At 74.2% G+C, this 53,866-nt stretch carries 57 protein-coding genes and 1 pseudogene (1 of these 58 only partly in view); 33 read left to right on the forward strand and 25 right to left on the reverse strand.

The window, feature by feature from the left end:
• Positions 1-52 precede the first annotated feature (52 nt).
• Complete coding sequence (locus tag AB0M03_RS15355) at positions 53-847, forward strand: metal-dependent hydrolase (RefSeq protein ID WP_363491964.1); 795 nt, start codon at positions 53-55, stop codon at positions 845-847.
• A gap of 37 nt (positions 848-884) precedes the next feature.
• On the opposite strand, the gene AB0M03_RS15360 is transcribed toward AB0M03_RS15355, so the two are convergent.
• Positions 885-1,403, reverse strand: a complete 519-nt coding sequence (locus AB0M03_RS15360; protein ID WP_363491965.1) for a metallophosphoesterase — start codon at positions 1,401-1,403, stop codon at positions 885-887.
• Positions 1,404-1,518: 115 nt separating this feature from the next.
• Here AB0M03_RS15360 and AB0M03_RS15365 point away from each other — a divergent pair, with 115 nt between their 5' ends.
• Positions 1,519-1,887: a MauE/DoxX family redox-associated membrane protein gene (locus AB0M03_RS15365; protein WP_363491966.1), complete on the forward strand. Its 369-nt coding sequence runs from the start codon at positions 1,519-1,521 to the stop codon at positions 1,885-1,887.
• Between the two features lie 45 nt (positions 1,888-1,932).
• On the opposite strand, the gene AB0M03_RS15370 is transcribed toward AB0M03_RS15365, so the two are convergent.
• Together AB0M03_RS15370 and AB0M03_RS15375 are read right to left on the reverse strand one after the other, a co-directional pair.
• Positions 1,933-2,406 carry a universal stress protein gene (locus AB0M03_RS15370; RefSeq protein ID WP_363492034.1) on the reverse strand — a complete coding sequence of 158 codons (474 nt, stop codon included), beginning with the start codon at positions 2,404-2,406 and terminating at the stop codon, positions 1,933-1,935.
• A 107-nt stretch (positions 2,407-2,513) separates the two neighbouring features.
• Positions 2,514-2,873, reverse strand: a complete 360-nt coding sequence (locus tag AB0M03_RS15375; protein WP_363491967.1) for an STAS domain-containing protein — start codon at positions 2,871-2,873, stop codon at positions 2,514-2,516.
• A gap of 103 nt (positions 2,874-2,976) precedes the next feature.
• Between AB0M03_RS15375 and AB0M03_RS15380 the strand changes: the two genes are divergently transcribed.
• Both AB0M03_RS15380 and AB0M03_RS15385 read left to right on the forward strand, forming a co-directional pair.
• A complete protein-coding gene (locus AB0M03_RS15380; protein ID WP_363491968.1) occupies positions 2,977-3,543 on the forward strand; it encodes an XRE family transcriptional regulator in 567 nt (188 codons plus the stop codon).
• A gap of 164 nt (positions 3,544-3,707) precedes the next feature.
• Positions 3,708-4,181 carry a GNAT family N-acetyltransferase gene (locus AB0M03_RS15385; RefSeq protein ID WP_363492035.1) on the forward strand — a complete coding sequence of 158 codons (474 nt, stop codon included), beginning with the start codon at positions 3,708-3,710 and terminating at the stop codon, positions 4,179-4,181.
• Between the two features lie 91 nt (positions 4,182-4,272).
• Here AB0M03_RS15385 and AB0M03_RS15390 read toward each other — a convergent pair whose 3' ends face one another.
• The 3 genes from AB0M03_RS15390 to AB0M03_RS15400 all read right to left on the reverse strand — a co-directional run bounded on the left by AB0M03_RS15390 (position 4,273) and on the right by AB0M03_RS15400 (position 7,542).
• Positions 4,273-5,541, reverse strand: a complete 1,269-nt coding sequence (locus tag AB0M03_RS15390; protein WP_363492036.1) for a sugar ABC transporter permease — start codon at positions 5,539-5,541, stop codon at positions 4,273-4,275.
• A gap of 74 nt (positions 5,542-5,615) precedes the next feature.
• A complete protein-coding gene (locus AB0M03_RS15395; RefSeq protein ID WP_363491969.1) occupies positions 5,616-6,404 on the reverse strand; it encodes an ATP-binding cassette domain-containing protein in 789 nt (262 codons plus the stop codon).
• Between the two features lie 34 nt (positions 6,405-6,438).
• Positions 6,439-7,542, reverse strand: coding sequence for a substrate-binding domain-containing protein (locus AB0M03_RS15400; protein WP_363491970.1), 1,104 nt, complete (start codon positions 7,540-7,542; stop codon positions 6,439-6,441).
• A gap of 266 nt (positions 7,543-7,808) precedes the next feature.
• On the opposite strand from AB0M03_RS15400, the gene AB0M03_RS15405 reads away from it, so the two are divergent.
• On the forward strand, positions 7,809-8,861 hold the full coding sequence (locus AB0M03_RS15405) for a GntR family transcriptional regulator (protein ID WP_363491971.1): 1,053 nt from the start codon (positions 7,809-7,811) through the stop codon (positions 8,859-8,861).
• A gap of 41 nt (positions 8,862-8,902) precedes the next feature.
• On the opposite strand, the gene AB0M03_RS15410 is transcribed toward AB0M03_RS15405, so the two are convergent.
• On the reverse strand, positions 8,903-9,532 hold the full coding sequence (locus AB0M03_RS15410) for a class I SAM-dependent methyltransferase (RefSeq protein WP_363491972.1): 630 nt from the start codon (positions 9,530-9,532) through the stop codon (positions 8,903-8,905).
• Positions 9,533-9,911: 379 nt separating this feature from the next.
• On the opposite strand from AB0M03_RS15410, the gene efeO reads away from it, so the two are divergent.
• The 3 genes from efeO (at position 9,912) to efeU (ending at position 13,317) form a co-directional block, all read left to right on the forward strand.
• Positions 9,912-11,048, forward strand: coding sequence for an iron uptake system protein EfeO (efeO, locus tag AB0M03_RS15415; protein ID WP_363491973.1), 1,137 nt, complete (start codon positions 9,912-9,914; stop codon positions 11,046-11,048).
• 85 nt (positions 11,049-11,133) lie between these two features.
• Positions 11,134-12,426 (forward strand): iron uptake transporter deferrochelatase/peroxidase subunit, encoded by a 1,293-nt coding sequence (gene efeB, locus AB0M03_RS15420; protein WP_363491974.1) that lies wholly within the window; start codon positions 11,134-11,136, stop codon positions 12,424-12,426.
• 39 nt (positions 12,427-12,465) lie between these two features.
• The gene (efeU, locus tag AB0M03_RS15425) at positions 12,466-13,317 is read left to right on the forward strand and encodes an iron uptake transporter permease EfeU (protein ID WP_363491976.1); all 852 of its coding nucleotides are present in this window, start codon (positions 12,466-12,468) and stop codon (positions 13,315-13,317) included.
• Between the two features lie 72 nt (positions 13,318-13,389).
• Here efeU and AB0M03_RS15430 read toward each other — a convergent pair whose 3' ends face one another.
• The gene (locus AB0M03_RS15430) at positions 13,390-14,475 is read right to left on the reverse strand and encodes a Zn-dependent alcohol dehydrogenase (RefSeq protein WP_363492037.1); all 1,086 of its coding nucleotides are present in this window, start codon (positions 14,473-14,475) and stop codon (positions 13,390-13,392) included.
• 70 nt (positions 14,476-14,545) lie between these two features.
• A complete protein-coding gene (locus AB0M03_RS15435) occupies positions 14,546-15,964 on the reverse strand; it encodes an aldehyde dehydrogenase family protein (protein WP_363491977.1) in 1,419 nt (472 codons plus the stop codon).
• A 171-nt stretch (positions 15,965-16,135) separates the two neighbouring features.
• On the opposite strand from AB0M03_RS15435, the gene AB0M03_RS15440 reads away from it, so the two are divergent.
• A complete protein-coding gene (locus AB0M03_RS15440; protein ID WP_363491978.1) occupies positions 16,136-16,726 on the forward strand; it encodes a helix-turn-helix domain-containing protein in 591 nt (196 codons plus the stop codon).
• Between the two features lie 42 nt (positions 16,727-16,768).
• Here AB0M03_RS15440 and AB0M03_RS15445 read toward each other — a convergent pair whose 3' ends face one another.
• A complete protein-coding gene (locus AB0M03_RS15445) occupies positions 16,769-17,122 on the reverse strand; it encodes a VOC family protein (RefSeq protein ID WP_363491979.1) in 354 nt (117 codons plus the stop codon).
• 158 nt (positions 17,123-17,280) lie between these two features.
• Here AB0M03_RS15445 and AB0M03_RS15450 point away from each other — a divergent pair, with 158 nt between their 5' ends.
• The 4 genes from AB0M03_RS15450 to AB0M03_RS15465 all read left to right on the forward strand — a co-directional run bounded on the left by AB0M03_RS15450 (position 17,281) and on the right by AB0M03_RS15465 (position 20,603).
• On the forward strand, positions 17,281-18,360 hold the full coding sequence (locus AB0M03_RS15450; protein ID WP_363491980.1) for a 2-dehydropantoate 2-reductase: 1,080 nt from the start codon (positions 17,281-17,283) through the stop codon (positions 18,358-18,360).
• A 47-nt stretch (positions 18,361-18,407) separates the two neighbouring features.
• Entirely contained in the window at positions 18,408-18,851 is a 444-nt protein-coding gene (locus tag AB0M03_RS15455; protein WP_363491981.1) for an Rrf2 family transcriptional regulator, read from the forward strand.
• A gap of 128 nt (positions 18,852-18,979) precedes the next feature.
• Positions 18,980-20,170 (forward strand): globin domain-containing protein, encoded by a 1,191-nt coding sequence (locus tag AB0M03_RS15460; RefSeq protein WP_363491982.1) that lies wholly within the window; start codon positions 18,980-18,982, stop codon positions 20,168-20,170.
• Positions 20,171-20,465: 295 nt separating this feature from the next.
• Entirely contained in the window at positions 20,466-20,603 is a 138-nt protein-coding gene (locus AB0M03_RS15465) for a hypothetical protein (protein ID WP_363491983.1), read from the forward strand.
• Here AB0M03_RS15465 and AB0M03_RS15470 read toward each other — a convergent pair.
• A pseudogene (locus AB0M03_RS15470) lies at positions 20,564-21,652 on the reverse strand (MFS transporter); the annotation flags it as partial. The gene AB0M03_RS15465 and the pseudogene AB0M03_RS15470 sit on opposite strands and share 40 nt — an antisense overlap.
• A 231-nt stretch (positions 21,653-21,883) precedes the next feature.
• Between AB0M03_RS15470 and AB0M03_RS15475 the strand changes: the two are divergent.
• Together AB0M03_RS15475 and AB0M03_RS15480 are read left to right on the forward strand one after the other, a co-directional pair.
• Positions 21,884-22,324 carry a MarR family winged helix-turn-helix transcriptional regulator gene (locus tag AB0M03_RS15475; RefSeq protein ID WP_363492038.1) on the forward strand — a complete coding sequence of 147 codons (441 nt, stop codon included), beginning with the start codon at positions 21,884-21,886 and terminating at the stop codon, positions 22,322-22,324.
• 11 nt (positions 22,325-22,335) lie between these two features.
• On the forward strand, positions 22,336-22,983 hold the full coding sequence (locus AB0M03_RS15480; RefSeq protein WP_363491984.1) for a LysE family translocator: 648 nt from the start codon (positions 22,336-22,338) through the stop codon (positions 22,981-22,983).
• A gap of 21 nt (positions 22,984-23,004) precedes the next feature.
• Here the strand turns inward: AB0M03_RS15480 and AB0M03_RS15485 are convergent, their stop codons facing one another.
• Positions 23,005-23,364: a UBP-type zinc finger domain-containing protein gene (locus AB0M03_RS15485; protein ID WP_363491985.1), complete on the reverse strand. Its 360-nt coding sequence runs from the start codon at positions 23,362-23,364 to the stop codon at positions 23,005-23,007.
• A 135-nt stretch (positions 23,365-23,499) separates the two neighbouring features.
• On the opposite strand from AB0M03_RS15485, the gene AB0M03_RS15490 reads away from it, so the two are divergent.
• From AB0M03_RS15490 to AB0M03_RS15505, 4 genes are all read left to right on the forward strand, one after another.
• Positions 23,500-24,414: a DUF2797 domain-containing protein gene (locus AB0M03_RS15490; protein WP_363491986.1), complete on the forward strand. Its 915-nt coding sequence runs from the start codon at positions 23,500-23,502 to the stop codon at positions 24,412-24,414.
• A gap of 104 nt (positions 24,415-24,518) precedes the next feature.
• Complete coding sequence (locus AB0M03_RS15495; RefSeq protein WP_363491987.1) at positions 24,519-25,358, forward strand: alpha/beta fold hydrolase; 840 nt, start codon at positions 24,519-24,521, stop codon at positions 25,356-25,358.
• 274 nt (positions 25,359-25,632) lie between these two features.
• Positions 25,633-26,415: an SGNH/GDSL hydrolase family protein gene (locus AB0M03_RS15500; protein WP_363491988.1), complete on the forward strand. Its 783-nt coding sequence runs from the start codon at positions 25,633-25,635 to the stop codon at positions 26,413-26,415.
• Between the two features lie 114 nt (positions 26,416-26,529).
• A complete protein-coding gene (locus AB0M03_RS15505; RefSeq protein WP_363491989.1) occupies positions 26,530-27,075 on the forward strand; it encodes a ferritin-like domain-containing protein in 546 nt (181 codons plus the stop codon).
• A gap of 66 nt (positions 27,076-27,141) precedes the next feature.
• On the opposite strand, the gene AB0M03_RS15510 is transcribed toward AB0M03_RS15505, so the two are convergent.
• On the reverse strand, positions 27,142-27,405 hold the full coding sequence (locus AB0M03_RS15510) for a DUF2630 family protein (protein ID WP_363491991.1): 264 nt from the start codon (positions 27,403-27,405) through the stop codon (positions 27,142-27,144).
• A 213-nt stretch (positions 27,406-27,618) separates the two neighbouring features.
• On the opposite strand from AB0M03_RS15510, the gene AB0M03_RS15515 reads away from it, so the two are divergent.
• Positions 27,619-28,008 (forward strand): SCO5389 family protein, encoded by a 390-nt coding sequence (locus tag AB0M03_RS15515; protein ID WP_363491992.1) that lies wholly within the window; start codon positions 27,619-27,621, stop codon positions 28,006-28,008.
• Between the two features lie 40 nt (positions 28,009-28,048).
• On the opposite strand, the gene AB0M03_RS15520 is transcribed toward AB0M03_RS15515, so the two are convergent.
• Positions 28,049-28,654: a TIGR03086 family metal-binding protein gene (locus AB0M03_RS15520; RefSeq protein ID WP_363491993.1), complete on the reverse strand. Its 606-nt coding sequence runs from the start codon at positions 28,652-28,654 to the stop codon at positions 28,049-28,051.
• Between the two features lie 100 nt (positions 28,655-28,754).
• On the opposite strand from AB0M03_RS15520, the gene AB0M03_RS15525 reads away from it, so the two are divergent.
• Both AB0M03_RS15525 and AB0M03_RS15530 read left to right on the forward strand, forming a co-directional pair.
• A complete protein-coding gene (locus tag AB0M03_RS15525; RefSeq protein WP_363491994.1) occupies positions 28,755-29,468 on the forward strand; it encodes an alpha/beta fold hydrolase in 714 nt (237 codons plus the stop codon).
• 81 nt (positions 29,469-29,549) lie between these two features.
• Positions 29,550-30,527 (forward strand): carbohydrate kinase, encoded by a 978-nt coding sequence (locus AB0M03_RS15530; protein WP_363491995.1) that lies wholly within the window; start codon positions 29,550-29,552, stop codon positions 30,525-30,527.
• 66 nt (positions 30,528-30,593) lie between these two features.
• Here the strand turns inward: AB0M03_RS15530 and AB0M03_RS15535 are convergent, their stop codons facing one another.
• Entirely contained in the window at positions 30,594-31,160 is a 567-nt protein-coding gene (locus AB0M03_RS15535) for a DJ-1/PfpI family protein (RefSeq protein WP_030269460.1), read from the reverse strand.
• A 272-nt stretch (positions 31,161-31,432) separates the two neighbouring features.
• Here AB0M03_RS15535 and AB0M03_RS15540 point away from each other — a divergent pair, with 272 nt between their 5' ends.
• Complete coding sequence (locus AB0M03_RS15540) at positions 31,433-32,227, forward strand: tyrosine-protein phosphatase (protein ID WP_363491996.1); 795 nt, start codon at positions 31,433-31,435, stop codon at positions 32,225-32,227.
• A gap of 27 nt (positions 32,228-32,254) precedes the next feature.
• Here the strand turns inward: AB0M03_RS15540 and AB0M03_RS15545 are convergent, their stop codons facing one another.
• Positions 32,255-33,247 (reverse strand): PHP domain-containing protein, encoded by a 993-nt coding sequence (locus AB0M03_RS15545; RefSeq protein WP_363491997.1) that lies wholly within the window; start codon positions 33,245-33,247, stop codon positions 32,255-32,257.
• Between the two features lie 110 nt (positions 33,248-33,357).
• On the opposite strand from AB0M03_RS15545, the gene AB0M03_RS15550 reads away from it, so the two are divergent.
• Positions 33,358-34,260, forward strand: a complete 903-nt coding sequence (locus tag AB0M03_RS15550; protein ID WP_363491998.1) for a diiron oxygenase — start codon at positions 33,358-33,360, stop codon at positions 34,258-34,260.
• A 69-nt stretch (positions 34,261-34,329) separates the two neighbouring features.
• Here the strand turns inward: AB0M03_RS15550 and AB0M03_RS15555 are convergent, their stop codons facing one another.
• A complete protein-coding gene (locus AB0M03_RS15555) occupies positions 34,330-35,124 on the reverse strand; it encodes a VIT1/CCC1 transporter family protein (protein ID WP_363492000.1) in 795 nt (264 codons plus the stop codon).
• 144 nt (positions 35,125-35,268) lie between these two features.
• Between AB0M03_RS15555 and AB0M03_RS15560 the strand changes: the two genes are divergently transcribed.
• A complete protein-coding gene (locus AB0M03_RS15560) occupies positions 35,269-36,771 on the forward strand; it encodes an MFS transporter (protein ID WP_363492001.1) in 1,503 nt (500 codons plus the stop codon).
• Positions 36,772-36,841: 70 nt separating this feature from the next.
• Here the strand turns inward: AB0M03_RS15560 and purB are convergent, their stop codons facing one another.
• The 4 genes from purB to AB0M03_RS15580 form a co-directional block, all read right to left on the reverse strand.
• Positions 36,842-38,281: an adenylosuccinate lyase gene (gene purB, locus AB0M03_RS15565; RefSeq protein WP_363492002.1), complete on the reverse strand. Its 1,440-nt coding sequence runs from the start codon at positions 38,279-38,281 to the stop codon at positions 36,842-36,844.
• Positions 38,282-38,316: 35 nt separating this feature from the next.
• Positions 38,317-38,763, reverse strand: coding sequence for a MarR family transcriptional regulator (locus tag AB0M03_RS15570; RefSeq protein WP_363492003.1), 447 nt, complete (start codon positions 38,761-38,763; stop codon positions 38,317-38,319).
• A 99-nt stretch (positions 38,764-38,862) separates the two neighbouring features.
• Positions 38,863-39,261, reverse strand: a complete 399-nt coding sequence (locus AB0M03_RS15575) for a DUF3037 domain-containing protein (RefSeq protein WP_363492004.1) — start codon at positions 39,259-39,261, stop codon at positions 38,863-38,865.
• Entirely contained in the window at positions 39,261-40,016 is a 756-nt protein-coding gene (locus tag AB0M03_RS15580; RefSeq protein WP_363492005.1) for a HipA family kinase, read from the reverse strand. Before AB0M03_RS15580 ends, AB0M03_RS15575 begins: the two co-directional genes overlap by 1 nt.
• A gap of 127 nt (positions 40,017-40,143) precedes the next feature.
• On the opposite strand from AB0M03_RS15580, the gene AB0M03_RS15585 reads away from it, so the two are divergent.
• On the forward strand, positions 40,144-41,511 hold the full coding sequence (locus AB0M03_RS15585) for an NAD(P)/FAD-dependent oxidoreductase (RefSeq protein WP_363492006.1): 1,368 nt from the start codon (positions 40,144-40,146) through the stop codon (positions 41,509-41,511).
• Between the two features lie 143 nt (positions 41,512-41,654).
• Positions 41,655-43,082, forward strand: a complete 1,428-nt coding sequence (locus AB0M03_RS15590; protein ID WP_363492007.1) for a glycoside hydrolase family 47 protein — start codon at positions 41,655-41,657, stop codon at positions 43,080-43,082.
• Positions 43,083-43,147: 65 nt separating this feature from the next.
• Here the strand turns inward: AB0M03_RS15590 and AB0M03_RS15595 are convergent, their stop codons facing one another.
• The gene (locus AB0M03_RS15595) at positions 43,148-44,317 is read right to left on the reverse strand and encodes a GDSL-type esterase/lipase family protein (protein ID WP_363492008.1); all 1,170 of its coding nucleotides are present in this window, start codon (positions 44,315-44,317) and stop codon (positions 43,148-43,150) included.
• A gap of 218 nt (positions 44,318-44,535) precedes the next feature.
• Positions 44,536-45,879, reverse strand: coding sequence for an aminotransferase class I/II-fold pyridoxal phosphate-dependent enzyme (locus AB0M03_RS15600; protein ID WP_363492009.1), 1,344 nt, complete (start codon positions 45,877-45,879; stop codon positions 44,536-44,538).
• Between the two features lie 34 nt (positions 45,880-45,913).
• Here AB0M03_RS15600 and AB0M03_RS15605 point away from each other — a divergent pair, with 34 nt between their 5' ends.
• From AB0M03_RS15605 to AB0M03_RS15630, 6 genes are all read left to right on the forward strand, one after another.
• Complete coding sequence (locus AB0M03_RS15605; RefSeq protein WP_363492010.1) at positions 45,914-46,585, forward strand: pyridoxamine 5'-phosphate oxidase family protein; 672 nt, start codon at positions 45,914-45,916, stop codon at positions 46,583-46,585.
• Positions 46,579-47,217: an FMN-binding negative transcriptional regulator gene (locus tag AB0M03_RS15610; RefSeq protein ID WP_363492012.1), complete on the forward strand. Its 639-nt coding sequence runs from the start codon at positions 46,579-46,581 to the stop codon at positions 47,215-47,217. Before AB0M03_RS15605 ends, AB0M03_RS15610 begins: the two co-directional genes overlap by 7 nt.
• Before the next feature lie 126 nt (positions 47,218-47,343).
• Positions 47,344-48,747 (forward strand): sugar porter family MFS transporter, encoded by a 1,404-nt coding sequence (locus tag AB0M03_RS15615; protein WP_363492013.1) that lies wholly within the window; start codon positions 47,344-47,346, stop codon positions 48,745-48,747.
• Between the two features lie 177 nt (positions 48,748-48,924).
• Positions 48,925-49,617, forward strand: coding sequence for an alpha/beta fold hydrolase (locus AB0M03_RS15620; RefSeq protein WP_363492014.1), 693 nt, complete (start codon positions 48,925-48,927; stop codon positions 49,615-49,617).
• A 96-nt stretch (positions 49,618-49,713) separates the two neighbouring features.
• Positions 49,714-50,997, forward strand: coding sequence for an MFS transporter (locus tag AB0M03_RS15625; protein ID WP_363492015.1), 1,284 nt, complete (start codon positions 49,714-49,716; stop codon positions 50,995-50,997).
• A gap of 68 nt (positions 50,998-51,065) precedes the next feature.
• Positions 51,066-51,590: an HAD domain-containing protein gene (locus AB0M03_RS15630; protein WP_363492016.1), complete on the forward strand. Its 525-nt coding sequence runs from the start codon at positions 51,066-51,068 to the stop codon at positions 51,588-51,590.
• A gap of 46 nt (positions 51,591-51,636) precedes the next feature.
• Here the strand turns inward: AB0M03_RS15630 and AB0M03_RS15635 are convergent, their stop codons facing one another.
• Entirely contained in the window at positions 51,637-52,425 is a 789-nt protein-coding gene (locus AB0M03_RS15635) for a CPBP family intramembrane glutamic endopeptidase (RefSeq protein ID WP_363492017.1), read from the reverse strand.
• Between the two features lie 119 nt (positions 52,426-52,544).
• A protein-coding gene (locus AB0M03_RS15640) for a glutamate--cysteine ligase (protein ID WP_363492018.1) crosses the window boundary here: on the reverse strand, positions 52,545-53,866 show its 3' portion. It continues 181 nt past the right edge of the window; the window shows 1,322 of its 1,503 coding nt (coding positions 182-1,503); its start codon lies beyond the right edge, outside the window — the gene reads right to left on this strand; its stop codon occupies positions 52,545-52,547.

Here is a 53,866-nt window from a genome sequence, read left to right on the forward strand (position 1 = left end):
CCTACCGGGGCGCGCAACGGCGCCCGTACCGTGCGATGGGGTGGGAAACACCATGATGGGACCGGCACACGCGCTCTCCGGCGCGGCGGCCTGGCTGGCCGCAGGAGCGGCCGCGTACACGCTGGACCGGCCCATGCCCTGGCCCGTCCTGCTGGCGGGTGCACTGATATCGGCGGGCGCCGCGCTCGCGCCCGACCTCGACCACAAGGCGGCGACCGTCTCCCGCGCGTTCGGCCCGCTCTCGCGCGGCCTGTGCGAGGTCATCGACAAGATCGGCGCCGCGACCTACAAGGCGACCCGCGGCAAGGGCGACCCGCGTCGCAACGGCGGTCACCGCACGCTGACCCACACCTGGCTCTGGGCGGCGCTGTCGGGCGTGGTGGCCTCGCTGTTCTCCGCGTACGGCGAGCGCTGGGGCGTCCTGGTGGTGCTGTTCATCCACATGGTGCTGGCGGTGGAGGGCCTGCTGTGGCGGCAGGCCCGGATGTCCAGCGACATCCTGGTGTGGCTGCTCGGCGCGACCAGCGCCTGGACGCTGGCGAGCGTCCTCGACAAGCCGGGCAACGGCGCGAACTGGCTGTTCGACCAGCCCGGCCAGGACTACCTGTGGATCGGCCTGCCGGTCGCGCTCGGCGCGCTGGTGCACTGCCTGGGCGATGCGCTGACGGTCTCCGGCTGCCCGGTGCTGTGGCCGATCCCGATCGGCCGCAAGCGCTGGTACCCGATCGGCCCGCCGAAGGCGATGCGCTTCCGGGCCGGCAGTTGGGTGGAGATCAAGGTGCTGATGCCGGTCTTCATGGGGCTCGGCGCGATCGGCGCGGTGGCCGCACTGGGCTTCGTCGGCTGACAGCCGCGGGGAGCAGGGCGACGACGGCGGGCGGGGTTCAACCGCCCGCCGTCGTGCTGCGCGGCGGCAGCCGGTGCAGCACCACGTCGACGAGCCGGCCCGCCTCGATCCGGGCGGTCATGTAGGTGCAGTGCGGCTGGCGCCGCCGGTCGGTCGGCGATCCGGGATTGAGCAGCCGCATGCCGCCCGCGGTGGTGGTGTCCCAGGGGATGTGGCTGTGCCCGAACACCAGGACGTCCAGGCCCGGGTGCGCGGCGGCGCAGCGTTCCTCCCGCCCGCGGGCCGGGCCGGTCTCGTGGACGACACCGAGTACCAGGCCGTCGAGTTCGGCGCGGGCGGTCTCGGGGAGGCGGGCGCGGAGGTCGGGGCCGTCGTTGTTGCCGTGGACGGCGATCAGGCGGCGGGCGCGGCTCTCGAAGAGGTCGAGGGCGGCGGTGTCCGTCCAGTCGCCGGCGTGCACCACGGCGTCGGCGGCGGCGATCCGGTCCAGCAGTTCGCCGGGGAGGGTACGGGCGCGGGTGGGGACGTGGGTGTCGGACACCAGGAGGAGCTCCACAGCGGCAGTGTGCCAGGGCGGTCGCCCGGTCGGGGCGGGGCGCGCCTTCCCAGCGGCACCCGGCGGACACTACTGTCGGGTAACAACTGCCGTCCCGCCGCCCGGAGGTCCCGCGATGCCCGTCCGTTCCCCGTCCGCCCGCGCCCTGGGCGGTCTGCTGGTCGGCGCCGGAGTGGCGCACTTCGCCGCGCCGCGGCAGTTCGACGCGATCGTGCCGCGTTCCCTGCCGGGCTCGCCGCGGGCCTGGACGTACGCCAGCGGGGTGGCCGAACTCGCGGTCGGCGCAGCCGTCCTGGCACCGCGCACCAGAGCCGCGGGGGCGCTCGCCGCGGCCGGGCTGTTCGCCGCGGTCTTCCCGGCCAACGTCAAGATGGCGTACGACTGGCGGCACCGCCCCTCCCCGTGGCGCGAGATCGCCGCCGCCCGCCTGCCCCTGCAGGTGCCCCTGGTCCTCTGGGCCCTCAAGGTCCGCCGCACCGCCTGAACCGGCCCGGCCGCGGCGGCCCGGACGTCCGGTCCACCGCAGGCGTCAGGGCACCACGGTGACCGGCCAGCGGCCGGCCTTTACCAGGCGGACGGCGACGGAGCCGATGATCCGGTGCCCGGCGCTCTCGGAGGCGCCGACGACCACGGCGTCGGCCTTGAGTTCGTCGGCGGCGCGCACCAGCCCGCTGTAGGGGTCGCCGGGGAAGGTGAGGAACTGCCAGCGCATCTCGTAGATGCCGCGGAGCCGTTCGACGCCGGAGCGGATCTCGGCGAGCAGCTCGTCGGCTACGGCGCCGGTGGTCTCGGCGACCGGCAGGCCGAAAGCGGCGGCCGCCCCCAGCACGGGCTGCACGAAGACGACGGCGAGCAGCGCGTTCTGCCGCCGGGCGAGCCCGGCCGCGTAGGCGACCGCCCGCCAGGAGGCCTCCGAGCCGTCCGCCCCCGCGACGATCACCTTGGGCCCGTCCGTACCGCGCTCGAACCCCGAGGCCGCTGCGGGGAGCGGTTCCGCCGACATGTCGTCACTCACGGAACGAGCCTATCCCCGGCACCCGGGCGCCTCCCGGGGGGTCGGTGCCCACCCACCGGTCGGTGCCCACCGACCGGTCAGTGCTCGCCGACCGGTCAGTGCTCGCCGGCGGCGAGCGCCTCGGCGACCGTGCCGTAGACCCTGAGCACCTCGTCGGCCCCGGCGATCTCCAGCAGGCCGGTGACGGCGGGGCCCGGGTCGGCGAGGACCAGGGCGCCGCCCGCCGTCTCGACGACGCTGCGGGCACCGAAGATCAGGTCGAGGCCGGCCGAGTCGCAGAAGGTGAGCCCGCCGCAGTCGACGACGAGCAGACCGGGCGACGCCGCGACGGCCTGCTCCAGGGCCTCGCGCATGGGCACCTCGCCGTCCCGGTCCAGTTCTCCCTGGGGTCGGACGACCACGCCGTGCGCCGAACGCTGCACCGAGACGGTCAACTGCCCGTTGTCCGGTTCCATCGCTCGCTCCTCGTACCGGCCCCCACGCCCCTCCACGATAGGTCGGCCCCGGCTGTCCGGCCGACCTGGAGAACCCTCCCGAATCTGGGATACAGTCCCGGATATGAGATCCGAGGACCCGCTGGACCTTCGGCTGGCCGCCCGCCTCGCCGAGCTGCGCACCGCCGAAGGCTGGTCACTGGACGAGCTCGCGCTGCGCGCGGACGTCAGCCGCTCGACGCTCTCCCGGCTGGAGCGCGCGGAGATCAGCCCGACCGCGGCCCTGCTCGGCCGGCTCTGCCGCGCCTACGGCCGCACGATGTCCCAGCTGCTCGCCGAGGTCGAGGAGAACGGCAGCGGCCTGGTGCGCGCCGCCGACCAGCCGGTCTGGACGGACCCGGCCTCCGGCTTCGTCCGGCGCTCGGTCTCGCCGCCGCTGGCCGGCCTGCGCGGCGAACTGCTCGAGGGCACCCTTCCGGCCGGGGCCGCGATCGACTACGACGGCCCGTCGGTGCCCGGCCTGGAGCAGCACCTGTGGCTGCTCTCCGGGCTGCTGGAGCTCACCGTCCAGGAGCGGACGCACCGGCTGACCCCCGGCGACTGCCTGCGCTTCCGGCTGTGGGGCCGCTCCGCCTTCCACTGCCCGGGCCCGGAGCCGGCCCGCTACGTCCTCGCCCTCGTCATGCCCTGACGGCCGCACCGCCCGCACAACACCGCCCGCACATCGCCTGCCCGCCCGTCACTGCCCGCGCGGCAGACCGACAGCCCAGCCCCGAAGGGACGCCCGTGTCCACCGCCGAACTCCCCACCCCCGAACTCCTCACCGCCGAGCGTCTGCAGGCCGCCGCCCCGGGCCTGGCCGAGCTGCTGGTCGACGCCGTCCGCGGCGGCGCCTCGGTCGGCTTCCCCGCCCGGCTGACCACCGTCGAGGCCGCCGACTGGTGGCGCTCCCGGGCGGCGGCCGTCGCGGCGGGCAGCCTGCTGGTGTGGGCGGCCGGCCCGTCCGACCGGCCCACCGGGACGGTCAGCCTCGCCCTGGCGCAGTACCCGAACGGCGCGCACCGCGCCGAGATCGGCAAGCTGCTGGTGCACAGCGGCGCCCGCGGCCGGGGCCTGGGCGGCGCACTGCTGACCCTCGCCGAGCGGGCCGCCGCCGACCGCGGCCGTACCCTCCTGCTGCTGGACACCGAGACCGGAAGCCCCGCCGAGCGGCTCTACCGCAGGGCGGGCTGGACTGCCCTGGGCGCCGTCCCCGACTACGCCGCCGACCCGGCGGGCACGCTCCGCCCGAGCACCTTCTTCTACAAGCACCTGGCCGCCACCGCCTGAGACGGCCGGGGCCGCGCGCATGCGGACGACCCCTCCCCGCACGCGTCCGCCGGTGGACGCGGTGGGGAGAGGCCGTACCGGCCGTCCGGGGTCAGGCCCGGCCGGCCGCCTTCTGGGTGCGGCGCGACAGCGAGTCGATGATCGCTGCCGCCAGCAGGACCGCACCGGTGATCATGAACTGGATGGCGTTGCTGAGGCCCATGATGTTCATGCCGGACTGGATCGAGCCGATCACCAGCGCACCGAGCAGTGCCGACCAGGTCGATCCGCGGCCGCCGAAGAGGCTGGTGCCGCCGATGACCGCCGCGGCGATGGCGTTCATCAGCAGGTTGCCGCCGCCGGAGGTCTGGCTCGCCGACTGGATCTGTGCGGCCAGGAACAGACCGCCGACCGCCGCCATCGCCGAGGCGATGGCGAACACCGAGATCCTGATCCAGGCCACGTTGATACCGGCCCGGCGGGCGCCCTCGATGTTGCCGCCGAGGGCGAAGATCTGACGGCCGTAGGTGGTGCGGCGGAGCACGAAGTCCAGCACCACGATGAAGACCAGGAAGATCAGCAGGGCCAGCGGCAGGCCCTTGTACTGGTTGAGCGTGTACGCCGCGAGGAAGGCGACGATCGCCAGCACCGCGGTCCGCAGCGCGATGTCGGCCATCGGCCTGGAGGGCACCCCGGCGGCCTGTCTGCGCCGTGCGTCCACCAGTGAGGCGCCGAGGAAGAGCAGTACGCCGACCGCCGCCAGCCCGTAGGCGGCGATCTGCTGGCTGTAGATGGTGCTGTAGAGCCGGGAGACGATGTCGTTGCCGGAGAGGTTGACGGTGCCGGTGGCGCCGAGGATCTGCAGCATCAGGCCGTTCCAGCCGAGGTTGCCGGCGAGGGTGACCACGAAGGCGGGCACGCCGACCTTGGCGAAGAAGAAGCCCTGGATGAAGCCGACCACCGCACCGCCGGCGACCGCGACGAACATCGCCACCCAGGCGTTGACGCCGTTGGTGACGTTGAGCACCGCGTAGATCGCCGCGCACAGGCCGCTGACCGAGGCGACCGACAGGTCGATCTCGCCCAGCAGCAGCACGAACACGACGCCGATGGCGATCATGCCGGTGCCGACGATCTGCTGCGAGAGGTTGGAGAGGTTCTGGGCGGAGAGGAAGGTCGAGTCCAGGCTGCCGAAAACCGCCCAGATGATGATCAGGGCGAGGACGACCGGCAGTGAGCCGAGTTCGCCGCTGGCGATCCGGCGCTTGAACTCGTCGAGGTAGCCGTGCAGACCCTCCTGTCGGACGATCAGGCGGGGGTCGACGGCGGGGGTGGCGTCGGCGGCGACCGGGACGGGGGCGTTGACGCCGCCCTTGGGCATGCTGTCCTCGGGCAGCGGTTGGCGTTCGTACGGCTGCTGGTCGCCGCCGCCGGTGCCGCCGGTGTTGTCGCTGCTCACTGCTGGCCCTCCTGCCCTCGGGCCTTGCGGCGGGTGACGGCGTTGTCGGTGGCGCCGGTGATCGCGGAGATGATCTCCTCCTGGTTGGTCGCGCGGCGGTCGAAGATGCCGTTGTTGCGGCCCAGGCGGAGCACCGCGATCCGGTCGGAGACGGCCATGACGTCGGCCATGTTGTGGCTGATGAGGATGACGCCGAGGCCGCGGTCACGCAGGCGCTCGACCAGGTCGAGGACCTGGGCGGTCTGCTCGACGCCCAGGGCGGCGGTGGGCTCGTCCAGGATGACGATCTTCGGGTCGCCGATCAGGGCGCGGGCGATGGCAACGGTCTGCCGCTGGCCGCCGGAGAGCGAGGCGATGGGGATGCGCACGCTCGGGATGCGGATGGAGAGGGTGCTGAGGAGTTCGCGCGAGCGCTTCTCCATGGCGACCTCGTCCAGGATGCCGATGCGGCGGAGCTCGCGGCCGAGGAAGAGGTTGCCCACCACGTCCAGGTTGTCGCAGAGCGCGAGGTCCTGGTAGACGGTGGCGATGCCGAGGTGCTGGGCGTCCTGCGGGCGGTGGACGGTCACCGGCCGTCCCTCCCACTCGAGGACGCCGTCGTCGGGGACGTACACGCCGGCGATCGCCTTGACCAGGGTGGACTTCCCGGCGCCGTTGTCGCCGACCAGGGCGACGACCTCGCCTGCGTGCACTTCGAGCTCGACGTCGGTCAGCGCCTGCACGGCGCCGAAGCGTTTCGAGACGTCGCGCAGTGCCAGGACGGGTGGGCCTGCCACGGACATCAACTCCCTTGTGGGTCGACGGGCACGGGGGCGCGCGTCACTGCAGTCCGGCGTCCTTGCAGGCCTGGGCGTAGTCGGGGGTGCAGATCTGTTGGGTGGTGTAGAGGCCGTCCTTGACGACGGTGTCGTTGATGTTGTCCTTGGTGAGCACGATGGGCGTGATCAGGTTGGACGGGACCTTGTGGCCGCTGCCGCTGGTCGAGGTGGTCGGGACGGCGGAGGCCGAGGGGGCGGCGCCGTTGGCGAAGGCCGCGACGATCGCGGCGGTGGCGTCGGCCTCCGGCTGGTACGGCTTGTAGATCGACATCGTCTGGGTGTTGGCGAGGATGCGCTGGACGGCGTCGAGCTGGGCGTCCTGACCGGTCAGCGGGACGCTGAGGTTGGATGCCTTGAGCGCGGTGGCGATACCGGCGGCCATGCCGTCGTTGGCGGAGTAGACGCCGACCACGTTGGGGGCGCCGATCGCGGTGATGGCTGCGGCGGCTTCCTGGTTGGCGTTGTTCGGGTCCCAGTTGGGGGTGTCGTACTCCTTGCCGATCTTGAGCTTGCCGTCCATGGCGGAGTGCGCACCGGCCTTGAACTGGCCCGCGTTGGGGTCGGTCGGCGAGCCGTTGATCATGATGATCTGGCCGGATCCCGCCTTGTCGCCGACAGCCTTCACCAGGGCCTCGCCCTGGAGCTGGCCGACCTTGTGGTTGTCGAAGGAGACGTAGGCGTCGACCGGGCCCTGGGCGAGGCGGTCGTAGGCGATGACCTTGACGCCGGCGTCGTGGGCCTTCTGGACGGAGGACTGGATGGCCTTGGAGTCGACCGCGTCCAGGACGAGGATCTGGTTGCCCTTGGTGAGGGCGGTGTCGACCTGCGTCTGCTGGAGGGTCGCGTCCTGGTTGGCGTTGTAGTAGTCGATCTGCGCGTTGGGGATCAGTTCCTTGATCCCGGCCTCGAGCAGCGGGCGGTCGAACTGTTCGTAACGGGTGGTCTTGGTCTCCGGAAGGAGCAGACCGACCTTGACCGTGCCGCCGGAGGCGGCGCCGGAAGCAGTACCGCCCGAGGACTGCTTGGCGCTTCCGCAGGAAGCCATGCCCAGGGCGACGGAGGCCGCGGTGGTGGCGACGACGAGATGACGTACGACGAGCTTCACTGGACAGCCTCTCACTCGATCTCACCCCCGGTCTCCGAGTCTGCGAGCGTTTGACCGGCACCGCGACAGCGGCTGGGCCAATGCGCGGTGGAAGATCGCCCGTTCGGCCGCACCCGGCGCGACGGGGACCGCTCCAGGCCCCAATGTCCGGCGCCTGCACGGAAGATTCACCCGCAGCAGACCAATGGTCCAGACCAGTGCCCTATGCTGACGGTGCACAGTCATGGGGTAGCGCTACGGATACGACCAGTGGGGGTCTCCTCGGCATGCCTGGACAACAGACGGAACGCCGTTCGCCGGCGTACCTGGACATCGCGCGCGATCTGGGGGACGAGATCCGGAGGGGGCGGTTCCCGGTGGGGCAGAACCTGCCGTCGGAGCGGCAGCTCGCCACCGAGTACGGAGTGAACCGGCAGACGGTACGGGCCGCACTGCAGCACCTGCGGACGCAGGGCTGCGTCGCCGGGGACCACCTCGGCACCTACGTACTCGCGCCACGGGACGGGCAGGCCGCCCGGCCCTCGCCGGGGCCGGCCCCGGCGCACGCCTTCCCGGGCTCGTTCCTGCGCCCGGCGCGGGCGGCCACCGGCCACGGCCGGCTGCTGCGCCGACAACCCGAGCACTGGGCGGCCGCCGCACTGGAACTGCCCGCAGGGCGGGCCGCCCTGACCTACGACCACCGGCTGCGGGACACCGAGGGGCGGACGCTCCAGTCGGCGCGCTCCTGGTTCGCACCGGTGCTGACCGTCCTGGTGCCGCAGCTCGGACGGGCCGTCTGGGCGCTCGGCGAGGCACCCGCGGAGTCCGGCCAGGACGCCGACCTCGGCGACCTGTACGGCTGGGCGGCCGCGGCCGGGCTGCGGTTACGGGCCGCCGACAGCGTCCAGCTCGCCCGCGGCACCGCCGAGCACGCCGCACCCGACGGGCTGGAGGTCAGGCGCACCATCGCCGACCAGCACGGCCGGCCGCTGATCGGCACCGCCTTCCGGATCGCCGACGAGAGCGCCGAACTCCGGTACGCCGACAGCCAGGCGATCCTGCCCGGCGACCGGCAGCCCCGGTCGGCCGCGGCCGCCCGCCGGATCGCCGAGCCGGACCGCGCCGTACTGAGCTCCTGGGCCTCGCCCAATGCGCCGGACCGCGGGCTCGCCCTGCGCGCCCGGATCGTCCTGGCCTGCGAGCACGCCTCCGCGGAGGATGCCGCCGGGCGGCTCGGGCACTCGGCGGCGCTGGTGGCCGCCTGGCGGGACAGGTTCCGGGCCGGCGGGCTCCAGGCACTGGAGGCCTCGCCGCGCAGGGCCCGGCGCAGGCCGCGCTGAGCGCTGAGCCGGGGCGGGTGGGACGAGACGGGCGGGGCGGGTCAGCGCACGGGCCGGCGCAGCCGGACGAGTGCGTCGACGGCCTCGCCCGTCGTCCCGCGGCCGTCGGGGGCGGCCACGGAGCGGCGCACCTGCTCGGCGCGGACGGTCTCCAGGCCGAGGCCGGCCAGGTCGGCGAGCACGTCGGCCGGGGTGAAGAGGACGCGCGGGTCCTGCGGGCCGCCGACGCCCTCGGTGAGGTTGGCGGTGTCGTGACCGACCACCAGCAGGGTGCCGCCGGGGGCGAGTGCCCCGGCGGCGCTGCGCAGTGCGGTGCGGCGGTCGTCGGCGGGGATCTGGAGGTAGGCGACGAGGACGAGGTCGTGGCCGCCGGGCTCCGGGGTGTGGGTGAGGACGTCGGCGTGCACCCAGTCGATCCGGTCGGCGGTGCCGCCGGGGCGGGTGGCGGCGAGGGCCCGGCCGCGGTGGAGGGCGACGGCGGAGAAGTCGACGGCGGTGGCGTGCCAGCCCCGCTCGGCGAGCCAGATGCTGTTGCGCCCCTCGCCCGCGGCGAGGTCGAGGGCGCGGCCGGGCGGCAGGTCAGCGCACTCGCGGACGACCCAGCGGTTGGGTTCGACACCCCAGAGCTGCTCGGTGACGCGGTAGCGGGCGTCCCATTCCTGACTGTCCATCGGCGATGCCTCCTCGCCTCGAGCGTACGCGGCGGGCGCAGCGGTTCTGCCGTCCGGCGGGCCGGAAGAAGCCGGCCTTCCCGGCCGTCGCCCGGTATGACCTGGGTAACGCCGGGGCGGCCGCGGCGGCGCCGAACACCCGGGTCGACCCGGCTCCGCAGCGGATGCAGGGGCAGACGAACGATCCTTGCCGCGCAGGTCCGGCCCGGGTGCCGGACCGGTCCGCGGGCCGGGCGGGGGCGGCCCGGAGGGGGTGAACTGCCGAGGTCACGGCTGGGATTCGATGCTCCCACCTGACGGTTCGAAAGGTTGTTAGGTTAGGCTTGCTTCCCCTACTGTCTGGGTGCCGGAAATCGACCAGCACCCTCGGAGTACGCCAATGTCTGCCCGCCGCTCTGCAGCGACGCTTCTGACCCTCGCCGTGGCCGGCGCCGCCCTGGCCGGCTGCTCGAAGAAGGAGGAGTCGTCCTCCGCGGACGCCGTCAAGGTCAACGCCTCCGACACCGCCTGCGAGGTCTCCAGGACCAGCTTCCCCGCCGGCACGGTCGAGCTCGCCGTCGAGAACAAGGGCTCCAAGGTCACCGAGGTCTACGTCTACGGCCCCGGCGACAAGATCGTCACCGAGCGCGAGAACATCGGCCCGGGCACCAAGGCGACCGTCCACACCGAGATCAAGGCCGGCGAGTACGAGATCGCCTGCAAGCCGGGCATGACCGGCGACGGCATCCGCCAGAAGATCACCGTCACCGGTGGCGGCGACTCGGCCGCGAAGGCCGCCGACCCGCGTCTGGCCGCCGCGGTCGAGGCGTACCGCAAGTACGCGCAGGAGCAGGCCGACGCCACCATCCCGGTGGTGACCCAGTTCGCCGAGGCCATCAAGGCCGGTGACGCCGAGAAGGCCAAGTCGCTGTTCGCCCCGTCCCGCGTGGGCTGGGAGCGCACCGAGCCGATCGCCGAGAGCTTCGGCGACATCGACCCGAAGACCGACGTCCGCGAGGACGGCCTGGAGGCCGGCCAGACCTGGACGGGCTGGCACCGCCTGGAGAAGTCCCTGTTCGCCGACAACAAGATCGGCGACGAGGAGAAGAAGCTCGCCGACCAGCTGGTGACGGACCTGAAGGACTGGCAGACCCGCGTCCCCAAGGCCGAGATCACCCCGACCTCGATGGCCAACGGCGCCAAGGAGCTGCTGGACGAGGTCGCCACCGGCAAGGTCACCGGCGAGGAGGACCGTTACTCGCACACCGACCTGTCCGACTTCGCGGGCAACGTCGAGGGTGCCGAGAAGGCGTACGAGCTGCTGAAGCCGGTCGTCGCCGAGAAGGACGCCGCCCTCGTCAAGACCCTCGACACCGAGTTCGCCGCCATCAAGGCGCTGCTCGCCAAGTACAAGCAGGGCGAGGTCTACACCTCGTACGACAAGGTCACCGAGCCCGAGCGCAAGGTCTTCTCGGACGCGGTGAACTCCCTGGGCGAGCCGCTGTCGAAGCTGGCCGCCGCGGTCGTCGCCAAGTAAGCCGGGCGACCGCACCAGCGCCCCGCCGCGGCGGCCGACCCGGCCGCCGCGGCTTTCCGCCGAGACAGGACCGATAGGAACAACCGTGGACGCCGAGACCGCCGAACCCACTGCCCCGGACACCGCCGCCGACCACGCCGCACCCACCCGCCGCGCCGTCATCGGCTGGGCGGGCGCCGGTCTCGCCCTCGGCGCGGCCGCCGCGGGTTCGGTCGCCGCCGCGACCATGCACGAGGGTGCGCCCGCCGCCGCCCCCGGCATCGACTCCACCGTCGACATCCCCTTCTACGGCGACCACCAGGCCGGCATCGCCACGCCCGTCCAGGACCGCCTGCACTTCGCCGCCTTCGACGTCGCCACCAAGGACCGCGAGGCCCTGGTGAAGATGCTGAAGGAGTGGACGAAGGCCGCCGCGGCGATGACCGGCGGCCGCGAGGTCGGCACCGGCGCCACCGGCGGCATCCCGGAGGCGCCGCCGGACGACACCGGCGAGGCCCTGGGCCTGCCGGCCTCCCGTCTGACCCTCACCATCGGCTTCGGCCCGACGCTGTTCGAGAAGGACGGCGTGGATCGCTTCGGCATCAAGGCGAAGCGCCCCGATGCCCTGGTCGACCTGCCGAAGTTCCCCGGCGACCGGCTGGACCCGGCGCGCAGCGGCGGCGACATCTGCGTGCAGGCGTGCGCCGACGACCCGCAGGTCGCCGTGCACGCGATCCGCAACCTGGCCCGGATCGGCATGGGCGTGGTCAACGTCCGCTGGTCGCAGCTCGGTTTCGGCAAGACCTCCTCGACCACCCCCGAGGCGCAGACCCCGCGCAACCTCATGGGTTTCAAGGACGGCACGCACAACATCGCCGGCACCGACGCCAAGGCGCTGGCCGAGCACGTCTGGGCGGCCCCCGGCGACGGCCAGGACTGGATGACCGGCGGCTCGTACCTGGTCGCCCGGCGCATCCGGATGACCATCGAGACCTGGGACCGCACCTCGCTGCAGGAGCAGGAGGACGTCTTCGGCCGCTCCAAGCTGGAGGGCGCGCCGGTCGGCAAGCAGAAGGAGCGGGACACCCCGGACCTGTCCGCCATGAAGGACGACGCGCACGTCCGCCTGGCGCACCCGGACAGCAACAACGGGCTGATGATCCTGCGTCGCGGCTTCTCCTTCACCGACGGCACGGACGGCCTCGGCCGCCTCGACGCCGGCCTGTTCTTCCTCGCCTACCAGCGCGACACCCGCAAGGCCTTCGTGCCGCTGCAGTCGAAGCTGGCCGCCAACGACGCGCTGAACGAGTACATCGTGCACGTCGGCTCCGGCCACTTCGCGTGCCCGCCCGGTGTCCGCAAGCCCGGCGAATGGTGGGGCCAGGCCCTGTTCGGCTGAGCCCCTGCCCCGTACCACCTCCACCCCCGGGAGTCCCCTGTGTTCGGCAACTACCTGATCGGTCTGCGGGAAGGCCTCGAAGCCAGCCTCGTGGTCTGCATCCTGATCGCCTATCTGGTCAAGACCGACCGCCGGGACCGCCTCGCGCCGGTCTGGATCGGCATCAGCGCGGCCGTCGTGCTGAGCATGGCCTTCGGTGCCGTGCTGCAGTACGGCTCGACGCAGCTGACCTTCGAGGCGCAGGAGGCGCTGGGCGGCAGCCTGTCGATCGTCGCGGTCGGCCTGGTCACCTGGATGGTCTTCTGGATGCGCCGCACCGCGCGGCACCTGAAGGCCGAGCTGCACGGCAAGCTGGACGCCGCGCTGGCGATGGGCACCTTCGCCCTGGTGGTGACGGCCTTCCTCGCGGTCGGCCGGGAGGGCCTGGAGACGGCGCTGTTCATCTGGACGGCCGTCCAGGCGACCAGCGACGGGGTGCGGCCGCTGGTCGGCGCGGTCCTCGGCCTGCTCACCTCGGTGGTGCTGGGCTGGATGTTCTACCGCGGCGCCCTGAAGATCAACCTCGCCAAGTTCTTCACCTGGACGGGTGCGATGCTGGTCGTGGTGGCGGCCGGCGTGCTCGCCTACGGGGTGCACGACCTGCAGGAGGCCGGCTGGGTCCCGGGCCTGACCAGCCAGGCCTTCGACATCTCCGGCACCGTTCCGAAGGACAGCTGGTACGGCACCCTGCTGAAGGGCGTGTTCAACTTCCAGCCGGATCCGACGGTGCTGCAGGTGGCGGTCTGGGCCGCCTACCTGGTGCCGACCCTGTTCCTCTTCCTGCGCGAGTCCGGCAGCACTGCGCCGAAGCCGGCCCCGGTCCCCTCGGCGGCCGAGAAGCCCGCGGCCTGAGGCTCCCGAACAACGCGGAAGGTCCCGCACCCTGCTGAGGGTGCGGGACCTTCCGCGTTGTGCCGGGTGGTCTCAGCGGTCGAAGACGACCAGGGAGCGGCCGCCGCGGCCGGCGGCCATCCGCTCGAAGGCCTCCGGGATGTCCTCCAGGCCGATCCGGTCGGTGATCAGCGCCTCCAGGTCGAGCCGCCCGGTCCGGACGTGGCCGGCGAGCTCCGGCACCGACTCGACCGGGTCGCAGTTGCCGTACACGCAGGCGGTGAGCGTCCTGGCGTAGTGGAAGAGCTCCAGTGCGGAGAAGGAGACCATGTCCTCCTTGCCGCCGATGCCGACCACGGTCGTCCGCCCGCCGCGCCGGGTCGCGGACCAGGCCGAGCGGATGGTGCTGCCGCGGCCGACGCACTCGAAGGCGTGGTCGGCGCCGCGGCCGCCGGTCAGTTCGCGGACCGCCTTCGGGGTGCTGTCGTCGGCGATCAGGAACTCGGTGGCGCCGTGCCGGCGGGCCAGTTCCTCCTTGTCCGGCGAGACGTCGACGGCGACCACCGGCGCGGCGCCGGCGATCCGGGCCGCCTGCAGGACGGCCAGGCCGATCCCGCCGAGCCCGTACACCACCACCGACTCCCCCACCCGCACCCGGGCCGCACTGTGCACGGCGCCGTAGCCGGTGAGGACGGCGCAGCCGAGCAGGGCCGCCGCGTCGAGCGGCACCCCGGCCGGCAGCGGCAGCACGGCCCGCTCGTGGACGACGGTCTCCTCGGCGAACGCGCCGACGCCCAGGCCCGGGTGGAGGCCGGTGCCGTCGGCCAGCGCGGCGTACAGGCCGGTGGAGGCCGTACCGGAGTTGTCGCACAGCCAGGGCTCGCCGATCGCACAGGACGGGCAGGCGCGGCAGGCGGGCGCCCAGTTGAGCACCACCGGATCGCCGGGTGCCACGGCGGTGACGCCCTCGCCGACCGCGAGGACGGTGCCGGCGCCTTCGTGGCCGAGCACCAGGGGGAGGGTGGCGCGCAGTTTGCCGCGCGTCAGCGACAGGTCGGAGTGGCAGACGCCGGCGGCGGCGAGCCGGACGCGGACCTGGCCGGGGCCGGGGTCGGGCAGGTCGATCTCGGTGATCTCGAGCGGGGCCCCGGCGGAGTGCAGGACGGCGGCGCGGACCATGGCGGTCACCTCGGTGTCTTCGGGTGCGGGCGGGGTGGCGTAGGCGGGGCCGTACGGGGGTGCGGCCGGTTCAGAACTGGAGGGACTTGGTCTGCAGGAACTCCTCCAGGCCGTGCCGTCCGAGTTCGCGGCCGACGCCGGAGTTCTTCCAGCCGCCGAAGGGGGCGAGCGGGTTGAAGCGGCCGCCGTTGATGTCGACCTGGCCGGTGTCCATACGGCGGGCGAAGGCGGCGGCACTGTCGTCGTCGGCCGCCCAGACGGCGCCCGCCAGGCCGTACTCGGTGCCGTTGGCGATCTCCAGGGCGTGCTCCTCGTCGTCGTACGGCAGGACCACGAGGACGGGGCCGAAGATCTCCTCCTGGGCGGCGGTGGCGTCCGGCGGGAGGTCGGCGAGGACGGTCGGGCGGACGTAGTAGCCCTGCTCCAGTCCGTCGGGCTGCTCGGGGCCGCCGGCGACCAGGCGGGCGCCGTCCTCCAGGGCGCCCTCGATGTAGCCGCGGACGCGCTCGCGCTGGCGGGCGCTGACCAGCGGACCGACCCGGGTGGCGGGGTCGGCCGGGTCGCCCGGGGCGTACTTGCCGGCCGAGGCGGCTGCGATGGCCAGGGCCTCCTCGTACTGGTCGCGGTGGACCAGCAGGCGGGTCCAGGCGGTGCAGGTCTGGCCGGAGTTGGCGAAGACGTTGGCCAGGTTGACGTTGACCGCGCGGGCCAGGTCGGCGCCGGGCAGGACGACGCTGGCGGACTTGCCGCCGAGTTCCAGGGAGAGCTTCTTGATGCCGCGTCCGGCGCTCTCGCCGATGGCCCGGCCGACGGCGGTGGAGCCGGTGAAGGAGACCACGTCCACGCCGGGGTGGGCGGCGAGCGCGGCACCGACCACCGTGCCGAGGCCGGTCACCAGGTTGAACACGCCGGGCGGCAGGCCGGCGCCGTCGACGATCCGGGCGAACAGCCGGGCGATCAGCGGCGTCTCCTCGGAGGGCTTGAGAACGACGGTGCAGCCCGCCGCGAGCGCCGGGACGACCTTGGCGACGATCAGGTGCAGCGGGTAGTTCCACGGCGTGATGGCGGCGACCACGCCGGCGGGCTCGGCGTAGACGGTGGAGTTGCCGACCTTCTCGTGGAAGGCGTAGTCGGCCAGCACGTCGAGGTAGGCGGAGGCGACGGCGATCGGAGTGCCGGCCTGGACGGCGTCGGCGAAGCCGATCGGGGTGCCGAGTTCGGCGGTGACGGTCTCGGCGATCTCGGTGCGGTGGGCGACGAGGCCGTCGCGGAGCCGGGTGAGGGCGGCGAGCCGCTCCTCGCGGCCGGCGGCGGCCCAGCCGGGGGCGGCGGCGCGGGCCGCGGCGACGGCCTCGTCGACCTCGGCGGGGGTACCGGCCGGGACGGTGGCGATGGGGCGCTCGGTCGCCGGGTCGATCACCTCGATGGTGTCCGGCCCGGCGGCGGGCCGCCAGGTGCCGCCGATGTAGTGGTCCGCGTACTGGTGCACCCGATGCTCCTCGGTGTCCGCTCCCGCATTTAACTAGCAGTGATAGTTAAATGCGGGAGGGCCCGGCCGCGCAAGACCGCGGAGCGGGTACGGCACCGCCCGCCGCCCGAAGTGACGCCCGGGCCCGAGGACCGCCTCCGGGTCGGCCCGCCGCCTGTAGGGTTGGGGCACATGAGTGATCGAACAGTCCTCGCCGACCCGGCCTCCCGCAGGTCCGCGGCCCGGGAGCGACTGCTCGACACCGCCGCGGAACTCTTCTACGCGGAAGGCATCCAGGCCGTCGGCGTCGACCGCCTGATCGCCGAGGCCGGCATCACCAAGGCCACCTTCTACCGGCACTTCCCCGGCAAGGACGAACTCGTCCTCGCCTACCTCCGACGACGCGACCAGCACGTCCGGGCCCGGCTGGCGGACGCCGCGGCAGCGGCCGGCGACCCGCGCACCGTCCTGGCCGTGCTCGTCGAGGCGCTGGCCGAGGAGGTCTGCGGCCCCGGGTTCCGCGGATGCCCGTTCATCAACGCCGCCGCGGAGTACCCGGACGCCGGCCACCCCGTCCGCCGCCTGGTCGCCGACCACCGGCAGTGGTTCCGCGACGCCCTCGCCGAACTCCTCGGCGCCTGCGGCCATCCCGACCCGGCCGTCGGCGCCGACGCACTCCTCCTGCTCCGCGACGGCGCGATGGTCGCCGGTTACCTCGACGGCGCCGGGACCCGCAACCGCATCGCCCGGACCGCCGCCGCCCTCATCGGCCCCCTGCCCTGAACCGGGAGGCCGTCAAGTCCCGTTCGGCGGCGCGGTTCAGGTTCAGGCGGGCCGCCACAGCTCGATCCGGCTGCCCTCGGGATCGGTGACCCGGCCGAACCGGCCGACGCCCTCCATGTCCTGGGTGTCCTCGGCCACGTCCGCGCCCTTGGCGCGCAGTTGCGCGAGCATCGCATCCAGGTCGCGGACCCGGAAGTCGAGCATGGTCTGCTGGGTGCGGGACGCGAAGTGGTCCGTCCCGGAGTCGAACGTCGCGAACACCGTCGGCCCGGCCTCCTGACGCCACAGGCCGTTCCCGTCGGCGTCCAGGCCCAGGCAGTCGCGGTACCAGGCGCTCAGGGCCGCGGGGTCGGCGGCGCGCATGAAGTACCCGCCGATTCCAAGCACACGTTCCATGCCGTCGTCCCGGCAGGACGCCGGCCGGGCAGACCCGCACCGCGCCAAGGCCCCTTGCGACCGACCCGCACTGTCCGGGGGCCTCACACCCCTCGCGGAGGCGGGGCCGGACGATCTAGGGTGCTCGGCACCTGTCCGTCCGTACGCCGCCCCGGAGGATGACCGCCGTGACGTCCGACCTGCCCGCCCCGCCGTCCGACCGGCTGCGGATCGCCGTCCTCGGAGCCGGCAGCATCGGCTGCCACCTCGGGGGCCTGCTCGCCGAGGTCGCCGAGGTGACCCTGATCGGGCGCCCGGCAGCCATGGAGGCGGTGCGGGCCGACGGCCTGACCCTCACCGGCGGCGGCCGTCCCACGATCCGGGTGCCCGCCGGAGGGCTCCGCGCGGAGACCGACCCGGCGGCCGCCGGCGGCGCCGATCTGGTGCTGGTCACGGTGAAGTCGGCGGCCACCGCCGAGGCCGCCGCCTCCGTCGCGCCCCATCTCGGCCCGGCGACCCCGCTGGTCAGTTTCCAGAACGGCCTGCACAATCCGGCGGCGATCAGGGAGGCCGTCGGCCCGGAGCACCCGGTGGTCGCCGGTATGGTCCCGTACAACGTGCTGCAGAAGGCGCCCGGTGTCTTCCACCAGGGTTCCGGCGGTGCACTGATGATCGACGACCAGCCGGCCGGGGCGGCCCTGGCCGAGGCCGCGCGGGCGGCCGGGCTGGCCGTGGAGCGCCGCGCGGACATGCGCGAGGTGCAGTACGGCAAGCTGCTGATGAACCTCAACAACGCGGTCAACGCGCTGTCCGGCCTGCCGCTGCGCGAGGAGCTCGGACAGCGGGCCTACCGCCGCTGCCTGGCGCTGTGCCAGCGCGAGGCGCTCGCCGCGATGCGCGCGGACGGGGTGCGTCCGGCGCGGCTGGGCGCCCTGCCGACGGCGCTGATGCCCCGTCTGCTGGCCCTGCCGGACGGCGTGTTCCGGCGGCTGGCCGCGGCGGCGCTGCAGGTGGACGCCGAGGCCCGCTCGTCCACCTGGGAGGACCTGCAGCGCGGGCGGCGGACGGAGATCGACAGCCTGCAGGGCGAGGTGGTCGCGATGGCCGCCCGGCACGGCTTGGCGGCACCGGCCAACACCCGGCTGATCGAGCTCGTCCGGCAGGCGGAGGCCGCCGGGCCCGGCGGCGGCCGCAGCTGGTCCGGCCCCGAGCTGCTCGCCCGTCTGCAGGCCGCCCCACCTGCACGGATGCCGCAATAGGCACCCCAAATACGAGTCCAGGATTCGCATTAGATAGTCTGCTGTGCGTGAGGTTGACCAAGAGCACCGACATCGCGCTCCGCATCGCCATGCGGCTGGCCGTGCTGGACGAGGAGTCCAACCCGACCACCCGCGAGGTGGCGGCCGCGATGGACGTGCCCTACACCCACGCGGCCAAGGTGGTGAGCCGTCTGCAGCGCCTCGGCGTGGTGGAGGCGCGGCGCGGCCGCAGCGGCGGCCTGGCCCTCACCCCGGCCGGCCGCACCGGTTCGCTCGGCGCCCTGCTGCGCGAGCTGGAGGGTGTCGGTGACGTCGTGGGCTGCGAGGACGATCCGCCGTGCCCGCTCCGGGCGGCCTGCCGGCTGCGCGGTGCGCTCCGCCAGGCACAGGAGGCGTTCTTCGCGGTGCTCGACCCGCTGTCGGTCGACGACCTGGTCGCCTCGCCGACCGGCCCGGTACTGCTCGGCCTGTCGGTCCGCCCGCCGGACTGACAGCCGGGCCGCCCCGGACCGGACCCGTCCCACCCCGCCCCACCCCCGGCCCGTCCGCCGGACCCGGCACCCGCCCTGTTCCCGTCCAGCAAAATACGAAGATCAAATACCAATTAAGGGAGCCCTCCATGCTGTCCCCGCAGAACGCCCCGGTCGTCGAAGCCACCCTGCCGGTCGTCGGCGCCGCCGTCGGCGACATCACCGCACGCTTCTACGAGCGGCTGTTCGAGGCCCACCCGGAGCTGCTGCGCGACCTGTTCAACCGCGGCAACCAGGCGAACGGCACCCAGCGCCAGGCCCTGGCCGGCTCGATCGCCGCCTTCGCCTCCGCCCTGGTCGCCCACCCCGAGCAGCGGCCGGACGCGATGCTCGCCCGGATCGCCCACAAGCACGCCTCGCTGGGCGTCGCCCCGGAGCAGTACCCGGTGGTCCACGAGCACCTGTTCGCGGCGATCGTCGAGGTGCTCGGCGAGGCGGTGACCCCCGAGGTCGCAGCGGCCTGGGACGAGGTCTACTGGCTGATGGCGAACGCGCTGATCGCGCTGGAGAAGGGCCTGTACACCGAGGTCGGCACCGGCCCGGAGGCGCTGTGGCGCCAGTACACCGTGGTGGCGCGACTGCTGGAGACCGACGACGTGGCGACCTTCCTCGTCCGCCCGGCCGACGGCGGCCCGCTGCCGGCCACCTCGCCCGGCCAGTACGTCTCGGTACAGGTGGAACTCCCGGACGGCGCCCACCAGATCCGCCAGTACAGCCTCTCCGGGCAGCCCGACGGCGCACTGCAGTTCTCGGTGAAGCGGGTGGACGACACCCCGGCCGGCGAGGTCTCCAACCACCTGCACGCGCACATCGGCGCGGGCGACACCCTGCTGCTGAGCCCGCCGTTCGGCGACGTGACGCTGGCCGAGGGCGACGGCCCGGTGCTGCTGGCCTCCGCGGGCATCGGCTGCACCCCGATGATCGGGATGCTGTCGCACCTGGCGGCCACCGCCTCCACCCGGCGGGTGGTCTCGGTCCACGGCGACCGCGACCAGCTGGCCCACGCCTTCCGCGCGGACCTGCAGCAGCTGACCGCGAAGCTGGCGGACGCCGAGGCGCACGTCTTCTACGAGCGGCCGGTCGGCGAGTGGCCCGCCGAGCGCACCGGGCTGGTCGACCTGTCGACCGTGGAGATCCCCGCCGGCACCACCGCCTACCTGTGCGGCCCGCTGCCCTTCCTGCGCTCGGTGCGCGGGCAGCTGATCGCGGCGGGCGTGCGCCCGGCCGACATCCACTACGAGGTGTTCGGCCCCGACCTGTGGCTGGGCGCCGACGCCTGACGACCGGTCGCCGGTCCCCACCCACGCCGTACGGGCCGCCCCACCGCGGGGCGGCCCGTACGTCTGCCGACTGCCGGCTACCGGCTGCCGGCTCAGGCGCGGACGGCAGGCTCGGCGGCGGGCTCGTCGCCGGGGGCGGGGGCGGGGGCGGAGGCGGGGGCGGGGGCTGCGGCCGCCCCCGCCCGGGACGGCCAGGGTGACCAGGGCGGCCAGGACGGCGGTGCCCAGACCGATCGTCAGACCGGTCTTGAACCCCGCCTCGGAGGGCAGCACCGCGGGACCCATCCGCACGGTCATGTGCGAGAGCACCACACCGACCACGGCGGCCGAGGTCGAGGTGCCGATCGAGCGCATCAGGCTGTTGAGCCCGTTCGCGGCGGCGGTCTCGGAGGCCGGCACCGCGGACATGATCAGCGCGGGCATCGCCGCGTAGGCGAAGGCCACACCGGCGCCGATCACGCTGGAGAACAGCACCATGCCCCACACGTGCCCGGTCAGCCCGAGCGAGAGCGCGTACCCGGCCGCGATCACCAGCGAGCCGACCAGCAGCGACACCTTGGGGCCGCGGGCGGCCGACAGCCGGGCGGAGAACGGCGAGACGGCCATCATCACCAGGCCGGACGGCGCCATGCACAGGCCCGCGACCACCATGGACCGGCCCAGGCCGTAGCCGGTCCGCTCCGGCAGCTGGAGCAGCTGCGGGACGATCAGCGACATCGCGTACATCGCGAAGCCGATCACCACCGAAGCGATGTTGGTCATCAGCACCTGGCGGCGGGCGGTGGTGCGCAGGTCGACCAGCGGGCTGCCGGAGCGCAGCTCCCAGACGCCCCAGAGCAGCAGCACCGCAGCGGCGGTGCCGAACAGGCCGAGGGTGGTGCCGCTCGCCCAGCCCCAGTCGCCGCCCTTGGAGACGGCGAGCAGCAGGCAGAGCAGGCCGACGGACAGGCCGACCGCGCCGACCGGGTCGAAGCGGCCGCCGGAGCGCACCGGGGACTCCGGCACGAAGGCCGCGACCAGGGCGATCACCACCGCACCGAGCGCGCCGGAGGCCCAGAACAGCACGTGCCAGTCGGCGTGCTGGGCGACGACGGCGGCCAGCGGCAGGCCGAGCGCGCCGCCGATGCCGAGCGAGGAGCTGACCAGGGCCATCGCCGAGCCCATCCGCTGCGGCGGCAGTTCGTCGCGCATGATGCTGATGCCGAGCGGGATGACGGCCGCCGCACAGCCCTGCAGGGCGCGGCCGACCACCATCGGGACGAGGCCGCCGGCCAGCGCCGGGACGAGGGACCCGAGCACCATCAGGGCGAGGCTGGCGAGCAGGATGCGGCGCTTGCCGTACATGTCGCCGAGCCGGCCGAGCACGGGGGTGGCGACGGCACCGGCGAGCAGGGTGGCGGTGATCGCCCAGGAGGCGTTCGCGGGCGTGGTGCCCAGCAGTTCCGGCAGGTCCGGGATGAGCGGGACGACGAGCGTGTTCATCAGCGAGACGGCGATGCCGGCGCCGGCGAGGACGCCGATGATCGCGCCGCCGCCGGCACGTGCGGAGGGAGGTGTGCTCAAGGGGGCTCCAAGTCACGGGGTGCGATATGCATCATACACATGATGTGCATGATACATATGCGATTGACTTGGAGCCGGAGGGATCACCGGCGGCGGACCGACGAGGAGGACGTTGTGCACGAGGAACTCGGCGACCTCGAACGTGAACTGATGCTGATCGGACGCCACCAGGCGATGGCCGCACTGCGCTCCGACCCCGGCGGCCGCCTGGAGCGCAGCGCGTACACCCTGCTCAGCCGGATCGAGGCCGAGGGCCCGATGACCATCGGTCAGCTCGCGGACGCCTTCGGCCTGGACACCTCCACGGTCAACCGGCAGACCGCGGCGATGCTCCGTCAGAACCTCGTCGAGCGCATCCCGGACCCGGCCGGCGGCATCGCCCGCAAACTGCGCATCACCGAGGAGGGCCTGCGCCGGCTGCACCACGACCGCGAGTGGTCGCTGAACGGCCTCGCCTCCGTCCTGGCGGACTGGCCGCAGGACGAGGTCGCCGCCCTCGCCCGACTGCTCACCCGGCTCAACCGCAGCATCGAGGGCAAGGAGGGCCGCAGTTGGCCCCGCCCCGGCGACCCGGGAACGGCCGACCGATAGGCTCACCGGGCATGGACAACGCCACCGCCCTCTGGTCCTTCGCCGTCCTGGTCGGCCTGCTGACCCTCACCCCCGGCCTCGACACCGCCCTCATCCTGCGCACCGCCGTCCTCGGCCGCCGCCGGCGCGCCTGGGGCGTCGTCCTCGGCATCCAGACCGGCACCCTCGCCTGGGGCGTCCTCGCCTCCGCCGGCGCCACCGCCGTCCTGACCGCCTCCCACCTGGCGTACGAGGTGCTGCGCTGGGCCGGCGCGGCCTACCTGCTGTGGATGGGCGGGCGCATGATCCGCAACTCCTGGCGGCGCCGACCCGACGGGCGCCCCGCCGAAGCGGGCGACCCGGCGGACGCCGGCGAACGCGACCACTTCGGCGCCGGCTGGCGGCGCGGCGCACTCACCAACCTGCTCAATCCCAAGGTCGGCGTGTTCTACATGGCGCTGCTGCCGCAGTTCGTCCCGCCGGGCGCACCGCACCTGGCCTTCGGCACGCTGCTCACCTGCGAGCACATCGTGCTCGGCACGCTCTGGTCCGCCGTGCTGGTGGGCTTCGCCCGGGTCGTCCGGCGGTGGCTCGCCGGGGAGACCGCCAAGCGCGTCCTCGACCGGATCACCGGCGGCGTGGTCGCCCTCTTCGGCCTGCGGCTCGCCCTCGGCGACTGAACCGCCCAGGCCCTCCCGGGGCTAGTGCAGCCTGCTCTGCCAGTCCGCGGGCACCCTCCCGGACGGGCCCGGCGAGGGCTGCGCGTCCGGCCGGGAGAGTGGCGGGGCCAGGGCCGGCCCGGTGTAGTACTCGCCGGTCTCGGCGTTCCAGAGCCAGTCCTCACCCGGTTCGAAGCTGGCCAGGAACGGGTGCCCGCTCTCCCGGGCGTGCCGGGTGGCGTGCTGGGACGGCGAGGAGTCGCAGCAGCCGATGTGTCCGCACTCGGCGCAGCGCCGAAGGTGCAGCCACCAGCCGGCGTCCTGCCCGGCGAGGCACTCCGCGCACCCCTCGCCGCTCGGCACCGCCGACGGGTCGATCCCGGGAATCCGCTGCTCCGCCATGACAGGGCCTCCTTCGTACGTCCCCCTGGCGACCGTACGCCCGCCGCACCTCCGGGGACACCCGCACCCACGGCCGGGGTCGGATTGTCGGCGCCGTCTGGTGGGATGGGTGCGGGAGCCGAGGAGGTCGCGAACGTGGACGGGCAGGCGGGCTGGCGCTGCACCGGGTTGGACTGGCGGGACGGGCAGGCGGTGCTGGGGGCGGTGCGCAGCGGCCGGCGGCACGAGCGGGTGGTGGCGGCGGGCACGGCGGTGAGCTGGCGGCTGCACGGGCCGCGGTACTGCTCGGGCCCGTGGCTGGCCGGCGAGGCCGACCGCAGACCCTGCCCGCACCGGGCGGAGATCGAGCCGTCGACGGGGGCGGTGCTGTGCGTGCCCTGCCAGGCGGTCGACCGCGGGCTGGCGCTCGCGCGCGACCGGATCCTGGACGACGGCAGAACGTACCTGCTCTACCTGGCCTGGTTCGGCGGCGATCTCGCCAAGGTCGGGCTGACGGCGGAGCAGCGCGGCCGGGCCCGGCTGCTGGAGCAGGGGGCTCCGGTGTTCACGGTGGTCGCGCGGGGCCCGCTGCCGGCCGTCCGCCGGGCCGAGTTGACGGTGGCCGGGGCGGGGCTGGCCCGCGAGCGCTTCGGGGTGCGGGCGAAGGCCGAGCAGTGGTGGCACCTGCCGGGGCCCGAGGAGCGGGCGGCGCGGGTGGCGGAGCTGCGGGCAGCGGTACTGGGGGTGCTGGCGGGGCATCCGGTGGAGCTGTTCCCGCAGGGCGAGGTGGTGGACCAGGTCGGGCTGTTCGGGCTGTCGGCCGGGCCGCCGCCGGTGTACCGGGAGGTGGTGGGGCTGGCGGACGGCGCCACGGTGGGCGGCACGCTGCTGGCGCCGGTCGGGCGGCAGTTGTTCCTGGAGCAGCCGGACGGCGGTGAGCCGCTGCTGCTGGACGCCCGCCGGCTGACCGGCTGGGGGCTGTCCCCGGCGCCGTCGGGGCCGTGCAGCGGGGTGGAGCTGCGCCGCCGCCGCCGTCCGCCCGCGCCGGACGCGCAGCGGGCGCTGTTCTGACGTCGTTTCCGCTCTGCCCGACACCGGCGCCGCCAGGGGCTTGCCGGGGTGGCTACCGGTCGGTAATCCTTGCTGACATTCCGTCCAGCAGAGGAGTGCTCCGCATGCCCGCCGAGGTCACCTTCGCCCTGCCTTCTCCGTACGGCCCGCGCACCACCACGGTGCGCTACCACCGGGAGGGCACCGGCAGCCCGCTCCTGCTGCTGCACGGCATCGGCCACCACTGGCAGGCCTGGGAGCCGGTGCTGCCCGCGCTCACCGCCCGGCACGAGGTGATCGCCGTCGACCTGCCCGGGTTCGGCACCTCGCCGGCGCTGCCGGACGGCGTCCCGTACGACCTGCCGGCCGTGGTGCCCGCCATCGGCGCCCTCTGCGCCGCGCTCGGCGTCGAGCGGCCGCACGTGGCGGGCAACTCGCTGGGCGGCCTGCTCGCCCTCGGCCTCGGCCGGGCCGGCCTGGCCCGCTCGGTCACCGCCCTCTCCCCCGCCGGGTTCTGGACGGAGCCCGAGCGCCGGTACGCCTTCGCCGTCCTGGCCGGCATGCGGCTCGGCGCCCGGGCGCTGCCGCAGCCCGCCGTCGAACGGCTGGCACGGTCCACGGCCGGCCGCGCCCTGCTGGTGAGCAGCATCTACGCCCGGCCGGGCCGCCGCTCCGCCGCGGGCGCGATCGGCGAGACCCGGGCTCTGCGGGAGGCCACCGGCTTCGCGCCGACGCTCGCCGCCGGCCGCCGGGTGCGCTTCACCGGTGACGTCCCGGGCGTGCCGGTGACCATCGGCTGGGGTACCCGGGACCGCCTGCTGGTGCGCCGCCAGGGCGTCCGGGCGCTGCGCGAGATCCCCGGCGCCCGGCTGGTACGGCTGCCCGGCTGCGGGCACGTGCCGATGAGCGACGACCCGGCCCTGGTCGGCCGGGTCATCCTGGACGGCTGCGCCGCAGCGGCCTGAGCCCCGGCCGCGAGGAGCGGAGCCCCGCCCCGAGCCGAAGGGCCCGCCGGTGCCGAAAGGAAGGAGCGCGGGAGCGCAGCGACGGAGCGACGACCGTCGGCACCGGATCAGGAGGGCCCGGAGGCGAGCGGGCGACAAACAGAGCGACGACCGTCGGCACCGGATCAGGAGGGCCCGGAGGCGAGCGGGCGACGATCAGGGTGGCAAAGATCACGCTCCGCAACGGCCCACCTACGGTGGCGTAGGTCACTTCACAGAGTGAAACATCAACCCCATGCCTGATCTACTGGAGCCCTCTGACCCCACTTCCTACGCCGCCCTCGGCGACAGCTTCACCGAGGGCCTCAACGACCCCGGCCCGGACGGCCGCTACGCGGGCTGGGCGGACCGCCTCGCCGGGATGCTCGCCGAGCGGCGCCCCGACCGCGAGTTCCGGTACGCCAACCTCGCCGTCCGCGGCCGCCTGCTCGACCAGATCACGGCCGAGCAGGTGCCCGAGGTCCGGCGCATCCAGCCCGACCTGGTGACCTTCTGCGCCGGCGGAAACGACATCCTGCGCCCGGGCAGCGACCCCGACGAGGTCGCCGAGCGCTTCGAGGCGGCCGTGGTGGAGCTGGCCCGCAACGCCGGCACCGTGCTGGTCTGCACCGGCTTCGACACCCGCAACGTTCCGGTGCTGCGCCACCTGCGCGGCAAGATCGCCACCTACAACGGACACCTGCGGGCGGTGGCCGACCGCAACGGCTGCGCCGTCGCCGACCTGTGGTCGCTGCGCTCGGTGCACGACCGCCGCGCCTGGAGCGACGACCGGCTGCACCTCTCCCCCGAGGGCCACCAGCGGGTCGCCCTGCTGGCCGCCCGCTCGCTCGGCCTCCCGGTCGAGCAGGACCCGGAGGCGCCCTGGCCGACGCAGCCCGAGCCGACCCCGGCCGAGCAGCGCCGGGAGAACCTCCAGTGGGCCCGGGCCTACCTGATCCCGTGGGTCGGCCGCCGCCTGCGCGGCGAGTCCTCCGGCGACCACATCGAGGCCAAGCGCCCCGAGCTGCTGCCGCTCTGAGCCCGGACTCCGGCCGGCGTCCCCCGTCCGGGGCGCCGGCCCCGGTTTCCCCTCGCGGCCGTCCGGCATACCGTCGGTCATGACGGGGACCGCCCGCGCACAGGAGGCACCGCCATGGCCGACAGCTTCGCCGTCGACGTGACCCGCATCAGCCGCGAGGCGCACCGCACGATGGCCGCCGAGCCGGGCACCGCGCCGCGGCTGGACGAGGAGCGGGCGATCAGCGTCCTCAACGACGTGGTCGCCACCGAGGTCGTCGGCTGGCTGCGCTACACCCGGGACGCACTCGCCGCCGGGGGCGGCGGGAAGCAGGCCGTCCGGGCGGCGGCCCTGCTGAACGCGCACGCCGAGCAGGGCATGCGGCACGCCGTCGCGGTGGCCGAGCGGATCGCGGCCCTCGGCGGCCGGCCCAACTTCGACCCGAACACCCTCGCCCAGCGGGCCCACACCGACTACTCGGTGCCCGCCGACTCGGCGCTCACCGCCACCCTCGCCCGCAATCTGCGGGCCGAGCGGATCGTCGTCGCCACCTACCGCGACATCGCGGAGTGGTTCGGCGAGCGGGACACCGAGAGCCGCGCGCTGATGGAGTCGCTCGCGGCCGACGTGCAGCGCAATGCCGCGGCGCTGGAGGCGCTGCTCGGCGCCCGCGGGGAGTGACCGCGCCCCACGCGTGATCGCCGCGGGCGTGATCACCCGTGACACCACGGGCGGTCGCCGCCCTGCTCAGGACTCGTAGCGCTCGACTTCCTCGATGCTGCGCACCGCGGCGAGGTCGGGGTCGTCCCCGGCGTCGACCCGTGCCCGGCGCTGCCTGAGCAGGTCCCAGCACTGGTCGAGCTCCGCTTCCAGTTCGCGCAGCCGCTGCTGCTCGCTGTCCGGGTCGATCCGCCCCTCGGCCAGCATCGTCCGCAGTTCCCGTTCGGCCGCGACCATCTCGCCGATCCGGTCCAGGATGCGCCGGTCGGCGCCACTCGTGTGCTCTTCCACCGGGACACCTCCTCGCCCCAAGCCTAGGAACGGCCGGTGCGGCGCGCGACCCGGCCCCCGTTCGGCCGACACCGGGGTTGACAGCTCGTCAGGGCCTCATCAGGATGGGCTTGCTGGAAATGACTTTCACTTTCAAGACTGGCCCGGGTGCGCCTCCTTGCGCCCGGGCATCCCCTTGCGTCCACCGCTTCCGCGATCAGAAGGAGCTCCGCCATGTCCCTGAACGTCCCCGCCGCCCTGCTGGAGAAGGCCGAGCACGGCGACGTCGAGGAGGCCGCGTTCGTCGAGACCGTCCGCGACTCGCTGCCCTACGCGTACCGGCTGGTCGCCCGGCTGAGCGGCGAACTCGACGACTCCCCCGAGGAGTTCGCCGACAACACGGTCGCCCCGAGCGACGCGGAGCGCGGCCAGCTGCTGCGGGCCATGGCCAGCGACGCCATCCGCGGCAGCCTGGAGCGGCACTTCGGGGTGAAGCTGGCCTTCCAGAACTGCCACCGGGTCGCGGCCTTCCGGCCCGGCGCCGAGACCGGCGAGGCCTACGCCCGCTTCACCTCGCCCCGGGCGCAGCTGCTCAACCAGGTGCCCGGCCTGCGCAGCTGCTGACCGGCGTCGGCCGCGGGCGCCCGGCGCGGGCCCGGCGGCCTCAGCCTCCGGCGTGCAGCGGGTCGGCGGGGTCGCGGCCGGTCAGGCCCAGCACCTTGGTCTGGGCGTCGGCGTCCGCCGGCACCGGCACGGGCGGCCCGAACACGCCGGACGAGGCCAGGCCGTCCGCGTAGGGGGCCACCTCGGCGAACGCGAAGTCGGCGGCGGCCGGGTCCATGGCCCGGTCCGCACCGACGCCGACGGCCAGGTCCCAGGAGTGGACGATCGCGTCGACCGTCATCTCCCGGCAGTAGCCCAGCACCGGGCGCTCGCCGTACGAGAGGTGGACGGTGCGCTCCAGGACGCCCGGTGCGGCGAAGGCCGCCCGGGAGGCCTCGGCGGCCGCCGTCCACGCGGCGACCGGGTCGTCGCCGAGCACGTCGCCGTCGAACCGGTCGCCGATCTCCGCGACCGTGCGGCCCTCGAGCAGCGGGGGCACCCACAGGTGCTCGGCGGTCAGGTGGTTGACCAGGTCGCGCACGGTCCACTCGGTGCACGGGGTCGGGTCCTGCCAGAGACCGCCCTCGGCCGCCCGGCGGACGTGCCAGCCGAAGGTGTCCTGCGCCGCGGCGAACAGGGTGCGCACGGTGTCGGGTTGCACTGCCATGCCTCCACCCTTCACCCGATCGGACGGCCCGGCACCCCGGGCGGCGCCACCCGGGGCCGAGGGCCGGAACCGCGCCCGCCCGGGCGGCGTCGCCCCCGCCATGGACCGCTTCCGCCTCGACGCCGACGGCGAGGACCTCGCCGCCCTCGCCCTGCCGCCCACCGCGCCCGCCACCGGGCTGACCGCCGTCGCCCTGCACGGCGCCGGCAGCAGCGACAGCAGCCGGCTGGTCCCGCTGCTGGGCGACCTCGCCGGACACGGCTGCCGGGCGCTCGCGCTGGACTTCTCCGGGCACGGCGCGAGCACCGGCCGTCTCGCCGAGCTGTCGCTGGAGCGGCGGGTGCGGCAGGCCGCCGCCCTGATCGACCGGCACACCGACGGCGGGGAGCTGGTGCTGATCGGCTTCAGCATGAGCGGCCAGACCGTCGCCGACCTGGCCGCCCGGTACGGCGCGCGGGTGCGGGCCGTCGGCCTGTGCGCGCCGGCGGTGTACGCCCGGCAGGCCTGGCCGGTGCCGTTCGGCGCGGGCTTCACCGGGATCATCCGGCGGCCCGGCAGCTGGCGGGACTCCCCCGCGCTCACCGCACTGCGCGGCTTCACCGGCCGCTCGGTGCTGGCCGTCCCCGCCCTGGACGAGGTGATCCCGCCCGAGGTCACCACGGCCGTCGGCGAGGCCCTGGCGACCCGATCCGCCCTGACCCGCCTGGTCTGGCCGGAGGCCGTCCACCAGCTCGGCCGGTGGCTCGGCGAACACCCGGCGCAGCGGCGGCGGTTCACGACCGCGCTGCTGGCCGGCGGATCGGCCGCCGGCTGAGGGCAGGCCCTGCGGCGGCGGGCTCCGGGGCGGTCGGCGCACGGCGGCCGCGGCGGCGGGCATGATGGACGGCGATCACCCGTGCCCGTCCAGGAGGTCCCCGAAGTGCCGCACAGCCCGGTCCGCGTCACCGTCATCGGCGAGTGCGTCGCCGACGCGTTCACCGACGCCGCCCGCAGCGGGCCCGGCGAGCTGGCGCTGCGGGTGCACCCGGGCGGCGGTCCGGCGAACACCGCGGTCGCGCTGGCCCGGCTGGGCACCCCGGTGGCGTTCCGCGGACGGCTCGCGGACGACGTCTTCGGGCGGCTGTTCCGCGCTCAGCTGGCCGGCTCGGGGGTGGACCTGTCGGGCTGTGCGGCGGCGGCCGAGCCCAGCACGCTGGCCGTGGCGGAGCTGGACGTCGAGGGCCGGGCGAGCTTCTCCTTCCACGCCGAGGGCACCGCGGACTGGCAGTGGACGGAGGCCGAGTTGGGGTCCGTGCCGCCGGGCGGCGCGGACGGCCCGGCCTGTGTGCACACCGGTTCGCTGGCGCTGGCCCGCGACCCCGGCGGCCCGGCGATCGAGGCGTACCTGGCCGCCGCGAGGGCCACGGCGACGGTGTCGATCGATCCCAATGTCCGTCCGCTGCTGGTCGATCCGGCCGTCTACCGGGAGCGGCTGCCGCGCTGGTGCGCGCTGGCGGACATCCTGCGGCTGAGCTCGGACGACGTCGGCCACCTGTTCCCCGGCGCCGCCGTGGAGGCGGTGTGCGACCGGTTCCACGCGGACGGCGTGCCGCTGGTGGTGGTGACGCTCGGCGCCGACGGCGTGCTGGCCTCGCTGCGCGGCGAGCGGATCGCGGTGCCCGCGCGGCCGGTCGAGGTGGTGGACACGGTGGGCGCCGGCGACGCGTTCACCGCCGGGCTGCTGCACAGCCTCGGCGGGCGGGGCCTGCTCGGCGGGCGGCCGGACGCGCTGACGCCGGACGCGGTCGCCGGGGCGTGCCGGTTCGCGACCGGGGTGGCGGCGCTGACCTGTGCCGTGGCCGGCCCCAACCCGCCCTGGGCGGAGCAGCTCTGACACGGCGGCGGCCCGCCGGCTCGAGGCCGGCGGGCCGCGCTGCTCGCCCGTCGGGGGCGCACCGTGCTACTCGACCGGCGCCTTCTCGCGCAGCACCTCGACGAAGGCGCGCATCCACGCCGGATGGTCGGGCCAGGCGCGGGCGGAGACCACCACGCCGTCGACCACGGCCTCGCCGTCGACGAAGTCGGCGCCCCCGGCTGCGACGTCCGGCTCCAGCGCGGGGTAGGCGGCGGTGGTACGGCCGTTGAGGGTGCCGCCGACCAGGGTGATCAGCGGGCCGTGGCAGATCTGCGCGACCGGCTTGTCCTCCTGGAAGAAGTGTGCGGCGATGCGCTGCACGTCGGCGTTGTTGCGCAGGTACTCGGGGGCGCGGCCGCCGGGGATCACCAGGGCCACGTAGTCGGCCGGGTCGACGTCGGCGACGGCGACGTCCGCGGGCCAGGTGTAGCCCGGCTTCTCGGTGTAGGTGTCGAAGCCGTCCACGAAGTCGTGCACCACGAACTGCAGCGTCTTCTTGGCGGGCGCGGCGATGTGCACCTCGTACCCCTCCTCGCGCAGCCGCTGGTAGGGGTAGAACACCTCCAGCGACTCCGCCGCGTCACCGGTGACGATCAGGATCTTGGCTGCCATGTCCGGCGGTCCGTCCCTTCCTCCGCCCACCCTGTGTGAGCCCCGACACACACTGCCGCCTGGCGGTCCGCCGGGCAATGCGGCGCGCGAGGCACGGGCGGCGCGCGCCCGGTGCGCCGCCGTGCGCCTCCCCTGCGCCCTCCCGCTCCGGCACGGGCGGAGCCGCCCGGGCCCGTATCCGCGCTCCAACGCCCGACGGCCGTGCTCCGCGAGCGGCCGGTCACCGCAGGGCCTACCGTGCAGATGAGTCGCGTCCCTGCCTGGAGGTAGCCATGCAGTGCTCCCGGACCGTGGACTCCAGCACCGTCGCCAACCTGCGCGATCTCGGTGGGATCGCGGTTGCCGGGGGCGCCCGGATCCGACCGGGGCTGGCGTTCCGCTCCGGCCAGCTGGACCGCCTGGACGTCCCCTCCGATCCCGCCTTCGCCGCACTCGGCGTGCGCACCGTCGTCGACCTGCGCACCGAGCGGGAACGGGCCGCCCGCCCCGACCGGATGCCGGGCGGTGCGCACCTGCTGGTCGCCGACGTCATGGCCGACCCGGCGGGCACCGGCACCGCCGCCCGGCTGGCCGCCGCCTTCGCCGACCCCCTGCTCGCCAACCGCGAGTTCCGGGCCGGCGGGGCGGCCCGTGCGCTGGCCGCGGACTACCGCGCCTTCGTCACCGCCGAGTCCGCCCGGCAGGCGTACCGGCAGCTGCTCACCGCACTCGCCCACAGGGACGGCGGGCCCGTCCTCTTCCACTGCACCGCGGGCAAGGACCGCACCGGCTGGGGCGCGGCACTCGTCCTGCTGCTGCTCGGCGCGGACGAGCGGACGGTCGCCGCCGAGTACCTGTCGGTGGGTGCGGCGGTGCAGGCGGCCTTCGCCCCGCTGATCGAGGCGTTCGCCGCGGGCGGCGGCGACCCGGAGATCGCGGACGCGGTGTTCGGGGTACGGACCGCCTACCTGGAGGCCGCCCTGCAGGCGGTCACGGACGGCTGGGGCGACGTGGAGAGCTACGCCCGCGCGGGCCTGGGCATCAAGGACGAGACCCTCGACCACCTGCGGGAACGACTGACCGCCTGAAACCGCGGCCGCGCCCCCGCCGGCTGCCTAGGCAGCGGTCCAGGCGAGGAGGTCGTCGGCCGGGCGGGTGTTGACGATGCGGTCCGGGCCGATCCCGGCCGCGGCGGCCCGTGCGCAGCCGTACGCCTGCCAGTCGAGCTGGCCGGGGGCGTGGGCGTCGCTGTCGACGGTGAAGACGCAGCCGGTCTCGATCGCGAGGTGGATCAGCCCGGTGGGCGGGTCGCGGCGGTCGGGACGGCTGTTGATCTCGACGGCGGTGCCGGACTCGGCGCAGGCGGCGAAGACGGCCTCGGCGTCGAACTGCGACTCGGGGCGGGGCCGGCCGCCGACCCGGCGGCCGGTGCAGTGACCGAGGACGTCGACCAGCGGGTTGCGGACGGCGGCGAGCAGGCGGCGGGTCATCGGGGCGCGCTCCATCCGCAGTCTGGAGTGGACGGAGGCGACCACCAAATCGAGTTCGGCGAGCAGGTCGTCCTCCTGGTCGAGGCTCCCGTCGTCGAGGATGTCGCACTCGATGCCGGTGAGCAGCCGGAACGGCGCCAGTTCGCGGTTGAGTGCGGCGACGACCTCCAGTTGCTCGCGGAGGCGGTCGGCGCTGAGGCCGTTCGCCACGGTGAGGCGGGGCGAGTGGTCGGTGAGGACGGCCCACTCGTGACCGAGGTCGCGGGCGGTGCGGGCCATCAGCTCGATCGGGCTGCCGCCGTCGGACCAGTCGGAGTGCAGGTGGCAGTCGCCCTTGAGGGCGGCGCGCAGTTCGTCGGCGCCCTCGGCGAGCGGTCCGGCGCGTTCCTCGAGTTCGGCGAGGTAGCCGGGGACGCGTCCGGCCGAGGCCTCGGCGATGACCCGGGCGGTCTTCGGGCCGACCCCGGGCAGCCTGGCGGCGCGGGCGGCGTCCACCGGCCCGCCGGGCAGTGTGCGGGCGGCGTCCGCCGCGGTGCGGAAGGCCTTCACCCGGTACGGGGAGGCGTCCTCGCGCTCCAGCAGGAAGGCGATGCGCTCCAAGGCCGCGACTGGCTCCATGGGGTCAGTGTCCCCGGAGCGGCCGCGGCCCGCGCGCGACCCCTTGTTGACACGCCGTCTAACTGGTTCACTGCTCCCGTTGGTGCCCCCGACCCCCACCGGAGCCGACCATGCGAGAGACCGCCGCCCGCCCCGAGGACCGCGAGCGGAACGCCGCCCGGCTGCTGCGCGCCTCCGCCCGGCACTCCCACGATCCGCTGACCGAGATCGACTGGGACCAGCACGTCGACCCCGACCACTTCGCACTGCCGCAGCACCGGGTCGCCCTCTACGGCACGCCGCTGTGGGAGTCGCTCACGCCGCGGCAGCGGGCGCAGCTGAGCGTCCACCAGCTCGCCTCGGCGACCGCGGCCGGCATCTGGTTCGAGCTGGTGCTCATGGAGGGCCTGATCCGGCACGTGTACGAGAGCGACCTGACCACCCGGCACGCCCAGTACGCGCTCACCGAGGTCGCCGACGAGTGCCGGCACTCCACCATGTTCGCCCGGTACATCACGGCGACCGGATACCCGTCGGCGCGGCCGACCGCGAAGGCGCACCGGCGCGGCAAGTTCCACTTCCTGCTGAACGACACCGCGATGACCTTCGCCGGGGCGGTCTTCGTGGAGGAGTTCACCGACGCGATGCAGCGCGAGATGGTCCGCGACGAGTCGCTGCAGCCGCTGGCCCGCGAGGTGGCGCGCATCCACGTGATCGAGGAGGCCCGGCACATCGGCTACGCCAAGCCGGAGCTGGAGCGGCTCTGGGCGGGGATGGGTGCGCCGCGGCGGGCGGTGTTCCGGCGCGGCCTGCTGGTGATGGCCCGGCTCGCGGTGGCGGAGCTCGTCCACCCGCGGGTCTACGCCCTCGCCGGGCTGGACGTCGCCGAGGCCAGGCGGGCCGCCGCCGCCAACCCGCACTGGCAGCAGGCCCGCACGGACTGGGCCCGCAAGGCCATGGTGTTCTTCGCCGACCTCGGCATCGTCGACCACCGGACGGCCCCGCGCTGGCGCCGCGCCGGCCTGCTGGAGTAGCGCGGGAGCATCAGGGCTCGGACTGCGCACCCCCGGAGCGACCACCCGAGCGCCCTCGAAGACAGCTCCTCACCCCACGGCGTCGCCGGCCAGGGTGCCGAGGCCGTAGGTGACGGCGGATGCCGCGGCGACGATCAGGAGCTGCCGCAGCGCGGTGAGCACGGCGCTGCGGCCGGAGCCGAGCCCGAGGGCGGCACCGACGGCCAGGGAGGCGAGGGCGGTCACCACCGCGGAGGCGGTCACCGCAGCGCCGCCCTCGGTGACGAACCACGGCACCAGCGGCACGAGGGCGCCGACGGCGAAGAGCAGCAGCGAGCTGACCGCGGCGACGGCCGGCGAGCCGGCGTCCTGGACGCTGACGCCGAACAGGATGCGCAGGCTGGTCGGCCGGGCCGTCCGGCCGGCCGACACGACGCCGCGGGTGGCCCGGACGGCGGTCTCCGCGTCGAGGCCGCGCTCGCGCAGGCTGCGCGCCAGGTGGGCCATCACGACCGGAGGGGAGTGCCGCCAGGCCTCCCGGAGGGTGTTCTCCATGCCCTGCGCGACCTCGCGCTGGCCGCGCACCGACACCCATTCACCGGCGGCCATCGAGAGCGCCCCGGCGACCAGGCTGGCCAGTCCGGACAGCCGGACCGTCGCGGCGTCCACGGCGGCGCCGGCGATGCCGAGGATGAAGCAGAGGTTGGTGACCAGCCCGTCGTTGACGCCGAGGACGGCGGCCCGGATGCCGCCGCCGGCGACCCGGCCCGCGGTGCGGCCGATCGCGGCGAGCTCCGCCTCGGCGGCCTCGTCGTCGCGGTCGGTCCGGGTTTCCGGGTCCCAGCCCGGTGCGATGCGGGCCCAGTCGGGGCCGGGGGCTGACATGCGCCCAGACTAGGGCGGATCCGACACATCGCGTCGGATCGGCGTGCGGGGTCGGGGTGCGTGCACCGGAGGACGGCGCTCGTCCGGTACGGGCATCCGGCCGGCGGGGTGCGCCCGGGGCCCGGTGCGGGGGACGATCGGAGGATGAGCGGCAACGAGGCGGCACTGGCGATCCGGATGGGCTCGGCACGGGCGCGCTGGGTGCTGCTGGCGACGGTGCTCGGCTCCGGCATGGCGATGCTGGACGGCACCGTGGTCAATGTGGCCCTGCCGCGGATCGGCGAGGATCTGGACGCCTCGCTCGAGGCCCTCCAGTGGACGGTCAACTCCTATCTGCTGACGCTGGCCGCGCTGATCCTGCTCGGCGGCTCGCTGGGCGACCGGTACGGGCGGCGGCGGGTGTTCCTGATCGGCGTCGCCTGGTTCGCGGCGGCGTCGGCGGCGTGCGCGGCCGCGCCGACGATCGAGGTGCTGATCGCGGCCCGCGCCCTGCAGGGCATCGGCGGGGCGCTGCTGACGCCGGGGTCGCTCGCCATGCTGCAGGCGGTGTTCCACCCGGACGACCGGGGTGCCGCGGTGGGTGCCTGGTCCGGGCTGGGCGGCGTCGCGGCGGCGGTCGGCCCGTTCCTCGGCGGCTGGCTGGTCGACGGGCCGGGCTGGCGGTGGATCTTCCTGCTGAACGTGCCCGTCGCCGTCGTGGTGATCGCGGTGTCGGCCCGGCACGTGCCGGAGACCCTGGACCCGGACCGCTCCGGGCGGTTCGACGTGCTGGGCGCGGTGCTCGCCGCCCTGGCGCTCGGCGGCGTGACGTACGCGCTGACCGAGACCGGCAGCACCTTCGCGCCGGTCGCCGGGCTGCTGGGCGTGCTGTTCGGGGTGGCGTTCGTGCTGGTGGAGCGGCGGACGCCGGAGCCGATGCTGCCGCTGGGGCTGTTCTCCTCCCGGCTGTTCACCTCGGTCAACCTGGTGACGCTGTGCGTGTACGGCGCCTTCAGCGGGATCTTCCTGCTGCTGACCGTGCAGCTGCAGGTGGTGTCGGGCTTCAGCCCGCTGGCCGCCGGTGTGGCGCTGGTGCCGATCACCGTGCTGATGCTGGCGTTCTCCAGCCGGGCCGGGCGCCTCGGCCGGGCGATCGGGCCGCGGCTGCCGCTGTTCCTCGGCCCGATGATCTGCGCGGCCGGTGTGCTGCTGATGCTGCGGATCGGCCCGGACGCCTCGTACTGGACGGACGTGCTGCCCGCGGTGACGGTGCTGGGCTGCGGGATGACGCTGCTGGTGGCGCCGCTGACCGCGACCGTGCTGGCCGCGGTGGACGTCCGGCGGGCCGGGATCGCCAGCGGGGTGAACAACGCGGCGGCCCGCGCGGCCGGGCTGCTCGCGGTGGCCGCCCTGCCCGCACTCGCCGGGCTGAGCGGCGACGCCTACCGCGTCCCCGCGGAGGTCGACGACGCCTTCGCGACGGCGATGCTGATCTGCGCGGGCCTGCTCGCCGCGGGCGGCCTGCTGGCGCTGGCCACCGTCCGCAGCGACGCCCTGGAGCCGGAACGGGAGGTCGCCGAGCCGAACTGCACCTGGCGCTGCGACACCACCACCCCGCCCATGGACCCGGGCCACCCGCGAACCGCACCGAAGTCCGACAGCACATGAGGGATCGCACGAGGGGCGCGGGGAACCGCGAAGTTCCCCGCGCCCCTGAACAGAAGCCCTGACAGAAGCCCTAGAGGATGTCGCCCGGGGCGTACTTGGCGGCCTCCGGGTGGCGGTCGGCCACCGCCTCGATCCGGCGGACGATCTCGGCGACCTGGGCGCCGGCCGCGCCGGTGAAGGAGAGCCGGTCGGCGAGCAGCGCGTCCAGGGCGGCGCGGTCCAGCGGGATGCGCTCGTCGTCGGCGAGGCGGCCGAGCAGCGCGTTCTCGCGGGCACCCTCGCGCATGGCCAGGGCGGAGGCGACGGCGTGCTCCTTGATGACCTCGTGCGCGGTCTCCCGGCCGACGCCCGCCCGCACCGCGCCCATCAGGACCTTGGTGGTGGCGAGGAACGGCAGGTAGCGGTCGAGCTCGGCCTCGATCACGGCCGGGAAGGCGCCGAACTCGTCGAGGACGGTGAGGAAGGTCTCCAGCAGGCCGTCGAAGGCGAAGAAGGCGTCCGGCAGGGCGACCCGGCGGACGACGGAGCAGGAGACGTCGCCCTCGTTCCACTGGTCGCCGCCGAGCTCGGCGGTCATCGAGGCGTAGCCGCGCAGGATGACGGCGAGGCCGTTGACGCGCTCGCAGGAGCGGGTGTTCATCTTGTGCGGCATCGCCGAGGAGCCGACCTGACCGGCCTTGAAGCCCTCGGTGACCAGCTCGTGGCCGGCCATCAGGCGGATGGTCTTGGCCAGGCTGGAGGGGCCGGCGGCCAGCTGGACGAGCGCGGAGACGACCTCGAAGTCCAGCGAGCGCGGGTAGACCTGGCCGACGCTGGTGAGCACGTTGTCGAAGCCGAGGTGGGCGGCGACCCGGCGCTCCAGCTCGGCGAGCTTGTCGGCATCGCCGCCGAGCAGGTCGAGCATGTCCTGGGCGGTGCCGACGGGGCCCTTGATGCCGCGCAGCGGGTAGCGCGAGAGGAGCTCCTCGACGCGCTCGAAGGCGACCAGCAGTTCGTCGGCGACGGTCGCGAAGCGCTTGCCGAGGGTGGTCGCCTGGGCGGCGACGTTGTGCGAGCGGCCGGCCATGACGAGCTCGCCGTACTGGGCGGAGAGCCGGCCGAGGCGGACGAGGACGGCCACCGTGCGGTCGCGGACGTGCTCCAGCGACTGGCGGATCTGCAGCTGCTCGACGTTCTCGGTGAGATCCCGGGAGGTCATGCCCTTGTGGATCTGCTCGTGCCCGGCGAGGTCGCTGAACTCCTCGATGCGGGCCTTCACGTCGTGCCGGGTGACCCGCTCGCGGGCGGCGATCGACTCCAGGTCGACCTGGTCGATCACGCGCTCGTAGTCGGCGACGGCGTCGGCCGGGACCTCGATGCCGAGGTCCTGCTGGGCCTTGAGGACGGCGAGCCACAGGTGGCGCTCGAGGACCACCTTGTGCTCGGGGGACCAGAGCTGGGCCAGCGTCGCCGAGGCGTACCGGTTGGCCAGGACATTGGGGATCTGGGGCTTCGCGCTCACGCTTCGCAAGCCTAACAGTCGAGGTCCGCGCACCCCGCGGGTGGCTACGCCTGGCGTTCGGCGAGCAGCGGGAGCACGTGGTCGCAGAGCTGCTGCAGGGCGGTGCGCTGCTCGGGGGCCAGGCTGGCGAAGGCGTCGCGGGTGCGGACCATGTCGGCGCGGACGAGGTCGAGCACCTCGCGGCCGCGGTCGGTGATGCCCACGATCTTGACCCGCCGGTCGCCGGCCGCGGCCTCGCGGTGGGCGAGGCCCAGGGCCTCCAGGCGGTCGACGATGCCGGTGACGTTGGACGCGTCGCAGCCGAGCCGCCCGGCCAGCGCCCGCATCGGCACCGGCTCCTGGACGGCCTTGAGCGCCTTGGCCTGGCTCGAGCTGAGCCCGTGCCGGCCCGCGGCGGCCGCGAAGTCCTGGAAGTACGCGGCGCCGACGGCCGCCACCGACTCCATCAGGTCGGCGGTGGACGGCGCGGTGGTGGTCGCTGTCGTGCCCATGCGGCCAGCGTACGCCCGCATGCTTCACCCGCTCAAGATTTGAGCACCGCAACTGTCACGCACGGCTTGTTGCCGAACGTGTCCGGGCGACCCGGTCGCCTACAGCACCAGCTGGTCGAAGAGGTGCCGCAGCTCGGCCTCCGGGTCGGCCGTGAGGCCGGTGTGCACCGGCCCCGGCTGGAGGACGGCGCTGCGCGGCGCGGTCAGCCAGCGGAACCGCTGCCCCGGGCTGTCCCCCGCCGCGGGCCCGGCGGCCCCGCCGCCCGCGCACACCGCCTCCACCCCGTGCAGCGCCCGCCGCACCCCGGCGACGTCCGCGACCGGGTCGAGGGAGAGCAGCCGCCCCTGGTCGAGGTGGGTCCGGGCGCCGAGGTAGCCGGACTGCCGGCAGTAGAGCAGCACCCCGACGTTGATGAACTCGCCGCGCTCCACCCGGGGCACCGCCCGGACCACCGCGTACTCGTAGTCGTGGTACTCGTCGTTCGTCCGCTCGGCCATCAGCCGGCCACCTCCGGGAGCCAGTCGCGGGGGCCCGCGAGGCGGGCCGTCAGCCGGGTGCGGTACGCCTCGCGGACCTCGCCCGGCGAGTCGAAGCCCGGCTCGTCCGCCAGCCACACCTCGGGGATCGCGGCGATCGCGGCCTCCAGCGCGGCCGGGACCAGCGGGGCGAGCTCGTCGTCCGCGGCCTTGAGGTCGGGCGCGGCATGCCGCAGCGCGTGGTCGCCCGCGTCGTAGCGGCGGCCGGTCCACCCGGCGGCGCCGGCCCAGTGGTGATGGAAGATCAGGCTGGCGCCGTGGTCGATCAGGCGCAGCCCGCCGGGCGCCATCAGCATGTTGGGGTTGCGCCAGGACCGGTCGACGTTGCCGATCAGGGCGTCGAACCAGAGCACCCGCCCGGCGAGCTGCGGGTCCACGTCGAAGCAGAGCGGGTCGAAGTTGAGCGCGCCGCTGACGAAGGCCATGCCGAGGTTGGCGCCGCCGCTGGCCCGCATCTGCTCCTGGATCCGGTGGTCGGGCTCGCTGCGGGCGAGCACCGGGTCGAGGTCCAGCAGCACCAGCTCCGGGACGGGCAGCCCGAGGCCGCGGCCGAGCTCGCCGGCCAGCACCTCGGCGATCAGCGCCTTGCGGCCCTGGGCCGCGCCGCACCACTTCAGGACGTACAGGCGGCGGTCGTCGGCCTCGACCAGGCCGGGCATCGAGCCGCCTTCGCGCAGGGGCGTCACGTACCGGACCGCCGTCACCTCGGGGAGCATCCGGCCAGCCTATCGGCGCGGCGCTCCCTCCCGCGCCCTGCTGCGGTGGCAGTGCCTGTTCGTCCGTGCGAGTTTGGGGGAAAACGATGTCCCGGCACGGCACGGACGAGCACGTAAGGGATGGACGATGGAGCGACCCAGAATCCTCATCGTGGGCGGCGGCTTCGCCGGCCTCGAGTGCGCACGCCGCCTGGAGCGCAAGCTCGCGCCCTCCGAGGCCGAGATCTCCCTGGTCACTCCGTTCAGCTACCAGCTCTACCTGCCGCTGCTGCCGCACGTGGCCGCCGGGGTGCTCACCCCGCAGTCGGTCGCCGTGTCGCTGCGCCGTACGCTGCGGCGCACCCACATCGTGCCGGGCGGTGCGATCGGCGTGGATCCGCGGTCCAAGGTGATCGTGGTCCGCAAGATCACCGACGAGGTGGTCGCCGAGCGGTACGACTACCTGGTGCTCGCCCCCGGCAGCGTGACCCGCACCTTCGACATCCCGGGGCTGCGGGACTACGCGCGCGGCATGAAGACGCTCGCCGAGGCCACGTACATCCGAGACCACGTGATCGCCCAGCTGGACCTCGCGTCGACCACGCTGGACCAGCGCGAGCGGGAGTCGCGGCTGCAGTTCGTGGTGGTCGGCGGCGGCTACGCGGGCACCGAGACGGCGGCCTGCCTGCAGCGGCTCACCACGGCGGCGATCCGCCGCTACCCCCGGCTGGACCCGCGGCTGATCAAGTGGCACCTGATCGACATCGCGCCGAAGCTGATGCCCGAGCTCGGCGACAAGCTCGGCACCACGGCGCTGGAGATCATGCGCGGGCGCGGGGTGGAGGTGTCGCTCGGGGTGTCGGTGGCCGAGGTCGGCGCGGAGAGCGTCAAGTTCACCGACGGCCGGGTGCTGCCGAGCCGCACGCTGATCTGGACGGCCGGCGTGGTCGCCAGCCCGCTGATCGCGACGCTGGACGCGGAGACCGTCCGCGGCCGCGTCGCGGTGACCGCGGAGATGCGGGTGCCGCAGTTCGACGGGGTGTTCGCGCTGGGCGACGCCGCCGCCGTGCCGGACCTCGCCAAGGGCGACGGCGCGGTCTGCCCGCCGACCGCCCAGCACTCGGCCCGGCAGGGCAAGGTGGTCGCCGACAACGTGGTCGCCGCACTGCACAACCAGCCGCTGGAGCCCTACTACCACAAGGACCTCGGCCTGGTCGTCGACCTCGGCGGCAAGGACGCCGTCTCCAAGCCCGCCGGCATCGAACTGCACGGCTTCCCGGCCCAGTTGGTCGCCCGCGGCTACCACCTGATGGCGATGCGGACGAACGCGGGCAAGTTCCGCGTCGGCGCGAACTGGCTGCTGAACGCGACCGCCGGCGACGACTTCGTGCGCACCGGCTTCCTCGCCCGGCAGCCCGCCCGGCTGCAGGACTTCGAGTACACCGACGCCTATCTGACGAAGGAGCAGGTCCGCGAGCACGCCCAGTCGCTGCTGGCCAGGGGCTCCGCCACCTGACGGAGAGTCAGGGACGCCTGTCGGGTGAATCCGGCGGGCGACCCGCAGTCGGCGCCACCGCCCTGACCTGGGCGGTAGCGCCGACACGCGTCTTCTCGTGATTGTCGGACCACGGACGGTCACCGTCGCTAGCGTCCGGCAGCATGCGATCACTCTCCCTGCCCCGCCGCCGTACCGTGCTGTCCGCCGCCGCCGTGGCCACCGCCGGGGCCGCGCTCGCCCGACCCTCGTCCGCCGCGGCCGCACCCGCAGCCGCCGTCCTCGCCGCGATGCCGGCCGACGCGGCGGTCGCCCGGGAGATCCGCGACGAGTTCGTGCACAGCTGGGAGGGGTACAAGCGGGCCGCCTGGGGCCACGACGAGGTCCGGCCCGTCTCCGGCGGGCACAACGACTTCTTCGCCGAGGGCCGCACCTTCGGACTGTCCATCGTGGAGGCGCTGGACACCCTGTGGCTGATGGAGCTGGACGACGAGGTCGCGCTCGCCGCGGACTGGATCGAGGCCGAGCTCGACCCCGCGCAGGACGCCGACGTCCAGGTCTTCGAGACGATCATCCGCCTGGTCGGCGGCCTGGTCGCCGGCTACCTCTGCACCGGGCGGCAGCCGCTGCTCGACCGCTGCCGGGAGCTCGCCGACCGGTTGCTGCCCGCCTTCACCCGCTCCCCCACCGGCATGCCCTACCGGTACGTCAACCTGCGGACCGGGGCGGTCTCCGGCAATGCCGGCCCGCTCGCCGAGATCGGCTCCAACATCCTCGAGTTCGGCATGCTCTCGCAGCTGACGGGCGACCGGAAGTACTGGAACGCCGCCAGGCGCGCCATGCGCGCCGTCTTCGACCGGCGCTCCGCGATCGGCCTGCTCGGCACCACCCTCAACATCGAGACCGGTCGCTGGACGGACACCACCTCCTGCGCCCCCAACCCGCCCGTCGACTCCTACTACGAGTACCTGTGGGCCGGCGCAGAACTCTTCGGCGACCGCGAACTCGGCGACTGGTACCGGCTGCTGACCGACGCGGTGCTCCGGTACCAGCTCGAGCAGCAGGGCGGCTACGCCTGGTACAAGCAGGTCGACTACGGCACCGGGCGGACGACCGACCGCGGCGCCTCCGAGCTCGGCTCCTTCTACCCCGGCCTGCTCGGCAAGGGCGGGGACATGGACGCCGCCGTCGACTACTACGACACCTGGACGATGATCCTGGACAACAACACGGTGGTGCCGGAGGCGATCGACTACGGGAACGCCACCGTCCGCTCGGGCCGCAACGACCTGCGCCCCGAGTACGTCAACTCCTCCTTCGACCTGTGGATGCTGACCGGGGAGCAGCGGTTCAAGGAGACCGCGTACTCCTACTTCACCGGCCTGCGGGACCACCTGCGGGTGCCCGGCGGCTACACGGTCGCCGAGGACGTCACCTCCGCGCCGCTGCGCCGCGGCGACCTGACGCCCGGCTACTGGTTCGCCGAGAACCCGAAGTACCTCTACCTGATGTTCGCGGCGACGCCGCGCTTCGACTACCGCTCCGGGCTGCTGTCCACGGAGGGCAAGCTGATGCGCGGCGCCGTGCACTGAACCGGGAGCCGGGCGGCCGGCCGGGGCACGGGGAGCTGCGGGTCCCCGTGCCCCTCGCGGGTGCCCTACCGGGCCGTCAGGTACATCCCGGCGGCGTCCTGGCCGGGGGTGTTGCGGCAGGACCAGTTGCCGGTGGTCTTCGCGTCCAGCAGGGTCAGGCAGCGGCCGAGGGCGAGCTGCGCGTAGTGGTTGGGGTGGAAGGACTCCTGCAGGGTGCCCTGGGTGGTGGTGCCCATGTCGAGGAAGCGGGCCCACTCGCTGGTGGTGGCCGAGGGCGCGACGGTCGGCGTGGCCAGCCTCGTCGCGGTCGAGCACACCTCGCGGCCCTGCAGGAGGTCCCGCAGGTCGAGGAACTGCACGCCCTTCGCGGCGGCCACGGCGGCCAGCCGGTCGGAGATCTGCGGGACGAGCGTGTCGCGCGCCCAGTTCGCGTCGAGGTCCCAGAACGGGCAGCCGCCGGTGTTGGTGCGGCTCCAGCCGCTCTCGGGGTAGCGGTTCTCGCTGCTGCGCGGGATCGGCGAGGGGTAGGACTGCAGCACGATCCGGTACGAGGAGGCGCTGTACCCGGCGGCGGACATCACCGCGCGGACCTCGTCGACCGCCTTGCCGACCCCGGCCATCGCGGCGTCCATCCTGGCGTTCACCGCGGCCTGCTGGTCGTCGTGGCAGTAGGACCACCAGATCTCGTAGTCCTGGACGCAGGTGGAGATCACGTCGGCGAAGCCGAGGTCGTTGCCGCCGACGGAGAGGGTGATCAGCTTGACGGTGTTCTGCGCGGCGACGGCGGCGAGCTGGTCGGCCTGCGGGGCCTCGCCCTTGAAGGACTGGCCGCCGCTGGCGGCGCGGAAGACGTTGGCGGTGGTCGCGCCGGAGCAGGCGAGGTTGATCTGGGTCTGTGTGATGCCGGTGGCGGAGCGGACCTCGGCGGAGTCGGAGCGGTCGCAGCCGTTGGCGTAGGTGGAGCCGTAGACGCGGGCCGGGTCGTAGCCGCTGCCCGTCCAGGCGCGGTCGGTGCCGTCGCGGCTGCCGCTCGCGGTGTCGCTGTTGCCCTTCCAGCGGCCGGCTTCGCCGGAGATGTAGCTGTCCCCCATGGAGACGACGGCGGTGGGGCCGGTGGCGGCGGCGGCCGGTGCGGCGGTGCCGGCCAGCAGCGGCAGGGCCAGGGCGGCGGAGGCGAGCAGGGCGGCGGCTCTTCGTGCAGCTGCGCTTCTTCGGGCAGGGCTGATCTCGGGCACGGCGGAACTCCTGCGGACGGCCTCGCGCTGTGGGGGCGCGAGGCTGGTGAGGGTGGACCGCCGGCCGGTGGCGCGATGAAGATGGCATGGACGCGTTGGTTACCGCCAGGTATCTGCACCGCACAATTCGGACGGTGACGGGGTTTGTCCCTCCGTCACCGCCGCCCGCCCCGGGCATCCGCAGGCACCGCGCACCGCCCCCTCGGGAACGCCGCACGTCAGACCGGTCGCGAGCCCCCGCGGCCGGCCGCCAGCACCTCCGCCACGTCCTCCGCCAGCCGAACGGCCTCCGCCGCCTCCAGGGTGGCCACCGTGAGCCGCAGCCCCGGCGCCGAGTGCAGCCGGAACCGCGCACCGGGGGCGGGCACCCAGCCGCGCTGCACCAGGCCGGCCACCGCCGCCGTCTCGTCCGGCACCGGCACCCACACGTTCAGGCCGCTCCGCCCCCGGGCCGCGATGCCGCGGGCGGCCAGCGCGGACAGCAGGGCATCGCGGCGCCCGCGGTAGGCCGCCGCCACCTCGGCGACCGGTGCCGCGTCGGTGCGCCACAGCTCGGCGACGGTGCGCTGCAGCAGATGGCTCACCCAGCCCGCGGCCAGCCGCTGCCGCCCCAGGACGCGCCCCACCGTGTCCTCGTCGCCGACCGCCACCGACAGCCGCAGGTCGGGCCCGTACGCCTTCGCCGCCGAGCGCACCAGCAGCCGGTGGTCCGTCAGCGGCACGCCGTCCGGACCGGCCGCGAGGGACTGGAACGGCAGGTCGACCATGCCGTGGCCGTGGTCGTCCTCCACGAGCAGGATGTCCGGGTGCGCGGCGATCACCTCGCGCAGGGCGGCCGCACGGGCCGCACCGAGCGCGGCGCCGGTCGGATTCTGCGCGCGGCTGGTGACGATCAGGCAGCGGGCGCCCAGGGCCAGCGCATTGGCCACCTCGACCGGCAGCGGCCCCTCGTCGTCCATCCGGACCGGCACCGGTCTGAGGCCGAGTGCGGCGAGCAGGTCGAGCAGGCTGCCCCAGCCCGGATCCTCCACCGCGACCGGGTCGCCCGGGCGCAGCCGGACGGTCAGCGCCCGCTCGATGGTGTCGAGCGATCCGGAGCAGACGGCGAGGGCGCCGGGCGGGGCGCCGTCCGCCTCGAAGGAGGCGCGGGCGAGGGCGAGCAGCCCGGGATCGGCGGTCGGGTGCCCGTACAGCACCGGCTCGCCGCCGGCGGCGGCCGCGAGCGCGGGGCCGAGCGCGGGCAGCAGCGCCGGGTCGGGATTGCCGTCGGAGAGGTCGCGCGCGCCGGGCGGGACGGGGATGCGGACCTCGTCCCGCGGGGTGGTGACCGGGCGGGGGCGCACCCGGCTGCCCTTGCGGCCGGCCGTCTCGATCACGCCGCGGTCGCGCAGCAGGCGGTAGGCGGCGGCGACGGTGTTGGGGTTGACGCCCAGGCCGCCGGCCAGCTCGCGCAGCGGGGGCAGCGCGGAACCGGGCGGCAGGTGGCCGCTGCCGACCGCGCGTTCGATGTCGGCCGCGATCTCGCTGGCCCGCCGACCCTTGATCGGATACTCTCCTAGCACAAAGCACAGTATGCACTAGTACAGAGAGGCTGTCATGTCGGACACGGCCTACGCCCGCACGCCCCGCACCACTCCCACCCGTTCGAAGGACCGCGCCAGCTGGGACCGCACGGCCGTGCACGCCGTACTGGACGGCGCCTGGGTCTGCCACCTCGGCTTCGTCGCCGACGGCGCCCCCGTCGTGCTGCCGACCATCTACGCCCGGGTCGGCGACCGGCTCTACCTGCACGGCTCCACCGGCAGCCGCCCGCTGCGCGCCGCCGGGGCCGACCCGGGCCTGCCGGTGTGCGTCACGGTGACGCTGGTCGACGGCCTGGTGCTGGCCAAGTCCGCGTTCAACCACTCCGTCAACTACCGCTCGGTGGTGGCCCACGGCACCGCCCACCAGGTCACCGACCCCGAGGAGCTCGCGGTGGCGCTGGACGCGCTGGTCGACCACGCCGTGCCCGGCCGCTCCGCGGACGCCCGCCCGGCGAACGCCAAGGAGCTCGCGGCGACCGCCGTGATCCGCCTCGACCTGCACGAGGTGTCGCTCAAGACCCGCACCGGCGGGGTGCACGACGACGAGGAGGACCTGGGCCTGCCGCACTGGTCCGGCGTCGTGCCGGTGCAGACCGCCTACGGCACCCCCGAGCCGCACCCGGGCGACGACCTGCCCCTCCCCGGGTACCTCGCCGAGTTCACCGCCGGGGGGAAGCCGTGCTGATCAGGCCGTGGGACAGGGGCGGCGAGGCCGAGTGGCGGGCCTGGCTGGCCGAGGGCCGCGACTTCGGCCTGCTCGCCGCCAACGGCCCGGCCGGGCAGGGCCCGGTGCTCGTCCCCACGCACTTCCTGCTGGACGCGGACGCCGGCGAGATCCTGCTCCACCTCGCCGCGCCCAACCCGGTCTGGGCCGCCCTGCGCGCCGACCCGCACGCCACCCTCGCGGTGACCGACGACTACGCCTACGCCCCCGGGTACTGGCGGGACGAGCCCCACACGCCGACCAGCCTCTACGCCTCCGTCCACTTCGACTGCACCGCCGAGATCGTCGAGGACGCGGCCGGCAAGGCCGAGATCCTCACCCGTCAACTGGCCCGCCTCCAGCCGGAGGCCCCGCTCGGCGTCACACCCGGGGCGGCGCCCTTCGGCCCGCTGCTGGGCGGCCTGCGCGGGCTGCGGCTGACGATCCGCGAGGTGCGGGCCAAGTTCAAGTACGACGACAAGAAGCCGGTCGAGCAACAGGCCGCACTCGCCGACCGCCTGGCCGAACGCGCCACCGGCCTCGACGCCGGGGCCCGCACCCAGGTCCTGCGCCGCAACGCCCTGCGGACGGCACCGCGGAAGTCGCCCGGATAGGCACTCGGGCGCCCCCCTGACGGGTCGCCCGGCGCGCGGGCCGGTCGGGCAGCTGATGGACTGTGGGACGTACCCTGTCCACCCGGCCGAGCAGGCGGGCCGCCGACCGTCGAGGAGCCGCTCGCCGTGTCCACCTCCCCGCCGCACGCCGATGACCACCTCGGCCACGTCGTGTTCATCTCGGCCGCGGCCGCGATGGGAGGCTTCCTCTTCGGTTACGACAGCGCCGTCATCAACGGCGCCGTGACGGGGATTCAGCGGCACTTCGAGGTGGGCAACGGCACGACGGCGTTCGTGGTGGCGATCGCCCTGCTCGGCTCGGCCTTCGGCGCGGTCGTCGCCGGCCGCCTCGCCGACCACCTGGGCCGGGTGCGGACGATGCTGCTGGCCGCGGTGCTCTTCGCGATCAGCGGCATCGGCTCGATGTTCCCGCCGAGCATCGCCCTGCTCGGCTTCTGGCGGGTCGTCGGCGGCATCGCGATCGGCATCGCCTCGGTGATCGCGCCGACGTACATCGCCGAGGTGGCGCCCACCGCGTACCGCGGACGGCTGGCCTCCTTCCAGCAGTTGGCGATCGTGCTGGGCATCACCGTCTCCCAGCTCGCCAACTACGCGCTCAACGAGGCGGCCGGCGGCGAGTCCACCAACCACCTCGGCGGCATCCAGGCCTGGCAGTGGATGCTCGGCGTGGAGGCGATCCCCGCCCTGGTCTACGGGCTCATGGCACTGGCCATCCCCGAATCGCCGCGCTACCTGATCGCCGACCGGCGCGAGGAGCAGGCGCGCGAGGTGCTCGCCGAGGTCGAGGGGCCGGACGTCGACCTGGACGCGCGGATCGCCGAGATCCGCGCCGTCCTGAACACCACGCACAAGCCGCGCGCCAAGGACCTCATGGGCGGGCGGCTGGGGCTGCTGCCGATCGTGTGGATCGGCATCGGCGCCTCGGTGTTCCAGCAGTTCGTCGGCATCAACGTGATCTTCTACTACTCGTCGTTCCTCTGGCAGTCGGTCGGCATCAACGAGTCCGACTCCTTGCTGATCAGCCTCTCCACCTCGATCATCAACGTGATCGGCACGGTGCTCGCGATGACCCTGGTCGACCGGATCGGCCGCAAGCCGCTGGCGCTGGCGGGCTCGGTCGGCATGGCCGCCTCGCTGGGCACCGCCGCCTGGGCGTTCTCCTACCGGCAGGGCACCGGCGACAGCGCCACCCTCGACCAGACCTACGCGACGGTGGCGCTGGTCGCCGCGCACGTCTTCGTGTTCTGCTTCGCCTTCTCCTGGGGCGTGGTGGTGTGGGTGCTGCTCGGCGAGATGTTCCCCAATGCGATCCGGGCGCTGGCGCTGTCCGTCGCCGCGTCCGCGCAGTGGATCGCCAACTGGGCGATCACCGTCAGCTTCCCGGACCTGGCCGACTGGAACCTGTCGGCGACGTACGCCATCTACGCGGGCTTCGCGCTGCTCTCCATCCCGTTCGTGGCCTTCTGCATCAAGGAGACCAAGGGCCGGGCCCTGGAGGAGATGGGCTGAGCGGCGCAGCGGCGCCCCGCTCACCCGATCGGCGCGGTGCCGGTGCCGGGTGCCGCGGGCCCGCCGCGCATAGCATCGTCCCCGCATCCTCCCGCAGCACCGCTCCCGTACCGTCCGGCGGGCCCGACCCGTGCCCGCCGCCCGCCGCGCGCTTGCGGCCCACCCCACGGAGAGGCCATGGGCAGTTCCCCGCAGAACGTCACCTTCCCCAGCAACGGGCGGACCGCGCACGGCTACCTGGCGCTGCCACCGCAGGGCACCGGCCCCGGCGTGGTGGTCGTCCAGGAGTGGTGGGGGCTGACCTCCCACATGGTGTCGGTGGTGGACCGCTTCGCCGCCGAGGGCTTCGTCGCCCTAGCCCCCGACCTGTACGGCGGCGCCACCACGCACGACCGCGAGGAGGCCGCCCGGATGCTGCGCGCGATGCCGCCCGACCGGGCAGCCCGGGACCTGCGCGGCGCCGTCGACTTCCTGCTCGGGCAGGCGCACGTGGTCGGGGACTCGGTCGGCGTGGTCGGGTTCTGCATGGGCGGCGGCCTCGCCCTCGTCCTCGCCGCGCAGGAGGGCGACCGGGTCGCCGCGGTGGTGCCGTTCTACGGGCTGCCGAAGATCCCCGGTTTCGACTACCGCGGGCTGACCGCACACGTGCTCGGCCACTACGGCGAGGAGGACCGCTCCAACCCGCAGGAGGCGGTGGACGAGGCCGCGATGCTCATCGGCGAGGCCACCGACCGGCGGCCGGAGATCCACTTCTACCCGGCCGGCCACGCCTTCATGAACGACGAGAACCTGCTCGGCACGTACGACCCGCTGCAGGCCGACATCGCCTGGCAGCGCACCCTCAGCTTCCTGTGGGGGCACCTCGGCTGAACCGGCCCGGCACCGGACCCCGCGGGCGGGACGGACCGGACGCCGTGCTCCGGAAATCGGATGGACATCCCGTGGCGGAACACCGATAGTCTCCGGGTGACCTCCCCCGCCTCCCCCGCCCCCGCTGCGCCGCGCCCCTTCGCCTGGGCCGGGCGGAACTTCCGCATCCAGACCGCCGCGACCGTGGTCAGCGGGCTGGGCAATGCGGGCGCTCCGATCGCCACCGCCTTCGCCGTCCTGGAGGCCGGCGGCACCGCCACCGAGGTCGGCTGGGTCACCGCGGCGCGCCTGGTGCCGCTGGTGCTGTTCCTGCTGGTCGGCGGAGCGCTCGCGGACCGGCTGCCGCGCCACCACGTGATGGTCGCGGCCAACCTGTTCAACGCCCTCTCCCAGGCCGTGCTGGCCGCGCTGGTGCTCGGCGGCGCCACCCCGCTCTGGGCACTGCTGCTGCTGTCCGCCGGCGGCGGAGCCGGGCAGGCGTTCTACGCCCCCGCCTCCGAGGGAATGATCATGGAGAGCGTGGCCACCGAACACGCCGGCAAGGCGTTCTCGGTCTACCGGATGGCCATGAACGGGGCGCAGATCGGCGGTGCCGCGCTCGGCGGCGCACTGACGGCGGCCGTCGGCCCGGGCTGGGTGCTGCTGCTGGACGCCGCCGGCTTCGCCCTGGCCGGCGGCCTGCGGATCTTCCTGAAGGTCGACGCCACTCCCCGGGATGTCGCCCACAGCGGCGGCCTCGTCCACGAACTGCGGCTCGGATGGCGGGAGTTCGCCTCGCGGCGATGGCTGTGGGCGGTGGTGCTGCAGTTCTCCTTCGTGGTGGCCTGCGTCGGCGCGGTGGAGACCGTCTACGGTCCGGTGGTCGCCGCCCAGCGGTTCGGCGGCGCCCGCGCCTGGGGCCTGGCGATGGCCGCGTTCGGCATCGGCATGGTCGCGGCCGGCCTGCTGATGACCCGCTGGCAGCCCCGGCGCATCCTGCTCGTCGGCAACTGGGGCGTCTTCCTGTTCGCCCTGCCCGCCCTCGCCCTCGCCGTCCGGGCCGGACTGCCGCTGCTGGTCGCGGCGATGTTCGTCTCCGGCGCCGGGGTCACCGTGTTCGGCGTCAACTGGATGGTCGCCCTCCAGCAGGAGGTCCCGTCCGAGATGTTCTCCCGGGTCAGCGCCTACGACCACCTGGGCTCGATCGCGCTCACCCCGCTCGGCACCGCCATGGCCGGCCCGGCCGCCGAAGCCCTCGGTCTCGACGGCGCCCTGTGGGCCTGCGCCGTCGGCACCCTGGCGCTCGCCGCCGCCGTGCTCGTCGTCCCCGAGGTGCGCCGGCTCGCCCGCCCGCTGCCCGCCGCCGCGGCGGCACCCCTCCGCGAGAGCGTCGGCGTCTGAGCAACCGCCGGCCGGCCCACCGCGTCCGTACCCCAGGACAGTCCGAGGCCGTCCGGGGGGAGCACCCATTGCCCGCAGCACCACTGCTGTTCATCGACGTCGACGGCGTCCTCAACCCCGCCGAACCGCACCCCGACGACCCCTTCGACCGGCACCACCTGCTCGGCTACGACGTCCTGCTCTCCCCCGAACACGGCGCCTGGCTGCGGGAGCTCTCCGGCACCTACGAGCTGTGCTGGGCCACCACCTGGCAGGAGTCCGCCAACGAACTCCTCGCACCGCTCCTCGGCCTCCCCGAACTCCCGGTCGTCGCCGTCAACCGCTACGTCCGCCGACCCGGCGACCCGCGCATCCGGCTGGCGGAACTGTTCTCCGGCCACAAGTGGGCGCCGCTCCTCCGGTACGCGGCAGGCCGCCCGTTCGCCTGGATCGACGATGTGATGCCGCCCCGGCTGGTCCGGAACTCCCTCCTGCGACGCGACCGCCTGCTCATCCCCGTCGACCCGCTCCAGGGCCTCCAGCGACACCACGTCGACCGCCTCCTCCACCGCCCCCCGCGCCCCCGCCTCCGGCACCGGACGACCGGACCCTGAGGGGCGGGCCCCGGCCCTCGGCCCCGGCCCGGGAAGAGGGGTCCCGTCAGGGGGTGGGGAGCCAGGAGACGTGGCCGGCGAGGAGGGCGTAGCCGACGAAGGCGACGGTGTCGATGAGGGCGTGGGCGGTGACCAGCGGGCCGACCCGGCCCCAGCGGCGGTAGAGGAGGCAGAAGACGACACCCATCGCCATGTTGCCGATCAGGCCGCCGACGCCCTGGTACAGGTGGTACGACCCCCGCAGCACCGAACTGGTGACCACCATCGCCGGCCAGGACCACCCGAGCTGCCCGAGGCGCCGCAGCAGGTAGCCGACGACGATCACTTCCTCGAGGATGGCGTTCTGCCAGGCGGAGAGGATCAGGACGGGAATCCGCCACCAGACGGCGGGGAGTCCGGAGGGTGCGACGGTGAGGTTGAAGCCGGCGGCCTGGGCGGCGAGGTAGAGCCCGAGCCCGGTGCCGCCGATCGCGGCGGCCAGCAGCGTGCCGCGGCCGAGGTCGCGGGCCTTGTCCCGCAGGTCGAAGCCGATCACCCGCAGCGAGGTGGACTCCCCTACGAGGAGGTACCCGACGAGGACGACCGGCATCAGGCCGCGGGCGATGTAGTAGAGCTGCCAGGCGAGGTCGATCCACGGCCGGCCGGGCGCGCGGGAGCCGTTGAGGGTGGCGACCTGCTGGCTGAGCGCGACGGGCTGGCTCAGCGAGTCGGCGAAGCTGATCAGGGCGCCGATGCCGCTGGCGCCGAGCGAGAGCCCGAGCACGATGAGCAGCTCGACGCCGAGCAGGCGGCGGGCCGGAGTGCCGGTCTCCGGCTCGGTCGTAACGCTGGTCACCTGGTCTCCCGCAGGGGCGGCCGCCCGCGGCCGGCCGGCGCGCGGGCCCGGAGGCCGGTTCGGCCTCCGGGCCGATCATCCTCGCACACGGGGATGAGAGCGCCTGGGCGGCGGCCCGGTCAGCCGACCGGCCAGGTGTGCACGGGCTCCCCGGTGCGCATGTACTCGACGTACCTCCTGGTCATGGCGGCGATGGCGGCGGTGCGGTCCATGCCGAAGTGCTCGCGCAGCCGGTGCACGGTGGCGGCCTGCCAGGAGGCGCCGTTGGTGCGGCGCAGGCAACGCTGTTCGATGATGCCGAGGTAGCGGTCGCGGTCGGCGGGTTCGACGCCCCATTCGTCGAGGCCCTGGTGGGCCAGCGGGAGCAGTTCGTTCAGGACCAGTTCGGTGACGGGGACGGGTGCGGTGCCGCCGCGGCCGGCCCGGCCGTGCCGTGGCCAGTGCAGGACGGCGTCGATGCCGTGCCGGGCGGCGGTGTGGAAGTTCTCGTCGGCGCGTTCGAAGGGCAGCCTCGTCCAGACCGGCCTGGACTGTTCGGCCAGGACGCGGACGAGTCCGTAGTAGTAGGCGGCGTTGGCGAGGACGTCGCTGACGGTGGGCCCGGCGGGCAGGCAGCGGTTCTCCACCCGCAGGTGGGCGACGCCGTCGGCGACGTCGTACACGGGACGGTTCCAGCGGTAGATGGTGCCGTTGTGGAGCCGCATCTCGGCGAGTTTGGGGATGCCGCCGGAGGCGAGCACCTTGACCGGGTCCTCGTCGTCGCAGATCGGCAGCAGCGCCGGGAAGTAGCGCAGGTTCTCGGCGAAGAGGTCCAGCGCGGAGTCGACCCAACGCTCCCCGAACCAGGTGATGGGGCGCACGCCCTGGGCCTTGAGCTCCGCCGACCGGGTGTCACAGGCCTGCTGGAAGAGCACGGGTCGGGTCTCGCGCCACAGTTCGCGGCCGAACAGGAACGGCGAGTTGGCGCCGAGCGCGACCTGGCTGGCGGAGATCGCCTGGGCGGCGTTCCAGACGGGTGCGAACTTCTCCGGGGTGACCTGCAGGTGCAGTTGGAGCGAGGTGGCGGCGGCCTCGGCGACCATCGAGACGGATTCGACGGCGAGGTGCTCGACGCCGTCGATGTCGAGCGCGATGTCCTCGCCGCGCGCGGCGAGTATCTGGTCGCTGAGCAGGCTGTAGCGGTTGTTGTGGGACATGGCGTCCAGGCCGGTGTGGTCCACGTCGAGGGTCGGCAGGATGCCGACCATGACGATCCGGGCGCCGGCCTCGGCGGCCTGCCGGTCGGCGTACCGCAGGCAGGTGTCGACCTCCTCGCGGAGCTCCTCCAGGACGTGCCCGCCGAGCCGCCGCGGGGCCACGTTGACCTCGATGTTGAAGCGGCCCAGCTCGGTCTGGAAGTCGGCCGAGGCGATGGACTGCAGGACCTGCGCGTTGCGCATCA

Source organism: Kitasatospora sp. NPDC051914, assembly GCF_040680995.1.
GTDB lineage: Bacteria > Actinomycetota > Actinomycetes > Streptomycetales > Streptomycetaceae > Kitasatospora.

What these genes read in the sequence shown, in the direction of transcription:
- AB0M03_RS15390 (WP_363492036.1), bottom strand. Translation starts at nt 5,541, where the DNA reads ATGCCCAAGGGCGGCGTCAACGCCCCCGTCCCGGTCGCCGCCGACGCC.
- AB0M03_RS15525 (WP_363491994.1), top strand. Translation starts at nt 28,755, where the DNA reads ATGGACCGCTTCCGCCTCGACGCCGACGGCGAGGACCTCGCCGCCCTC.
- AB0M03_RS15375 (WP_363491967.1), bottom strand. Translation starts at nt 2,873, where the DNA reads ATGGAACCGGACAACGGGCAGTTGACCGTCTCGGTGCAGCGTTCGGCG.
- AB0M03_RS15480 (WP_363491984.1), top strand. Translation starts at nt 22,336, where the DNA reads ATGGACAACGCCACCGCCCTCTGGTCCTTCGCCGTCCTGGTCGGCCTG.
- AB0M03_RS15545 (WP_363491997.1), bottom strand. Translation starts at nt 33,247, where the DNA reads ATGGAGCCAGTCGCGGCCTTGGAGCGCATCGCCTTCCTGCTGGAGCGC.
- AB0M03_RS15380 (WP_363491968.1), top strand. Translation starts at nt 2,977, where the DNA reads ATGAGATCCGAGGACCCGCTGGACCTTCGGCTGGCCGCCCGCCTCGCC.
- AB0M03_RS15590 (WP_363492007.1), top strand. Translation starts at nt 41,655, where the DNA reads ATGCGATCACTCTCCCTGCCCCGCCGCCGTACCGTGCTGTCCGCCGCC.
- AB0M03_RS15460 (WP_363491982.1), top strand. Translation starts at nt 18,980, where the DNA reads ATGCTGTCCCCGCAGAACGCCCCGGTCGTCGAAGCCACCCTGCCGGTC.
- AB0M03_RS15520 (WP_363491993.1), bottom strand. Translation starts at nt 28,654, where the DNA reads ATGGCAGTGCAACCCGACACCGTGCGCACCCTGTTCGCCGCGGCGCAG.
- AB0M03_RS15580 (WP_363492005.1), bottom strand. Translation starts at nt 40,016, where the DNA reads ATGCTCCCCGAGGTGACGGCGGTCCGGTACGTGACGCCCCTGCGCGAA.
- AB0M03_RS15495 (WP_363491987.1), top strand. Translation starts at nt 24,519, where the DNA reads ATGCCCGCCGAGGTCACCTTCGCCCTGCCTTCTCCGTACGGCCCGCGC.
- AB0M03_RS15535 (WP_030269460.1), bottom strand. Translation starts at nt 31,160, where the DNA reads ATGGCAGCCAAGATCCTGATCGTCACCGGTGACGCGGCGGAGTCGCTG.
- AB0M03_RS15370 (WP_363492034.1), bottom strand. Translation starts at nt 2,406, where the DNA reads ATGTCGGCGGAACCGCTCCCCGCAGCGGCCTCGGGGTTCGAGCGCGGT.
- AB0M03_RS15505 (WP_363491989.1), top strand. Translation starts at nt 26,530, where the DNA reads ATGGCCGACAGCTTCGCCGTCGACGTGACCCGCATCAGCCGCGAGGCG.
- AB0M03_RS15605 (WP_363492010.1), top strand. Translation starts at nt 45,914, where the DNA reads ATGTCGGACACGGCCTACGCCCGCACGCCCCGCACCACTCCCACCCGT.
- AB0M03_RS15405 (WP_363491971.1), top strand. Translation starts at nt 7,809, where the DNA reads ATGCCTGGACAACAGACGGAACGCCGTTCGCCGGCGTACCTGGACATC.
- AB0M03_RS15465 (WP_363491983.1), top strand. Translation starts at nt 20,466, where the DNA reads ATGTGCGAGAGCACCACACCGACCACGGCGGCCGAGGTCGAGGTGCCG.
- AB0M03_RS15450 (WP_363491980.1), top strand. Translation starts at nt 17,281, where the DNA reads ATGACCGCCGTGACGTCCGACCTGCCCGCCCCGCCGTCCGACCGGCTG.
- AB0M03_RS15355 (WP_363491964.1), top strand. Translation starts at nt 53, where the DNA reads ATGATGGGACCGGCACACGCGCTCTCCGGCGCGGCGGCCTGGCTGGCC.
- AB0M03_RS15475 (WP_363492038.1), top strand. Translation starts at nt 21,884, where the DNA reads ATGCTGATCGGACGCCACCAGGCGATGGCCGCACTGCGCTCCGACCCC.
- efeO (WP_363491973.1), top strand. Translation starts at nt 9,912, where the DNA reads ATGTCTGCCCGCCGCTCTGCAGCGACGCTTCTGACCCTCGCCGTGGCC.
- AB0M03_RS15485 (WP_363491985.1), bottom strand. Translation starts at nt 23,364, where the DNA reads ATGGCGGAGCAGCGGATTCCCGGGATCGACCCGTCGGCGGTGCCGAGC.
- AB0M03_RS15550 (WP_363491998.1), top strand. Translation starts at nt 33,358, where the DNA reads ATGCGAGAGACCGCCGCCCGCCCCGAGGACCGCGAGCGGAACGCCGCC.
- AB0M03_RS15430 (WP_363492037.1), bottom strand. Translation starts at nt 14,475, where the DNA reads ATGGTCCGCGCCGCCGTCCTGCACTCCGCCGGGGCCCCGCTCGAGATC.
- AB0M03_RS15365 (WP_363491966.1), top strand. Translation starts at nt 1,519, where the DNA reads ATGCCCGTCCGTTCCCCGTCCGCCCGCGCCCTGGGCGGTCTGCTGGTC.
- AB0M03_RS15585 (WP_363492006.1), top strand. Translation starts at nt 40,144, where the DNA reads ATGGAGCGACCCAGAATCCTCATCGTGGGCGGCGGCTTCGCCGGCCTC.
- AB0M03_RS15570 (WP_363492003.1), bottom strand. Translation starts at nt 38,763, where the DNA reads ATGGGCACGACAGCGACCACCACCGCGCCGTCCACCGCCGACCTGATG.
- AB0M03_RS15620 (WP_363492014.1), top strand. Translation starts at nt 48,925, where the DNA reads ATGGGCAGTTCCCCGCAGAACGTCACCTTCCCCAGCAACGGGCGGACC.
- AB0M03_RS15540 (WP_363491996.1), top strand. Translation starts at nt 31,433, where the DNA reads ATGCAGTGCTCCCGGACCGTGGACTCCAGCACCGTCGCCAACCTGCGC.
- AB0M03_RS15560 (WP_363492001.1), top strand. Translation starts at nt 35,269, where the DNA reads ATGAGCGGCAACGAGGCGGCACTGGCGATCCGGATGGGCTCGGCACGG.
- AB0M03_RS15500 (WP_363491988.1), top strand. Translation starts at nt 25,633, where the DNA reads ATGCCTGATCTACTGGAGCCCTCTGACCCCACTTCCTACGCCGCCCTC.
- AB0M03_RS15515 (WP_363491992.1), top strand. Translation starts at nt 27,619, where the DNA reads ATGTCCCTGAACGTCCCCGCCGCCCTGCTGGAGAAGGCCGAGCACGGC.
- AB0M03_RS15440 (WP_363491978.1), top strand. Translation starts at nt 16,136, where the DNA reads ATGAGTGATCGAACAGTCCTCGCCGACCCGGCCTCCCGCAGGTCCGCG.
- AB0M03_RS15555 (WP_363492000.1), bottom strand. Translation starts at nt 35,124, where the DNA reads ATGTCAGCCCCCGGCCCCGACTGGGCCCGCATCGCACCGGGCTGGGAC.
- AB0M03_RS15410 (WP_363491972.1), bottom strand. Translation starts at nt 9,532, where the DNA reads ATGGACAGTCAGGAATGGGACGCCCGCTACCGCGTCACCGAGCAGCTC.
- AB0M03_RS15575 (WP_363492004.1), bottom strand. Translation starts at nt 39,261, where the DNA reads ATGGCCGAGCGGACGAACGACGAGTACCACGACTACGAGTACGCGGTG.
- AB0M03_RS15445 (WP_363491979.1), bottom strand. Translation starts at nt 17,122, where the DNA reads ATGGAACGTGTGCTTGGAATCGGCGGGTACTTCATGCGCGCCGCCGAC.